The organism is Coleofasciculus sp. G1-WW12-02 (assembly GCF_040219735.1).
Classification (GTDB): Bacteria; Cyanobacteriota; Cyanobacteriia; order Cyanobacteriales; family Coleofasciculaceae; genus Coleofasciculus.
Genome location: NZ_JAVJRX010000020.1, coordinates 1 through 57671, shown reverse-complemented (window position 1 = coordinate 57671; position 57671 = coordinate 1). Strand labels below are relative to the sequence as shown.

Genomic DNA, 57671 nt, shown 5'->3' with positions numbered 1-57671 from the left:
CATTCAAGCGCCTTACTCCGACTACCCTAAACACTATTCTAAAATGGACGTTTTTGTCTCACCCGCAAAGCTAGAAGGTGGTCCCATTCCCCTGATTGAAACAATGATGTGTAATATTGTTCCTGTTGCCAGCAATACTGGATTCGCTCCTGATCTTATCAATCACGGAGCCAATGGGTTTCTATTTAATATTGATAGTTCTGCTGAAGTAATATGTGAATTAATTGAACAGGCTTTTAAACTCAAGAGTGATATTAGGAAAACTGTTGAACATCTAAGCTGGAGTAATTTTTCACTTGAAATACAAAAAATAATCAACTTATCATAAAAATTCTATAAGCATAATGCCTAATTTTGACTATTATTAACTTTTTCAAATTTTATTTTTCAACTTGTAAAAATTACTAGACATAATACTTAAGAGTATCTCCATTTCACCAGCAACAACTTTATCAGATTCCAATACTTTCCGATATTTGATAAAGTGCAGTACAATTTTCCGTAAATCATTAACCATATAGACGGGTATAACTAGAGGTTTTTGCCAGGGTTTATAGCTTAACATTCGCACCTGATACCGCAGCCGACCATTGTTTTGGAAAAAACGCATTAGATACTCTTTCTCAAAACGCGATTTAGGAATAAAATGGTCAATCTCCATTTCCGGATTGAACCAAAGTTCCCATCCTGCCTGCCAAATGTAGGATAGCATTTCTAAATCTTCATTCGTTTGAGGGAGCAGGGGACGTTCAGGAACACTCTCTATCCAAGCTTGTTTGCGAATGACAATTCCGGCTCCTGGAGGAAACATCTTTTTGCGGGTAGATGCATACCTTTCGTTGTAACAATACATCTTCGTTCCTTCCAGGATCGCAAAATAACGTGCAATTCTCTCAAATCCTGGCGGGGGTTCTACTTCAAATTTGCCATGAATTTGCCCTCCATAAGCGCCAGCTTTCGGGTGAGATTGTCCAAAATGATAAGCTTGTGCCACCCAATTGGGTTTGGGAAAATTATCGTCATCCAGAAAACCGATTAAAGCACCCTTGGCTTCTCGGATGGCACATCGTCTAGCAAATGCTAGTCCTTGTTCAGGTTCCAAGTAATAATGAATGGGATAAGGTTCAGACCAGTTCGCTTGGTATTCCTGAACCACCTTAGCTGTATCGTCAGTGCTGTTATTATCGACGACAATAATTTCCCAGGAAATATCCTCTGTCCCTTCCTGCGATCGCAACCCTTCCAGAACCTCTGATAAACGATTCGCGCCGTTATAGGTACAAATCGCGACAGTAAAGTCGATCGCACTCATGCCTCTGCTCTTCCTCTGGGGAATCACTCCCCCACTCAAACTAAATCGTGAGCTGGAGTCGAGCGCTCGCTCTCTCCCAAAACCAAACCCGCTCGCCGATCGCGATCGCAGCGAGGAAAAACAATTCCGTACTGCTTCCTTTGCTAGCAGGCGTGGTGTAATTAAGAGTTTAACCTGTCTCTAGAAGACTGTCACTCGGTATGCAAAAATTCCAGATATGCCTGACTCATTTCTTTCACCGCCGCCTCATACAATTTCTGACCATGTTCCGGTTTGGCTAAGGCGGGGTTAGAACCCATTCGTCCATCGGGATAGCGACGGCGGAAGTCTGTCGCACCGTAAATTGGATGTCCAGAGGCTACATTAGCGGCTAAGGGGGCTTGTTTGATTGCTTCGGGATAAAGGTATTGAGTTAAAGCGACTTCGCTGGGTGTGGCGTGAGACCCTTCCTGATTGCCATACAGTTGTTTGGCTAACGTGTAAACCGAATTACAGGTAAACCAATTGGCAAGGCGGCATCTTACCTTGTCGCTGTTGGGAATGTTGAGATCCCAGAGATAGGCGTAACTTTCAGAAAAGGCTGCCTTTAGCGTAGCAACGTTACCGCCGTGACCATTAATAAAGAAAAATCGGCTAAATCCAGCCCGGGTTAAGCTGACTAAATAATCTTGGATGACGTGAATCAAGGTACTGGGTTTCAGGCTCATCGTACCCGGAAAACCTGTATGATGCAGCGCCATCCCCACACTAATCGTTGGACTAACGATCGCATTGGTCGCTTCACCCACCCCTCGCGCGATCGCTTCGGCACATATCGCGTCGGTACCAATTAATCCCGTTGGTCCATGTTGTTCCGTTGAACCAATTGGCAGAATAATCCCCGGCGATCGCTTCAAGTACTCCTCAACCTCGATCCAGGTCATCAAATGTAGCAGCATTATCCCTTCTAAAAAAGTGAAAGCAGGTGGACTGGGCTTACCAGCCCCCTGCTTTGTTTCTGTAAGACCCCTCATTTTGTCATACTTGCGTATGACATGTATTACACTATCCTTAGTGTATGCCACCATAGAAGAATCGGCAATAAATTTAAGCAAATTGTTTTAAGTCTTTAAAAATTGACAGGGTATAGCCACACTAGCTGAATCTTGTGTCAATCTAGACGTAGAGTTTTATTTCTATATAGTTTCAACACCATGATTTTGGTGTATACCTTGGCTTAGAACCTCAGATACCCAATTTCCTTACCCTATATGCTTTCTGTCGATCTACCGCAAAGCCCTTCCACTCCAGAACTGGCACAATCCAACCGCATTCTGGTCGTAGAAGACGAGACTCTCATCCGAGAAATGCTGATGTTGTCCCTACAAGAGGAAGGTTATGACGTGGTGACGGCTGCTGATGGTCGTACTGCTTTAACCCTTCTGTCTGAGGGCGACTCCAATAACGAGGAGTGCCATTTTAGCCTGTTGATTCTAGACTTGATGCTGCCTCAGGTGAACGGACTCGATCTGTGTCGCTTGATCCGGTATAAAGGGAATTCTATCCCCATTTTGATTCTCAGTGCCAAAGCCAGTGAAACGGATCGGGTTTTGGGTTTGGAAGTCGGTGCCGATGACTACCTGACCAAACCCTTTAGCATGCGGGAATTAATCGCTCGTTGTCGCGCCCTTCTGCGTCGTCACCGCTATAATTCCATACCGCCAACGCCGACGTTACAGTTACGGGACATTACCCTCTACCCCGAAGAATGCCGAGTCACGGTGCGTGGCGAGGAGGTTAATTTCTCACCCAAGGAATTCCGACTGTTGGAATTGTTTATGGGATATCCTCGTCGGGTGTGGTCTCGCGAGCAGTTAATCGATCAGGTTTGGGGTCCGGACTTTCTCGGAGATACCAAAACCGTCGATGTTCACATTCGCTGGCTGCGGGAAAAATTAGAAAAAGACCCCAGTCAACCGGAATACTTGATTACCGTTCGCGGCTTCGGCTACCGATTTGGCTGATCTTCAATTAGATGGGACACCAGCGATCGCGTGTTAACCTACATCAGCCGTAACAATCAAGGAGTATCTACATCGCCCTGTCGAAAGGTTACAATATCTAAACCATCGCTCGGCAACATTCTTATTGATCACACCCATGACCCTCTTGACATTTCTGTTGGGTCTAGCTCTAGGAATTGGGGTTGGCTTATGGCTACAACACCGCACCAAACAGCAGCTCAAGCAAACCTTAGAGTTGTTGCCAGTCGATTCGACTAGTAACTCGTTTTCTTTAGAGTCTCGTTTACGGGGAGCCATTGCCCAAGCTAATCAGCAGCGCCTTGTCTTAGAAGACCAACTCAACGCCATTCAATCCCTATTCCAAGTCGCGCCCGTCGGGTATTTACAAGTAGACGAAGACAATCACTTAATTTGGTGCAACCAGCAGGCGCGTCGGTTATTGCAAATTGACCGCTGGGAACCTGGACAGATTCGCTTACTTCTAGAGGTAGTGCGCTCCTACGAACTGGATCAGTTAATCGAGAAAACTCGTAAACAGCAACAATCGACGAGCCAAGAGTGGGTATTTCATCCCGCCTGTATGGATGGTGCAGCGATGAGCGAGGTGCGATCGCTCATGTTGCGGGCTTATGGTTGGCCCCTTGCTAAGGGACAAGTTGGTGTATTTTTGGAAAATCGACAACCTCTGATTGAACTCTCGGAATCTCGAAATCAGTGGGTGTCTGATTTAGCCCACGAATTGAGAACTCCACTCACGTCTATTCGCTTAGTCGCAGAAGCCTTGCAAGGACGAGTTAACCCTCCAGAAAGCCGTTGGGTTGAGCAACTTCTGCAAGAAATTAATCGGTTGATCGATCTGATTCAAAACTGGCTGGAACTTAGTCATCTCGAACGCGATCCGAATCAGAGTCTTACCTATAAATCTCTTGATTTAAAGTCTTTAATTCAGTCGGCTTGGCAGCGCTTGGAGCCTTTGGCAGAACAAAAACAACTACATCTTGCCTATAGTGGACCCGATACTTTACCCATTAAAGCTGATGAGTCTCGACTCACTCAGGTTTTTTTGAATGTATTAGATAATAGTATTAAACATAGTCCACCTCAAGGGTCAATTCGAGTTGAAGTGAGTAACCCAACAACTCCTGATCTGACAGAAAAAGCGCTGATGCAAATCGATATTATTGACGAAGGCGCTGGTTTTTCTGGCAATGACTTACCCCGCGTCTTTGAGCGACTCTATCGAGGAGATGCCTCGCGATATCGTCAACCAAATTCTGAGAACTTAACCACATTGGGTCGCAACAGTGGTAGTGGTTTAGGTTTGGCAATTGTCCAGCAAATCGTTCAGGCTCACGGTGGTACTGTCAACGCTAAAAATCATCCAGAAACCGGGGGAGCTTGGTTACAGATTCAACTGCCTTATAATTAGTAATTTGTCATTTGTCATTTGTAATTCGTCTGTGTAGTGCAAAATCTTAACTAAGATACAGGATTTTTGTGCCAGCCCATGGTAATGTGTTTTGACCGTCTCCTTTGAGAGTGGTTGGTCACAACCTGTCTGCATCGGCTTCCGAGGTGAGGTGTATGAGATGGTAGAAGGGGAGACAAGGGAGTTCAACTGTCTTGAGGGAGATGGGAAGCAGGGAAGCGGAGGAGGCAAGAGAGTGAACTCACGCACCATGCACTCGAAGGTCGTGAAGGGTCAACACTCAAAACTCCACACTTCTCCCACCTTGCCAGCAGATTACTTTACTACAATTTAACCTTGATCTGCTATCAATAGTAGTAGACACAATTATTCGTCTTAGGGCAAATGAGGTGAGTCTATCTTCTACAAACCGCCATTGCGATCGCAATCACTTTAAGCGCTGTCTTAACCGCCTAGAGCAGAATGTTCTGCGGATGGGCGCATTGGTGGAAAATTCATTCCGCCTTGGTCATCAAGCTCTATTTTACCAAAATCTGGAGGCGATCGAGGCAATTACCTCGATTGAAAAACAAATTGATCGCTATTACCGTCATATTGAAATAGAATGTGCCTCTCTGCTGACACTTCAATCGCCAGTGGCACAAGACCTACGTCTGGTTAGTGCCTTTATGCAGCTAATCCGGGATTTGGAACGCATTGGTGATTATGCTGAAGATTTAACGGAGATTTCGGTAAAATTATTTGCTTACCCGCCTCATCCTTGTATGTCCCAAATTGAAGAAATGTCCCACCATGCCCAAGCTATGCTGGCAACAAGTTTGGCGTCTTTAGCTGATTTAGATGCGACGGCAGGACAAGCGGTTAAAGTATTGGATGATAAAGTCGATAATGCCTACGATAATCTTTATCAAACATTAGCCTATCAGCGGGATATTAAAGGCGTAGTCGAGCCAATTTTACTATTAGTTTTGGCAATTCGTCATATCGAGCGTATGGCTGACCATGCGACCAATATCGGTCAACGGGTTACCTATATTGTCACAGGTCATCGTTCCTAGAGAAGAAAGCAGGAGGCAGAAGATTGTAGGGGCGGGGTTAGGAACTAGCGCTAGCTTTTTACTAATAACGGAACAACAAAACTCGCCCTGTCTCACCGGTAACGGAACAACAAAACCCGCCCTTGTTCATCGTTATAAGGAGCAGATTAACCCAAAGATTACCGAAAAGCGATGGTGAAAGCCCCCGTCTTTTCAAGCGGGGGATGAAACGAGCTGCGTCGTGCAGATAGCGGGATAAATCCTGCACGAATTCTCTAACCAGTGATATAATATATCTCTAAACAAGGAGGTGATAAGCTTGTACGGATGTCAGCAAGTACTGTTAACTCCAGATGACGAGTTAGCGGCAGTCTTGGAATACATCTGTTCCGAGGCAAATAAGCTAACAAATTGCGGAACTTATTACGCCAGGCAGATCTGGTTTAAATGTCGCCAAATAATCGGCAAGTATGACCTGGAAAAAGAGTACAAAAGCAATAAGCACTTCCAAGCATTGTATTCCCAGGTCGCTCAACAAACGCTGAGAGCAGTAGCCGAGTCATTTAAATCTTTTCAAGGATTAAACAAAGCATTTAACAAAGGGAAGATAACAGATAAACCCAGACCGCCCCGATACCAAAAGAAGGGCGGTCTGACTGTTGTCGCTTATCCTAGGCAAGCCCTCAGGTTCAAAAATGGCTTGATCCGTTTTCCTCTAGGAACACTGGTTAAAACCTGGTTCAAGCTTTCGGAGTTCTTTATTCCGATGCCGTCCAATCTGGACTTTAAAAACATCAAAGAACTAAGAATACTGCCTCGCAATGGCTGTTTTTATGCCGAGTTTGTCTACAGTATTCCTGGAATTCAAGCTGATGTTGATGCAAAGAAAGTCCTGGGAATCGACCCAGGACTAAACAACTGGCTAACCTGTGTCTCTAACGTAGGAACCAGCTTTATTGTTGATGGTCGTAAGCTCAAGAGCCTAAACCAGTTCTATAACAAGCGAGTAGCAACTCTAAAAAAAGGAAAAGCCCAAGGGTTCTGGAATGAAGAATTGGCATCCTTAACCGAAAAACGCAATCGTCAAATTAGAGACGCCGTGAATAAGGCAGCAAGAATTGTTGTCAATCACTGCTTAAATTGCCGGATTGGAACTATTGTTTTCGGGTGGAATCAAGGCAACAAGAATGGGATTGAGCTAGGCAAAAAGAATAATCAGGAATTTGTTCAAATTCCTACCACTCGTCTTAAAGAAAGAATCAGACAATTGTGCGAACAATATGGAATTCAGTTTATAGAAACTGAAGAAAGCTATACATCGAAGGCTAGTTTTCTGGACAAGGATTTTCTACCTGTATTCGGCTCAGGCCCGGAAGGGTGGAAACCAAGTGGGAAAAGAGTTCATCGTGGAATGTATCGCACAAAAAATGGAGAATTTATCAACGCCGATGCTAATGGTGCTGCTAACATTCTCCGCAAAGTAGAGATACAGCTAGGTCTTGCTCTAGCCAAGGTCAGTAGGGCGTTTTTGACTGCGCCATCCAGAGTCTTCCTCTGGAACTCTAAAAAGATAAAACGACGGGACGCGGCTTCAGCCCGTCCCAAAGTATCTGCTTAGAATCCCCCGCGTTTTAACCGGGGGAGAAGTCAATCTCGCCCTTTCTTTTTTTCCCTGCTCAAGACAATCAAGCTGCTATCAGACTTGGTATCAAAACCTCCCTCATATCAGGACTTACGCAGCAACTCTATCCATCAGTAGGGGACTCTTCATGAAGAGTTCTCTACAAGTAGTGAGTTAGATAAATAATTCTAATATTTTATAGGTATCCAGCCAAGTGTTTTTGGTTTATAATTTATATTTTATAGCTCTCGAAAATGGTAAAAGTTAATTAGTAAATTTAGTGATAGGTTGGAGTAAAAGCCAAAAGGCTATTGCTCATTCAGCGCAATTGCTTTACAGTTTTGGATTGAATTAGGTGTGAGGATTGTGAATGATTATGTCTAACCTCTTCTGGAAAGCGTTAAAGGCAAGCCCAGTCCTGCTGGTTGCCTCTTTATTCGTTGCTAGCGGTACATCAGCGGCTGAGTCAAATTCCCATCTGACGACTGCAGGTCTGTCTAAAGCTACCATGAATTTGGACGCTGAACTGACAGCTTCCATCAGTCCCACGTTGAATGATGATGAAACGCTGTCTGAACCTATAAGAGCAACGGATACGCCTCAACCCGCCGTAACCGTTAGTCCCACCTTTGAACTGGCAGATAGTACCTTCCCTGGACCCGTTCCGGCGGCTGGAGATACCTCAGTTAACTCGAATCAAGAAATTTTGCAGCAAATCCAGCGCTATGGCAACGAAGGGAATGAGTCTCTTGACCAAGTAACCAGCGTGGGTCAGTTGCGAGATGTTTCGCCAGGGGATTGGGCGTATGAAGCGCTGCGTAGTTTAGTAGAACGCTATGGTTGTATTGCTGGGTATCCAGATGGCACCTATCGGGGCAATCGCGCCTTGACTCGTTACGAGTTTGCCGCTGGTTTGAATAGCTGTTTACAGCAAATTGAGCGGTTACTAATTGATGATGATCCTGATGGTCGTGATTTAGAAACCCTGCGGCGGTTAATTCAGGAGTTTGAAGCGGAATTGGCAACCCTAGGTGCGCGGGTGGATAACCTGGAAGGGCGCGTGGCGTTCTTAGAGGACAACCAGTTCTCGACGACGACAAAGTTGAGAGGGGAAGTCATCTTTGCCCTGGCTGATACCTTCGGCGATAGTATTGGTGGTGGTGATGATGATACCAATGTCATCTTAGGCGATCGGGTACGTCTGAACTTTGAAACCAGCTTTACGGGAAGAGACAGACTGAGAACTCGTTTAGAAGCAGCAAATATCGCGTCATTTAACACAGGTTTAACGGGGACAAACATGACCCGCTTAGGCTTTGATGGTGATAACGGTAACGACGTTGAAATCGATGAGCTGTGGTATCGCTTCCCCATCGGCGAAAAATTCCTAGTTCAAATTGACGCCACCGGAGCTGAGTACCAAGATACCATTATCGATGTAGTCAATCCTTATTTTGACAGTAGTGGCAGTGGTTCTATCTCCCGCTTTGGGCGCTTCAACCCGATCTACCGAGTTGAATCTGGTGGTCCAGGAATAACCGCAACGTTTAACGTAAGCGATGCCTTATCGATCTCAGCCAGTTACGTTGTTGATGGAGGCGGCAGTGATCCTTCTGAGAAGAATGGTCTGTTTAATGGCAATTATGCTGCCCTTGGTCAGATAGTCTTCAATCCGACTGAGAATATCTCGTTAGCCGCAACCTATATAAATTCCTTCTACAATGGCGATGAGGTAAACATTACAGGAAGTACGGGTAGTGGTTTTGCCTCTGATCCATTTGAGGGTCTGGCTACCTCAGTCGATTCCTACGGACTACAAGCGAATGTAACATTTGGCAGGTTTTCTGTTGGTGGTTGGGCCGGTTATCAAGAGGCTGAAGCAGAAGCCACTGAAGGATTTGATGCCGATATTTGGAACTGGGCGGTTAACTTGGCTTTGCTAGACTTAGGCGGTGAGGGGAACAAGCTGGGTGTCTTATTCGGTATGCCACCTAAGGTGACCAATAACGATCTTAGTGGTCGTGAAAACAACGGCACCTCCTATCACCTCGAAGCCTTCTATCGCTATGAACTGACGGACAATATTGCCATCACTCCTGGCGCCTTTGTCATTTTCAACCCAGAACATAACGATGACAATAATGAGATTTGGGTAGGCACTATCCGCACGACTTTTACCTTCTAAGCAGGTTTCAACTGTCGTTGATTAGTTGCATGATTTAGCCTTGGGGTACAGCAATGCTGTACCCTGATTAATTTTCACGTTGATTAATACAATTAATTTTCAATCGTTGTCCTAATCGTGTATAGTCTAACCGCGAACACTATTGCAGATTATCTAAGGTAATTCGGTGTAAGGAGAGAAATTCGATGAAATCACCTTTAGTCTGGAAAACGCTGAAAATCAGTCCCGCCCTACTCGGACTATCTTTGTTTGTCACTAGCAACGCTTATGCGGCGGTTCCGAACCAAACAGCCACTAACGAATCAACCGTTAAACTCAATAACCCGTTATCTGAAATGTCAGTAGAGATTGATTCTCTACAAATCGCTTCCGATGTCAGCCCTGGCTTGAGTCCGACTAACACGACGGCTGATCCTAATCGTGAACTATTAGAACAAATCCAACGCTACAGTGGTGAAAATAACACCGAATCCCTTGACCAAGTAACTAGCGTGGGTCAACTGCGAGACGTTTCTCCAGGGGATTGGGCTTATGAAGCACTGCGTAGCTTAGTGGAGCGCTATGGTTGTATTGCTGGGTATCCAGATGGCACCTATCGGGGTAATCGCGCCTTAACCCGTTATGAATTTGCCGCTGGCTTGAATTCTTGTTTACAGCAAATTGAGCGGTTAATGGTTGGGGATACTCCTGATGGTACAGAATTAGAAACCCTGCGGCGGTTAATTCAGGAATTTGAAGCCGAATTGGCAACCCTAGGCGCACGAGTTGATAATCTAGAAGGGCGCGTGGCGTTCTTGGAAGACAATCAATTCTCTACCACCACCAAGCTGAGAGGGGAAGTTATTTTCAACTTGGGTAGCGCATTTGGTGATGAAAAGGCTGATAATAGCGGCGAAGATATTGAAGACAATATCACCTTAAGTCACCGGACTCGTTTAAACTTTGACACCAGTTTCACGGGAGAAGACCGCTTGAGAGTTCGTTTACAAGCGGGAAATACCCCTGAGTTTGATGAAGCGACTGGCACAGAAATGGCTCGCTTGGGGTTTGAAGCGGCTTCAAATAATGATGTTGAAGTTAATGATTTATACTACCGCTTTCCATTAGGCGATAATATCCGGCTTTTAGTGGGTGCTAATGGCTTTGATTTCAATGACATCGCAGAAATCCACAACCCTATTCTCGAAAGTAGTGGCACAGGTGCTTTAAATCGGTTCAATCGCCGCAATCCTTTTGTATTCCGCAATAACGCTGAGCAAGGTGTGGGTGCTAATATTCAGTTTAGTGATTTCCTGAGTTTAGATCTCGGTTATTTGACAGGTGAAAGTAACAGTCCGGCAGATAAGGATGGGCTTTTTGATGGAGACTTCACCGCCATTTCTCAATTGAATCTGGCGCTGGGAGAAAAATTAGATTTAGGGTTTGCTTTTGGCTATTCCTACTATCCCGGTGAAGATGTCAACCTTTCCGGTAGCACAGGTAGTCCACGGGCAAAAGAACCATTCGGCGAAATCGCTACTTCAGCTTTACGCTTTGGTATCCAAGGAAGTTGGCGACTTACACCGACGATTAATCTCGCCGGTTGGGGCGGTTATATTGATGCGGAAGCTGAAGCGGGTGCTAGAGAAGGGGATAATGCTGATTTATGGACTTGGGTGGCAAACGTGTCGTTTCTGGACTTAGGTAAAGAGGGTGCAGCACTTTCAATTATGGGAGGAATGCCACCTAAACTGACTAATGTTGATAGTGGTGATGAAGATGAAGATACATCTTTCTTAATTGAGGCGCAGTATCAATATCCAATTACGGATAATATCCTGATTACACCAGGAGCTTATGTGATTTTAAATCCCAATCATGATGATGGAAATGATAATATTTGGGTAGGCACAATCCGCACAACCTTTAGTTTCTAATCGTAGGTGTAGAGACGTTGCATGCAACGTCTCTACACCTACCTTACCGCCATATCTTTAATAAACCATTGACCGTCCTGACGCACCAACTCATACTGAACCTGCAAATTTTCATTGTATGAGAGTCCCTGAGTAATCTCACCGTCTTGATAGAAGCGGGCTTCTTCTTTGACTGCCGCTTCTACCTTGGCTTGGTCAGAATTAGCCGGATTCGTTTGCACGGATGTTACTTTAACCTGGTGATTGTACTGAGCATAAATATTCCGTTGCTGATTGGTTTGCGCCCGTCGCCGCCAAACAGATAAAACCGGCGTGGAAAGAATTTGATCTAATCGATCAATTTGATAATCGGGTCCAAATGCTTGAGATTTAGTCGAAAGCCAGGTTTGAATTACTTGCTGTGCTGTATCTTGGGTCAAGGGACCTCCTGGTGCCATCAACTGGCTACCGGGTTCGGGGATAGGAATAGGAGGTTGGGCAAGTTCTACCATGGGCTGTTCGCCTTCTAAGGCTGGCGCGGAGAAACTTTGGCGGATGTTTTGGATCAAAGCGATTACCAACCACCCTAATAATCCCACACCCACTAATCCGGCAATAACCAGCAAAATAGAGCGTCGGTTTTTTTGAGTCGCCTTGCGGCGCTCAGGTAATTGTTGCAGGCGTCCTGGAGGGGATTGATCCAGATGTCCTTCAGCAGACGGAGTGGATATCCCAGACCCAGGACGCACTCGAGTGGCTTCTGCTTCTGAGCGGACTTTGGATGGACGCCCTGAAGGGGGTGACTTGAGCGCCGCGTTTGCTGATGAATCCCCAGAAGCATTGATGGCTTGAGTCGCCGATTCCCCAACCCGACTTGTTGGGGAAGCAACCCGTGGGCTTGTGGGTAACGTCGAGACACCCGATACCGAGGTGCGGCTCCCTGTTCCAAAACTCCCGGTTTTAGATGCCATATCCTGCTCTAGGGTGCTGTATGAGCCAACGATTGCCGGTTCGCGATCGCGCGAATGACCGTTACTCCGACCTGCGGATGCTGCTGTGGTGTAGGCTTTTTTCTGAGCCGTCACTGACCATTCATTATTAGCAGTTGGCGTCGATTCCGGTAGCTGCTCTAAATAGGCTTGTACCTGCTCATCGGCAAAATAATCTTTCAACGAGGCTGTTTGTTCTGCCAAGTCTCGGAAATGGGGAAATACGGAATTTTGCAGCCATCGTTCTCCATACAGGCATAATCCTGGTAACAAATCAGGAGCGCCTTGAGACTGTTCCCGAATAAATGCTAGCGGTTCGTATTCATGACTCAGTTCTAAAGCGTGACTGGCTTCTTCCGTTTGACCCAGTAGCAGCGCACAAACGGCTTGTTCGAGATGCACATCCTGACGCCGACCCAAACGCATGAGCATTTGTTTAGCCCGGGCGATTAAAGCCGGTTGGCGCTGGGCAAATCCCCGGGCAATCAAAGCATAAACCGCCAGATAGGTGGCGACGGCTGAAGGGCGGCGGGCTTCTGCCTCAAATAGGGTTTGCTGCTGAGCCGCCGTTAGATACCCTCGTAACTGCTGAATAAAGCGCAAAAAGTCATCAATACTCAGTCCCGACTGGTCATCCCCACTGCCGTCAATTCCTTGCCGCTCCTGAAGCATATCTTGCAACAGTTGTAAACCCTTACGCCGTTCGGCAATATTTTCATCGGGCAATGCCAATAATTCCAGAATGCGGTAAGGACGCAGCTTGTAGAGATCGGCTTGAATTTCGCCCCGCACTGTGGGAAATAATCCTTCACTCAGAAGTAATTCTTGACCTGTTTCTAGAGACAAGGCAGCATTTTCGTACCGACCTTGCTGCCATTGTTCCCGACCCAGTTCCAAACAAGCTAACGCCAAAGTCAGGATAATATCAGGTCGCACCAGTTGCGGGTCTCCTAAGTGACCTTTGTCCAAACTGATGCTGTCACGACTTTGCAAATAGGGATGTCCTAACTGTAAGACGAGTTCATATTCCCCAAGTTCTTGCAGAATCAGCAAAGCGCCAACAAATTGTTCCTTGGTTATATCTAGACTGGGATTATTGGGATCAATCCTATCCGTGGCTGTTGTTTGAGCCCCAGAGACGATTGATTCTCGGTCTACAGAGGGGCTAGGTTCGGGGTTGTAGGTTTTCTCCAGAAAGCTGGCATCATAAGTTGAGCGCTGTTCCGGGTCAGACAGAACCCCATACGCCTCATCCAGCAACTCTTTGCGAGATGCGATCGCCACTTCCGAATATTCCCGACGCGGAAGTTGGAGAGTGCGATCGCGATAGGCTACTTGAAGCTGTTCCGATGTCGCCTGGATCGGCATTCCTAATATTCGGTAGTAATCGAGCGGAATTCGCACGTTTCACTTCCCCAGCGCTGCAACAACTGAATTCATCCTAATTTTGCGACGGATACCCCATCGTCTGACGTTGGGGAGAAAGCCGCATCCCTAATGGTTTACCAGCAAGTTTTTTAGATGGTGATCAACCCAGGCAACTTGCCAAACCTGTATTAGTCCCAACGATAGCACTGCCAGCAAGATGTCCACCTTTTAGATGAACCCAGACCTAAGGGTTTATCGGTAGTCCGCTCTAGGGAAGTAAGCAGAAGTCCGTACCAGCTAACGGCTCCCTGGTCTATTCAACCCTTGCGTCACAGGCTTTGCCCCCTGCAATCCCTGCCATCTTAAACGATGAGGTCGTTGAAGTATAGTAACCTATAGTATCCCCAACATAGTAGTCATTCTAGCAATACTCGCTCATCCTAACTGAAAAATAGTTTTGAGTTTTGAGAACAAAATACCAGTATAGTAATTGCTGCAAGGATACTCGATTCGCCATGGTTCAGGAACGGACGTTACCTCAGTTTCAAGTTCAAGACGGTCAAATTACCAGAGACGAAGGATTACTGCTTTACGAAGATATGGTTTTGGGGCGCTTGTTTGAGGACAAGTGCGCTGAAATGTATTACCGGGGCAAAATGTTTGGCTTTGTTCACCTCTACAACGGTCAAGAAGCTATTTCCACGGGGGTGATTCGGGCAATGCGCCAGGGTTATGATTATGTATGTAGCACCTATCGCGATCATGTCCATGCTCTGAGCGCAGGCGTACCAGCACGGGAGGTGATGGCAGAGTTATTTGGCAAAGCCACTGGATGCTCAAAAGGACGTGGGGGTTCGATGCATCTGTTCTCACAACCCCATCATCTCCTCGGCGGTTTTGCCTTTGTTGCAGAGGGGATTCCCGTTGCCACAGGAGCAGCATTTACGGCAAAATATCATCGTGACGCTTTGGGTGATCCCAATGCCGATCAGGTTACGGCTTGCTTTTTTGGCGATGGCGCCTGCAATAACGGTCAGTTTTTTGAATGCTTGAACATGGCAGCCTTATGGAAATTGCCGATTATTTATGTTGTAGAAAATAACAAATGGGCAATTGGCATGGCACATGAACGGGCAACGTCCCAGCCGGAAATTTACAAGAAAGCCAGTGTTTTTGGGATGCCAGGAATTGAAGTCGATGGGATGGATGTCCTTGCGGTGCACTCTGTAGCCCAAGAAGCCGTTGCTCGTGCCCGTGCAGGTGAAGGTCCTACCTTAATTGAAGCCCTCACCTATCGCTTCCGAGGTCACTCCCTAGCCGATCCCGATGAACTTCGCACATCAGAAGAAAAGGAATTTTGGCTGACTCGCGATCCGATTAAAAAGCTAGCCGCTTACCTGAAGGAGCAAAATCTTGCCGACGCTGAAGAACTCAAGGCGATCGACCATCGTATTCAAGAGGTTCTCAATGATGCGGTACAGTTTGCTCAAACCAGTCCAGAACCCGACAAGAGTGAGTTGTATCGTTATATTTTTGCCGAAGATTGAGGTATAAGTAATGAGCCGTTGTTAACGATTAATCGGTAAACGTCAGAGGCAAGAGGGCATTAAATTTTTTACCATCTCATTTAACCCCTCGCCTCGCGTTACCTGGAGTCTTGCCTTGAGACAAGGAAACGGTGATTTTCCAAACACTCAGACTCTCAACCAATCACTTCCATCGATTCGCGAAAAGAGGTAATTGGCGATCGCGCTGAAGTACCACGAAGCTCAGAAGACGGTTGAATTTGGTACTTGACCAGATTCGCTAAGTCCTGAAGTTGGCTAATCGCTTCAGCCCCTTCTAGCTTCATCAGTTCGCGATCGTCGCGCATCTCCGTCCAAGTGATCCCATAATCGGAGACCAAAAAACGAATCAGGTGACTATCGCCCAGACTGACCATAAATGAGGCACTATTCATTTGATTGCCGCAGGTGTAGCAAGATGCCAAATAGCCTCTGTTTTCTAGCACGATCGCCAAAGCCTGAAGATTCATAACTAAATCTCGGACAAATTGGCGATGTTGCTCTGCAAGTCTTATGAACACGTTAATCCTCCAAACACCTTTCCTAGAATATTAGATTTTATACTTTCTTAAGGATTTAAGACTCTGTTTTGGGAGGGGTCAGTGCAAAACATGAACAAATCCTGAGTTGTGCAGATTCCTCAAATTGACTAACAGGGTTAGGACTTGAGTGATTCTAGCTGGACGAGCTGGCTCCATGATTCTAGCCCACTTCAGAAGAGTTGCTATCTAGATAGCTCAAGTCATTGGGGACAATCCTCAAGTTATCCGATACAAATTCCTAATCAGTTGTATCAGCAGCAACAATGGCGGTACTCAATCTGATACTATTGCCGCCTAGTCCATCGGTGGGAATTGGCTAATCGATTTGCCACCAACCAAATGTCGGTCCCACAAAGCGCACGGTTAGCCACCAGACTACGAGAAGGCCGATGCCAATCCAAGCGCCCTTAGTCGTCAGTTTGACGAACTTCTCACCCTGACTTTTAGTAATCGGGAGCCAGGGGAAGAGTCTCGCCTCTTGACCGTACTTGTCTCCAAGTGCAGTTTTACGACGTTTTGCTTCACCCATTCCTTGCATTCCTCAACTAAACCGCATCTACCTTGAAACCCGTAGTTTTTCTCGACGAGAATCTCCAGTTTTCAACTTAGACGGGGTATAAATGAATTCGATCTTAGCGCTATTCCTGAGATTTGGTTGGCATTTGTTTACGAAATGACAAGTAATTCTGACAATTCCCCCCGGTTCGGGGATCGTTAGATTAGAAATCCTGAGCCAATCCGGAACTCAACCGTCATTAAGTTAATAATTATTTTTCATCAATAGTCGATCGGGAAACCTCCGAGAAACCCTGTGATTCCCCCGTGATTCAAGGCTGGAAGGTACAAGAGTGCCAGTGGAGGGGTTCGATACCCCGCAGACTGACATAAGTAGTTGGTGGAAATAAACCCAACTTTATTAAGTTGTGTAAATAGTCCTCAAACCCTGACAATAAGACGTAGCTTGCTTCTCGCTCCCTTGAGTATGGCGATCCCCGCCGCCTGACTTTAATTTTTCCCACTTAATTATTTACACAAAGACTGATAAGTTCTGAACTTCGTTAAGTTTTATTAACGGGAAAGAATCCAGCCCAACAGAGATCGAATGCCAATCAAGCTGAGAAATTAGAACTGACGCAGCGACTTTAACGCGAGTCGGGGTACGACATGTCGTACCCCGACAGATACCAATAATCACTGATTTCCTGTTCCCTGTTTCCTGATCCCTTTCTCCAAAAGGAAAACTTAGCTTTGATCAAGGAATAAAGAGCTAATTGACAGTTGTCTCTTATTTCTAGCTAAAATCGAGGGCGAGTGTGGTTTTTGTGAGGAGTAATAAAACCATGACGACTTATAGACGTTTGGCAAAAACAGCGTCATCAGCTTTGATATTTGCTACTGTGGGTTGCTGGGTAACCAGCTTTTGTGCCGCGCAAGCAACGCCTGTTGAATCGTCAGAGCAGCAGCAGACCGATTTGGCTCGGCTGACGGAAACCTCAGGAGTAGACCCAGGACTATCTCCGTCAACTGAAACGGAACTAGCAACTTCTCCGGTTGAGATAGTCTCCCCAACAACTGAAACAGACATCACCACTGAACTCGCCGTATCCGCCGCCAGTGAAGTAGGGATGATTACGCCAAGGAATTCCCTGATTGAATCCGAGGAAGCCTTTGAGGACATCAAAGTTCAAGACTTAGCCCAAGCCTTACCAGAAGTGGAAGAGGCGAGTGATCCCACTGTTCCTGATACCCTATTCGTTGATCCCCTAGAGGCTGTCGAGGAATCTGACCCGATGGGTCAAGTGACTAGCGTGTCTCAGTTAAGAGATGTTTCTCCCGGAGACTGGGCTTATGAAGCACTGCGGAGTCTGGTGGAACGCTATGGTTGTATTGCCGGATATCCAGATGGCACGTTTCGTGGCAATCGGGCGATGACCCGGTATGAATTTGCCGCTGGGTTGAATGCTTGTTTACAGCAAATTGAGCGGTTGATTGCGGGTCGTTCCGAGTTTCCCACCGGGGACTTAGAGGCGTTGCGACGGTTGGTGCTAGAGTTTGAGGCAGAAATCGCGACCCTAGGGGCACGGGTGGATAACCTAGAAGGTCGAACTGCCCTTTTAGAGGATAATCAGTTCTCGACGACGACTAAAATCTTTGGACAAGCCATTCTCGGGGTGCAAGGGCGTAGTGGTGATGAGTTTGTACTCGCGGGCAATGACATTTCCGATGATGACACCAATGTCAATGTGATTAACAATGTCCAATTGAGTCTGTTCACCCAATTGAGTCCCCGTAGTCTTTTACTCACCAGCTTCCAAGCTGGGAATGGTAGCACCACCAGTGCCGCAACTAGAGATCCCTTGGGTAACTTTGTTGGTCTGGGATATGAAGGAGACAACGATAACGATTTACAACTGACTGACCTCAACTATCGTCAACTCTTTGGCAGTAGTTTTGCCTTAATCGTTGGACCAGAAGGGGTTAACCCGGTCAACGTCTTCCGAGGCGTTAACCGCATTGAAAGTGCAGGTTCGGGTCCCCTCTCTCGCTTCGCCCAGCGCAACCCGATCATTAATATCGGCAATGGCAGCGGTGGTATTGGCTTTGACTGGCAAATTGCGACTCGTCTGAGTTTACAAGGGGTTTACTCGTCCAGTCTTTCAGCAGACCCGGAGAATGGGGGGATTTTTGGTGGAGATCAAACGACAACTACGGCTGGGACACAGTTAGTTGTCTCACCCTTAGATACCCTGGATATATCCCTTCAGTACATCAATTCCTATTCACCCAATGGTTTTTTAGGTACTGGCGTTGGGGATGATCGGGTTGCTTTACAGCAAGTGAATAATGGATTCTTGCGGGCACCGATTAATACCAACGCCTTTGGTGCTGGGTTGGAATGGCGTGTCATTCCCAAACTTACTGTTGGCGGTTGGGCAGGTTTTACTGATTCGGGCTATGAAGACGGTTCAGGAGACGTGCAGACGTTTAACTGGATGGCGTTCTTGAATTTCCCTGACTTATTTGGTGAAGGGAATTTAGGTGCTATTTATGTCGGTCAGCCGCCAAAAATCACGGATAGTGATATTACCGACGATAATGGTTTAGCCAGGAACGTTCCGGGTTTCTTCACCACCGATGGCATCCCCAATGCATTTGATGAGGGAGGTCAACCGGATACGACAACTCACTTGGAAGTTTTCTATCGTTGGCAAGTGGCAGACAATATCAGCATCACGCCTGGAGTGATTGTGATATTCAATCCCCTGCATAACGATGACAATGACACGATTACCATAGGAGCAATTCGTACAACCTTTACGTTCTAAGCCGAAATCTAAGGTTGGGGCAGTCGCTGGATTACTGTTAATGGGATAGGGTGCATCCCAATCTTGCTACTGTTACCAGTTCGTGTGAGCATCTTGCTCCTTTGCACTTCAAGGAAAATGCTCACACTCATGACGTTTTCAGTGAATTCAAAATGCTCACACTTAAATACTTCCCAACAGCGCTAAAATTCCGTTTCTGAAGTTTTTATGAAGTTCTTGTAAAGTTGCTTTTTTGACGGAACCCCCCGGATCAAGGGGCGTCTTGAACTTCAGACAGGCTAACCAAATGATCAAGACTCTGCATCCTCTTAGGCTGCGGACATCAGTGAAAAGCCAGTCTTGGGGTACTTTATCCCCTCTTCTGGATCAATACTTCGCGATCTGACTATGCTCAGGATTAAATCATAACTAGCCAACTGTTGGGTTAGGTCTCGGAGTCAACCACATATCTCGGTTCCTTTCGTTCATTTACAGATGGAGTCTAACAAGATGATTCTCAAATCACTACGCTACATGGTTGGTTTAGGGATAGTTGGCGGTTTATCGGTAGTTATCGCACCAGGGGCTGACGCTCAAACCGCGACAACGACGAGCCAAAGCACAACTAACGGTATTGAAGTGACAGGCGGTTCAATTGGGGGTCAAGCTGCCTTTTTTGTTCCAGGGATGAACGCAGGGGGGAATGTCACCCTGTTTGATGTGGGGATTCAGGAACTAAGCATCGAAAGCACCAATGGAAATACCACAACCGCCCGCTTTGAACCCAGCGCTGCTAGTTTTGACGATGTTAATACAAGTGGTACGCCAGACGCTGGAGACACAGGCGTCCTCCAAGGTAAACTGACAGGGATAGCCTATACACGACAAGGTATTATCGTTCCCTATAATAGGGTTGATACAGTCCTCAACTTTGAGCTGAGTTCCTTTGACCAAACCTTCTCAGATTTGTCAGGAACTCTGGTGAGTCCTGCGGTCATGGGTGATGCACCACTGGTTTTCTTGCCAAATGTAGAGGCGACGTTATCTCAGCAGTCTCAGTCTGAGTTTGAAGCAACCTTCGGTGATTTACAAGTTGGTGACTTTGAGGCTGACTTAAATAGTGGGCTGATTAATCTGCCTGCTAGCTATATTTTGGGCAATTCTAGTAACGTGATGGTTTCTGAAGTCTCGCTGCTAGAAAAACTCAAATTCAAGTTTGAAGGGGAAGACTTAGCTGCCGGAAGTTACACCTTAGCAGGTGTAGACAGCGATAGCCTTCGTTTTGTCGGCGAAGCCAACAAGAAATTTGAAATTGAAACCGAAGACGCTTCCGGTGGAAAGTTCAAATTTAAGGGAGAACTCGGTTTTGTTGATATCACTATTGATGATATCAATAAGATAAAGCAGGAAGGAATTATTGATACTAGCCTTGATTTAGACAAGTTCAAAATTGAGGGCAAAGATGAAGGGGCTGTGGCTGGCTACGCTTCTATCTTTGGTACAGACGGTGTAGCATTTAGCAGCTTTGGTGATAGCGACAAAGATAAAGTTAAGTTCACGTTTGAACAGGGTGAGAATAAACTAGAGGGAGAGAGTCGGGGTCGCTTTAATTTCTACGCCGTGGCTGGAGTGAGTGACTTTAATGTTGAGAATGACATTAAAGGTGGGTATACCTACTCTAATCCCAGCGATGATGACAATGTGAATTTGGTTTGCGGTGTTTGTGCGAGTTCCCCACTTTTATTCGATACAGATATCGTTTTCGGTGACACCACAATCAACTTGGTTGGAAGTGGCGGTAGCACAGTTATAAACTACACCCTTAGCGGTGGTGATACCGTGATTGTCAATGGCAGTGGTTCGGCAGGTACGAGGTTATCGGCAAGGGCAAGGGCAGGTGCTGGTGCTGGCGCAGGTGCTGGTGCTGGTGCTGGCGCAGGTGCTGGCGCAGGTGCTGGTGCTGGCGCAGGTGCAAGTGCGAACACGTTTAACACTAACTACGTAGCCTTCAACGGCGGAGCAAGTAGTACTCAGACCAACTACCAAATTTCTCAATCAGCTCGTTTCAACAGCAGCAGCCAGTATCAGTTCCGCTCGAAGGTAAAAGTTAAGTATCACGCGCGAGGTGGCGATCGATACTACTTGGTTACAACAGGTGGCGGTAGTGGTTTTGGTTCTGGTAGTGGCTCAGGTTCGGGCGTAGGTGCTGGTGCTGGTAGTGGTGCAGGTGCAGGTGCAGGTGCAGGTGCAGGCGCAGGTGCTGGTAGCGGCGCAGGTGCAGGTGCAGGTGCTGGATCGGGTTCCGGTAGCGGCTCAGTCGTTGCTGGCTATAAGTTAGTTGGTCCACAAAGTCGCTGTTTTCCAGGTTTAGTTGGTCTGCGACAACTTTCTCAAGATGAACTTGGTGATGTTGCAGATAATGCTGATCTTGAAGCTGACAATACTGCCGGTGTCAATAACAATGCAACTTTCCCGGCTGATGGTGACAACGATTTTGATGATACTGATACTGACATCAATGATGACTTAGAAGTTGACGATGACAACATGGGCGATGATGACGATGACGATGACGACGATGAGCAAGGGCAGGGTAATATGAATCGCAACTTCAACCAAGGGATTGGCAATGGTCCAGAAGGTGGAGACCCTGGTAACTCTGCACCCCGTGGTGGTAGTAACGATGAAGGCGGACGGACACCTGGTCAGCCAGTCAATCGTTAAAGGCGGCTAAGGAATAAGTGCTTCTGAGATAGGTTTAGGGGTAGCGATACCCCTACCTATCTATGTCGTTTAATTGACATCCTCACCACGCCGTAGGGGTTTGGTAACCAAACCCCTACGGTCGTCGAATGGGGGTCAAAAAACACAGCCTTGGGTTTAAACCCAAGGAACCAAAAGCTCAAGTCGTCTTTAGACGACTACAAAAGAATTCCAGTCGGTTTCAACCGACTTGCGCTATAAGCCAAGAACTTGAGTTCTTGGCGGCTGTCGGGGCTAACTAAAAATGGTGCAAACTACCAGTTTTAACTGACGCTACAGGTTATATCTCTACGACTGCGCCCATTCGGTATGGAAAACCCCTTCCTTGTCGGTTCGCTGATATGTATGAGCGCCAAAGTAGTCGCGCTGTGCCTGGGTCAAGTTTTGCGGTAAGCGATCGCGCCGATAGCTGTCGAAGTAATCTAATGACGCACTAAAGGCTGGAACCGGGATTCCCAACTGATTAGAAACTACCAGCACGTCCCGCCATGCCTCTTGCCGATCCAGAATCGTTTGCTTAAACTCTGGCGCTAATAGTAAATTCGGCAGTTTTGGATTCTCATTGAAGGCGTTTTTAATCTTATCCAGGAACCCCGCCCGAATAATACAACCCCCTTTCCAAATCCGGGCAGTTTCTGCCAAGTTCAGGTTGTAATTAAACTCCTGTGATGCCTTACCCAACAATGCCATTCCTTGAGCATAGGAACACATTTTTGAGCAGTAGAGAGCGTCACGGACTTTGTTGATAAACGCTTGGCTATCTCCATCATACTTACCCGTAGTACCTGTAAGCTCCTTCGCTGCCGCTACCCGTTCCTGTTTATAGGACGAAATTACCCGCGCATTCACCGCCGCGTACATGGTGGGAATCGGTACACCCAATTCCAGAGAACTGACCACCGTCCAGCGTCCGGTTCCCTTTTGTCCGGCAGAATCCAGAATCAAATCAACCAAAGGCTGATTCGTATCCGGGTCAATGTACTTGAAGATATCCGCCGTAATTTCAATTAAAAAGGAATTTAGCTCATCCGTCGTATTCCATTCGGAAAACACCTGATGAAGCTGCTGGTGATCCAGTCCTAAGCCATTTTTGAGCAAGTCATAGGCTTCGGCAATGAGCTGCATATCGCCATACTCAATCCCGTTATGCACCATCTTCACATAATGACCTGCACCCCCAGGACCAATGTAGGTGACACAGGGACCATCATCCACCTGAGCGGCAATTTTGGTCAAAATGGGTTCTAACTCTTTATATGCCGTATCCGTGCCTCCTGGCATCAAGCTAGGACCATGGAGCGCTCCTTCTTCGCCACCACTGACCCCCATTCCGACAAAGCCGAGTCCTGTGGCTTCTAAGTCTTTGGTGCGGCGTTCGGTGTCTTGGTAGAGGGAGTTCCCGCCATCGATAATCATATCTCCGGGTTCGAGCAGGGGTTTGAGTTGATCGATGACAATATCAACCGGTTTGCCTGCTTTGACCATCACCAGGATTTTGCGGGGACGTGCCAAGGTTTTGACAAAATTTTCCAGGGAATAGGCGGCGGTGACGTTTTTATCGGAGGCACGCTTTGCCATAAATTCTTCTGTTTTCGAGCTCGTCCGGTTGTACACCGCCACAGGAAACCCGCGACTTTCTACATTGAGCGCCAGGTTTTCTCCCATCACAGCTAAACCGATGACTCCGAAGCTTGGTTGTGTCATATATCTCTCGTCAGAATGTAATTGAACGTGTAATCGTGTTTATTTCCCCTACAGGGTAGCCTGCCCTGCGGCGGAATCTTGTAAAATTTGCATTATGAGTATGCCTCAACTAGAGTACATAAAACTTCAAAACTGGCAATCTCGCTAGAGGGGGAGCTGGGGGAGCTGAGGGAGCTGTTGGCGTTATTTCTGACTTCATGCTTTTCGGTCACCCATTTGGGTGAGAAACTTAAGTCATCGGACAAGATTAAGGTTGATGGTTGAGATGGGGAACCTCACGGGCAGAAAACGGATTTGACGCTGGTTAACATTTATTAGTACAGCGGACAGAATGTATGTCTAGGTGCTTACCGAAATACGGACTTGACAAAAGCCGCGTTTTTATGATTTTATAAAAATATAATCGGAGAAGGTGTGCGCCTATAGAGTCGGTTAAGTCCCATTGACAGCTTGGTTGGGTCAAGAATCCCTAGCAGTATCCCTTCATCAACAAAATTACTCGTCCTAATGATTCCCCAGCTTTAGGCTAGTATTAGCAAAGGAAAATCATCTAAATCATTACTGCCAAACAGGTTAACCCGAATTCAAGACGTTCGCGATCGCACCTCACCTCTTTTGAGTGTCAATGTCCCGGTTGGCTAGGTTTCATCAATCGATGTCGTTTAGAACTAACTTACATTGTAACCCGCCCAGGCAGGTTTTATTTGTGTAGCTGCGGTTTCCAACCGCCCCCCTAAGTTGACTTACCCGAAAGCATGAGCCAGATGGGGGAAGTTAAATCCCTGGAGAGACAGATAAGCTAATAATCAAATCCTTCCTTTTATACTCGGATTGCATCTGACAAGAGTGAATCTTGCTAAAATTGCCTCTTTGGTTTCCCTAACCCTGCTGATGTCTCCACTTCCTGTGGTTAGCCTTCCTGTAAATGTAATCTCCCCATCAACACAGACGGCTAATTCCCAACCCCAAAACTGGGACAAAGCTCAACTGTTGCATCAGCTAGATTTATACAGCCTGTATCCCCCTGATAGGCGATTTTGTCTGCTTTCTACTGTTACTCAAGCGATTAGTTCTGATAGTCGCCTATTAGCGATTAGTAGCCATGACTATGAACGTTCCTGTGGAAGTGGAACCAGTACTTTAACGTTGTGGAACTTACAGACGGGAGAAAAAGTCACAACTTTAATCCAAGGAAATGCGACAGAAGCCTTTTGGTTAGAGGGAAATCAAGCTCAAGAACCGATTGAAGGTAATACTTATATTGCCGGTGATATAGCTAATGCGGTGACATTTACGCCGAATAATAAGCACATTATTGCAGGTCTTTCTCAGGGAACCGTTAAAATTTGGGATGTGAACACAACAGAAGAAGTGCAGACATTGCGAGGACATCGTTATGCGGTTCACGCGATCGCACTTAGTTTGGATGGGAAATTCCTCGCCAGTGGAAGTTCTGATCAAACGGTGAACCTGTGGGATCTGCAAACTGGAAAACGACTACACACCCTTAACCTTAACCCGTCTAATGGTATCGTTAATCGTTTAATTATTAGTTCCGATGGACAAACCTTAGTTAGTGCAACGACAACCAATAAAATTCAGGTGTGGAATCTTCAGACAGGACAACTGATTCGGACGGTATTTAATTCTGATCCGTCTCCTGGATTACACAATCCTATCGCCTTAAGTCCCAATGGGCAACTATTAGCCACTAGCGATAAAGATAATAGTGTAAAACTCTGGAATACTCGCACCGGAAGCCGATTTCTAACGCTAAAGGGACATACAGAGCAAGTGAACTCTCTGGCTTTTAGTCCCAATGGAGAAACCTTAGCCATAGAAGCCTTAATACTAACCGCAGATCCTGTTCCTCGCCTGGGTATTAAACTTTGGCATATCCCGCAACAAAAATTTATTTTATAAGTGCCAGAAACGTTTAGTTTGCCCGGAATTCAGTTTAGTCCAGATGGAGAATTATTAGTAGCAGTTTCCTCAACAACGAAGATTTGGCGACATTAAACCCTTTACCCGATTCGAGCATGAATAAGTCCATTGTTTTGATTATTAGTCTATCCAGTGTTCTGTTTTTTGGATGCTCTCAAGCCGAAACAGTTTCTAGTCGAGGGGAAACAGTAGCAGCGGAAACCCTAACTCAAGTTCCCGACGCTCAAATAGCTAAACCCCTAACACCCGCAGCAGCTGATGCGTTAATTGCTGCCACAATTGAGGCAATTAATCAGGAAAATGTTGAGTTCTTTATGCCCTACTTGATGGAACGCGATCGCGCCTCTGAAAATGTGCAAGCAGCACTGAAGCATTATCAAGCTTATTTCCAAGGGGAAGAGATTACGGACTTTGAGCGTCTGGGTGTTGAAGAATTGGGGGAAACAGGCGATAAAATGCCGATTCAACGCTTTAATTACCGCATCTCTACCCCTGGCGGGATGAGTAAGTCGATTGCTGTTTATCAAGATCAAACCATTCGCTTAGATGACCCATTTTTGTTCTATTCCGTTTACGCGAATCGTTTGGTTGAACGGTATGTTGATGCCATTCAAAGCCAAGATCTTGAGAAGCTGGGCAAAGTTTTAAATCTTGAGGAAACCTGGTTTGGTCAAGAGGATTTGAAGGCGATTCAATCAAAATATGAGGACTTATTCTCTTTGGACTCACTCAATTATCAGTTTACGGGCTTAGAGTCTGAGCGTCAGCAGTTTATTTATACCCTTTCTGGGGAAGATGGACGTGAGCATGAAATTAAAGTTATCTATGGGGATGGGTTAGTCAGTCTCCATGATAATTTTATTCCGGCTAAGAATTAAAGCAGGATGCGGGAAGATGAGCCTCAATGTATCGGGTATGAATTGTTAGGCTTATTCTCACGACAGAGATTAATTTTGACACAGCTAAAATGGTGAAATAAACTTGACAGGTTTCCCTGTAGGGGCGGGTTTCACGATTATCTCTTCGGTTGCACAAGGGATGCGACTAAACCCGCCCCGATTCGCAGGTTTGATGATTTCCTGTGAAAAGTCAATTAATTCGGATTAAACGGGTTGACAAAAAAACGGTTTCTATGATTCAATAAACAGTATAATCGGAGAAGGTGCGCGCCTATAGACTCTGGTTAATTCGATTGACTGCTTTCCCTGGCAAAAAGTCCTAACGGTATCCCTTCATTAGCCAAATAATACTATCCGAATAGCCTACAGCATCTAGATAATCTAAACAGATTCAATCCGAGTAACCTTTAACAGTAATTGGAGTTGATTTAAGCGTATGACTACGCGATTAAGGTTGAGATCCCCCTAAATCCCCCTTTTTAAGGGGGACTTTGATTGATTTATTCAAAGGGGGATTTTGATTGATGTTTTATTGTCCCCTTAAATGACTTGGCTTAATTTCTGGTTCACTCCTGACAAAAAGTGCAATTTCTGGTTCTCAAAGCAGACAATTTCTTGTTCCCCCCTTTCAAAGGGGGGCTAGGGGGGATACTTATTACCGTATTTAGCGACAACTCAACACCACTTCCCCACCTGTACGGGCTTGGAAACCAAGCCCCTACGCGGACGCTTCTGGATACCGTTGCAGAACCTACATCCGCCTCACCTCATCCAACATTTCCCTAACCGTCTCCGCATCGGGGGATTTCAGGTGCTGAAAGATAGCCAAAGATTGCTGCAAATAGTCAATCGCGGTTTCAACCTCTCCTTTCTCATCGGCTAAGAGTTGTCCCAGCATAACTAACGTCGCCGCTTCCCCTTGCACATCCCCAATCCGCCTATCGAGTTCCAACGATTGCTGATACAGAGAAATGGCTTTCTCGATTTCTCTCTTTTGGAAATTTAGAAATGGATAATATTGAGAGGTTAGTAATCTTCTCCAAAAAGCCAAAATTATATGAAGTCAAGATACATTGAATTTAGGGGATTAGTAAAATCAAGCCGCCCATAGTTAGGAAGAGATTGGTAATATTCAATCCACTTCCTGTAGATCTCATCGGCTAACGATTCATCTTGGCTTTGCAACGCCAGTTGATGAGCTTCCTGTAAATGAAATATTGTTACACTTTGGTTTTTATCTAACCATAAGTCATACAGGGTTTGTGCCGCTGTTTTAGCCAAATCCTCCCTCTCTTCCGGAATCTCCAATAACGGTGCCAAAATCCGCGACACCCGATAAGACTCCTCCCCCTGAAACTCACTCACCTCCAACAACCCCAAACTTTTTGCCCGTTGCACCCCATTATCAAAATTCCCAATCCCCTGACAAACCGCCTCCATCGCCGGATAAGGCACCGGTAACTCATACACTAACCCTATCCCCAAGATTTGCCTCACCCCAGATGGCTGCTGTTTCAACAACTCCTCAGCTAAAATACTCTCGCGAAACTCTGCGGCTTTCCCCTGCATCTGCTGGAGAATCACCTCCCCATCCACCTGTTCATTTTCCAAAATCTGATTCAACCACTCCAACAGACGCGGATTCCCATCCGCTACCTGCTTCGCCTTCTCCTGTATCGCCGCTTCTACCTGAGACTCCCGACTAAACGCCGCCAACCGGGTATATTTCTTGGCTAAATCCGCCCCCTGTAACCCCGCCAAGGGTTCTCGATGCAGGCGACGATTCACCATGACATCCCCTAAGCTAAAGTCATGGCGACTGGTAATCATCACCCGATGGGGTAACTTAGAATTCACCATCCCCTTCAGCAGCGCCTGCAACACATCCACCACCTCTGGCTTTAATACCGCCACCCCATCCCCGCGCATTTCCAGATTTGCCTCAAAATCATCCAACACCAGGACAAACCGTTGCTGCAGCTGATTTAATCCCGCCTGGAAAAACTTAGTCAATCGCTGCATCAGGGGTAATTTCCCCTGCAATATCTCCAACCCCGCCTCCGACGTACATTGTTCCGAGAATAGCCGCACCAGTTTATCCTCATCCAATCCCCGATAAACCACAATTCGGTCATATCCCACCAACCTCTCCAACAATCGCGCCGCCACGCTACTCTTCCCCACACCCCCCAAGCCATACATCAACACGCCCAAATTCCCCGCACTCCGCAGCATCCGCAAACAGCGCTGTAATACCCGCCGCCGCCCGACAAATTCCTGGGCTGTCGCCACCCGAATTAACTGGGTTCTGGGGTCTAAAAATTGACTATAGGCGGGTTCTGGCGTACACCACGGCTCATCCCCCAAGGGTTCCACCAACGCGCCGGGACATTCTCCTTGACTATATAACCGTAATAAATGCCAATCTGCTATTTTATCTTTCAACAACTGCTGATAGGTACTCGCCAGCGCCTCAGCCACCTGAAACCCCGCCGCCAATCGTCCATACAAATACGCCGCCGCCACCGTCGCCCCCGTATCCGTCACCGGGCGCCCCCAACCCAATACCGCCTTCGCCCCATAACCAATCAACGCCTCCGCCAATGAGGAAATCGCCCCCTGATTCCCCGCCTCCCCAGTGCGACATCCGGATAAAAACACCAAGGGCGGAAAGCGAAACTGTAACGCCTCGGCAATCTCCGCCGCCTTTGCCTGCAAGGGTTCCCCGGTTTCTGTCTCGGTAATAAAATAGGGTTCCGTCTGATTAATCGAAGCATGACCCGTCAAATGGAACACATCAAAGGGTTCCCGATACCGCCCCCACAGCTTCCCCAACTCCGCCACACAGCCACTTTCCTCCACGCGCAAGGTTATGGGATAATCAGCGGTATCCCGTAAAATTGTCCCCTCCTCCTGCTCAAAATCCAACGCGGGTGTAACCCCCTGGGGGGCAGTCGCCATAAACAGCACCCGCAAGGGACGCGCCTCTGTATCCCCCACCTCCCCTGGATGATCCACCCAACGCATGGGGACAACCACGGGATTCACCCGCTGCACTAAAAACGTCTGCCCATCATGCAAGACTTCCCAGGGTAAATGCGCCAACTTCTGTCCCGTCTGAATTGCCAACATCAACCCGGAACCGCGACACCCCTGAATCCCCCGACTCAACCAGCGCCCGTCTCCATCCAGCCAAAAGAACAGCCGTTGACCCATCCCCACCAAGTCCGGCAGTGGCATATAATAGTCTCGCCGCGCCTGCTGAATCAAATCCTGGATGATTCCCAAATCCAAGTCTTGAGATTCATACCCTCCCGGTTGACCCCAACAATAGCGGAGTTGGGCATAATCGCCGTCAATGTCGGTTAATTTGATATAGAGGGTTTGCACAATTACGGTTCCAAGGCTTTTAGGACTTGACAAATTTCCTCAATTGTGGCTTCCTCCAGGACAATTCGCCCAGTGGGACTTTGAATCACCACATCAAAGGTTTGTCCTGACTGGGATTGCTTCCATTCCTGATACCACTTGCGAATTTGTTCGGCTAGCGCCACGATTCCGCCAGCAATGCCGACAATTGTAGCAATTACGGCTAGGGTTCCCTCCTTTTGAGTTTGGGCTTCATAAGACACGGACAAACCCGGAATCCCCATCAACTCAGACACGGCGGGTTCAGCAGCCTCCCCCGCGATCGCAACTTGAACGGCTGTTATCATTTTTATAGGTTAATCTCGACAAATCAATTTTAAGATGAATGATACTGAAATTATTTATATTGTAGGGGCACCATCCTTGCGCCCAGTGTAACGCCATGAATGGATACAATTGTCTATTTTTAACGCAGAGTACGCAGAGGGTTCCGCAGAGTACGCAGAGGGATTGAATATCTTAGAGAAAACGTTTGATAAAGTAGAGGGGAGAAGATAGCAGAAAACACTATTATGAGTTACCTGTTCCCTGTTCCTAGCAAATGACGTAGCTTGTTTCTGGCTTCCTTGAGTATGACAAATGACAAACCCAGTTGTTCTCGTTCACGGTATTTTCCGCACCTCATCGGTTTTCCGCAAACTCTCTCCCTACCTCCAAAAAAAAGGTTTTTCTGTTTATAGTATTGACCTTAAACCCAATAATGCTACATTGGGTTTAGACGAAATGGCAGCCCAATTAGCCGATTTTATCAACCAAACATTTCCCCCAAACCAACCCATTGATTTAGTCGGTTTAAGCATGGGGGGACTTGTCACCCGCTATTATGTCCAGCGATTAGGTGGAATTAACCGAGTGCAGCGTTATATTACCATTGCCGCCCCCCATCACGGCACCTGGTTAGCCTACCTATTGAACCGTCGCGCCTGCGTACAAATGCGTCCAGGAAGTCCTTTAATAGAGGATTTAAACCGAGATGTCCAAATGTTAGAACGCCTTAATTTTACATCAATTTGGACACCGTGGGATTTTATTATTATTCCGGGTAATAGTTCACAAATGCCCGTGGGTAAAAATGTGAAAGTTTCAGTTCTTGCCCATGCTTGTATGGTGATAAATTCCCACAGTATGCAAGCGGTAGCTTCTGCTTTATCAGAACCCTTTTATCAGATTCAGAAGGCAAATTAGCCTCGTAGTTTGTAGTAAGGGCTTTAGCCCTATTTTAATGATTGACAAATGACAAATCACCCATCGCCGATCGCGGCTAACTCGTGACTACCAAAAATTGCCTCTGGATGAGCATAAAATTTAAACTCCATTAAATTATAAAATGGGTCTTGTAAGAAAAAAGTGCGATGTTCAGTCACATCACCTGGAAAGCGTCGCTTCGGTTGCTGATAGAATTGAAGCTGCTGCTGTTGGGCGCGATCGCATAAAGCTTGCCAATCGGCTTCTGCGGTAAAAATTAAACCAAAGTGACGCGGATAAATTCCCCGTTGTGGTGTTAAGGGTTCATTGGTGAGGTGGGCTACCAGTTGATGCCCATATAAGTTTAAAATGACCGCTTGACGGGTTTCTCGCCCAATATCACAGCCGAGTCCTCTGCCATAATAATCTTTGGTTTGCTCAATATCACTAACGGGAAATGCTAAATGGAAGAGAATGGGATTCATCGCTATTAATTTAAGTTTTGCCTAATCCGATAATTATCCTAAACAGTTATGCATCGATTGCATACCAAAAACTGTTGCCTACTATACACCCGGAAACATCCTCTTAACCCTTAATATATGCCATTGTGGGGTCTGGGCGGGTTTAGTCGCATCTGGGTTATCAGAAACGATAATAGTAAAATCCGCCCTGACACAAAACTCAAAGCACTCACTCAGGGCGGGCGCGAGTTACATCCCTTGTGAGGTAAGAAACGATAGTAATAAAACCCGCCCCTACACAATCAAACTCAAAACTTAGTAATGCTTGCAACACTCAATTCTCTTAATCCTTGGCTGATTGCCGTCCTCTTAAATACAATATTATTAGCGATCGCGTGGGTGATCCCCAAGCAACTCCTCACCCCGGCTGGACTTCTCCACGCCGGGGCGTTGGGAATTGTGATTTGGGGGACATTAGGCTGGCAAGGGTATCTGATTGTGATGGTTTATTTTCTTGTCGGTTCTGCTGTTACCCGCATCGGTATGGCACAAAAAGAAGCGGCGGGGATTGCTGAAAAGCGTTCGGGCGCTAGAGGACCGGAAAATGTGTGGGGTTCAGCTTTAACGGGTACGCTTTGCGCGGTGGGCGTTCTTTTCCTGGATGAACCCTATCGCAGTTTCCTCCTACTGGGTTTTGTCGCTAGTTTCGCCACTAAGCTTTCTGATACTACCGCCAGTGAGGTGGGTAAAGCCTACGGTAAGCGCACCTTTTTAATCACCACTTTACAACCCGTCTCCCCCGGAACCGAAGGCGCCGTCAGTCTAGAAGGAACCTTAGCCGGGGCTGTCGCCTCGGCTGTGATCGCGTTTCTGGGTTGGGGCGTTGGCTTCATAGACTTGACAGAAGTCTGGTTTTGTGTATTCGCTGCCTTTATTGCCACCAACTTGGAAAGTGTGATTGGTGCCACCTGGCAATCTCAGGTCGAATGGATGACCAACGAAGTCGTGAATTTTATCAATACATTAATTGGTGCGATCGCGGCTATCCTTTTTGTCATCATCTGGCACAGTATCATGGGATTACCTGGATAGTTTTCCTCACCTTTTATCCGGAGTCATAGAAAAGTCCTCAGTTAAAAAACCAAGGACAAATAACTAATGACAAAGGACAAATAACTATTCCAGTTGCCGACCAAACACCATTTGTAAAACCATCGGTTGACCATCATCTCGATGATATTTATCCGCCCAAGCGCGAATAATTTCATCAAGTTCCGTTATCGCTTGGTCAATATTTTCCGGTGGAATATCCAACTCCTCCAAAACCCGCATCACATGCTGCTGACGTTCTGCCCACTCTTTCATCAACCGGAAATACTGCGCCGTATCCTCCACCACCGTGTAGGTACGTTCTTTGCCATCTACGGGCGAATAAGATGCACTGGTCAGGGCATAATAGGGTAAACCCCATGGACAATCAATGCGCGTCACTGTTCCCGAATACAGTAAGCGTCGTTTGATATGTTCTGCCATGGCTTCAGAAAGAGGCGCTTGTCGTTCCGGAGGTAAATCTTCCTGAGAACGGCTGTGCAGAAACTCAATCAATTCCATAAACTGTAAAGAACTGACCACCTGGGCATCGGGGAGATGATCCGGTAATTTTTCCTCAATGATGCGTTTTTCTTCCCTGTGCAGGCTAGTGCCAGAAATCCGCGATCGCCCCGGTTGCCAGGGATACTGATCCATCCACACATAAGGAAACTGAATCAAATAGCGGGGTTCTTGAGACCCCAGCATCTTCAGCAGTTTTCCTTCTGTTAATGCCTGTCGAACTTCTTCAACAATAACCTTGACCCGTTTTGGCTCAATATGGTGTAGATGTCCGGTCATCCGGATATTTTCACCCTGTTCCAAATAGGTCGTGTAAATCGCACATTTAGCAGCCGTTGCTGCCGCATCTAGAAACGCCCCATGTCGGTGTCCACTGGTTCTCATTGCGCTGAAAGCCAGATATATCATAATCTGATCCATGGCGCTGGGGCTGAGGCTTTTGATCAGATCGAGATGATTAGTCATTTTAGGGAGCGGTCACATCGCATGGGTACAAAAGAATAAAGGTAATGGCGAACCCACGGCTTCACCTAAACCAGCGAGTCCAACTCAAGAAGCAAAACATGCGCTTACTTAAAGCACCCTAATATTAAAGTCTAAATTCTCCTTAGATTATAGACTGGATTATAAACAACCTAGGAGATACCGCCAACTGGAAGACCCCCTGGGTGGGTCACAACTAGGGGGTAAAATTCTTCCAGGAAAGTATATATTATATCAAATGGCACTTACTGCCTATGCCCAAGTAAATTCGCGCCGTCCACTACCCCGGTGACAAATCTGGGGCACGAAGGTATCTTGGGAGGTAAAGAAACGCCGTTGTCCACCGCGATTGGTCTCAGGACTTTGAGGACCAGCATCTCCAGTTTTGACTAGAGACAACAGCGAGTGGGCAGGAGTAGACTGAAAAAGTGAGACCGAGCGATCGCGACTATCATGAGCATGGACAGCAAATGAGAGCGTAAGCAGGCTCACTAAAGTAACACAAGTGTAAAAGCGCATAGCAGATGTCCGTGTCAGGGTTTCTAGTCCCTGTTACGGACTTTTTACTCAGGGTTCAGGAAAAATTCCTGCCAGAGTTAATGTGGATTGTGTGAAGATTAATGGTACACTAGCGAGTTTGTCTTCAAATTGTTCCAGTTCCCAGACGCTTCTGGCATCGTGTCTTTACATTGCTAAGAGACGTAGCATGCTACGTCTCTACAATCCCTGCTTTTGGCGCTTAAGTTGACCCAATGGTTATACCCATCCATGTTTGGAGACTGATTGCTGATCAGTGCAAACTGTTTACCAGCAACCAGTTTCCCGCCGGATTAAAACGTCCCCACCCTTGTAGCTGTTGCTGATGAGGATAATGCTGGAGTTGCTGGTTAACATCAGATTGTGTCGTAATCAACATCCAAATTTGACCCCCATAACTTTCAGGTTCGCTCAGGGTAATAATGTAATCCTGGTCAGCACGGCGTTGGAATATGCCAGTGAAATAGATTAAGGCATGGGATTGGTGATTGGTGATTGGTGATTGGGAAGATTCTCCTGTGCTTCTATGTTCCCAAACCTTCCACCGCAACGTCTCGACAAGCTCCCCCGGCTCCTCAACCATCCCAGAACTGGGATACTCTTCTGGATTATCCAAGTAATAACGTTGCCAGTACTGCCAATCTGGATGATCAAGGGATTTGTTGAATAAGGGAATCATAGCCGCAGGGGCAATAGCATCGCCCAACAATGCCTCTTGAATACGCCGGATGGGTAACTCCCTCGGTTGACAGGCAAGTTCCACACACAGCGCAGCCGCCATTCCTGCGGCTTGACCTAGATTCATCACCACAGGTTGCAACCTTGTCGAACCATTGGCAATGTGAGAGACAGAAGTATCTTTATCACAGACCAATAAACCATCCATTAACACAGGTAAAAGGCAACCATAAGGAATCGTAAACGGTGTTCCCGTCCAACGTCCTCCCCAACGGATCGATTTTGGGGCTAAGGGAAAGGTAAAACCAGGATAATGATGGTCATTGGCATAATTGCCCACAGCAATTCCGGTAAAAGCCCCTGATGCATCGACGGGCAAAGGCGCAACTTGACCCCCTACTATCGGTAAAATATCTTGTTCTTTCAACGTCACCACTCCCACCAGACGCCGACTTTCTCGATAGTAAGGATGTAGGGCGTAAGCCCCACCACCGAGGGACGCCTCTGGGAAACTATTATCGGCTAAACCATAACGCCGTCCCAGTTGAGATTGAATAAAACTAGCAAAGCCTTGAGTGTGCCAAAGGGCTTCCTGGAGAAACTGCTGTCGGGATGCATCCGATTCCACTAAGCGCCCAACTCCCTCACCATAATCATTGCCATATTGGGGCCAATTCAGCATAAACAGTCCCCCAGGTAAGCGTCCGTAATTGAGAAAGGATTCCACCCCATAGCCTTCCAACGCCCCGACAAACTGTTCTGGGCTGTATTGAGGTGGGGGCGGAATTTCCGGGGCTGTATCGGTGCCAAAATCTTTGAGGATGACAACCCAGGTTGGTGCTTGAACTGGATAGCGTTGAGTCAAGTCATTGAAGGAAACAGGCGCACTCGGTTCACCAAAGTGAGTGCGCGACTCCCAACCCCAGCGATAGGGAATCTCGGCTAATTCCAGCACATCTCCCAATTCCGTGGCGTCTAGGGTGACTTTGGCGTTAATCACAACATCAGCAAATCGCACCCCAGTTACACAATCCCCTGCTTTCAATACCGCTAACGGCGTTTGTCCAGCAATCCACTTTAGGTTAGGCAATGCTTGAACCCAATCTGCAAAGACTTGAGCGCCAATTCTAGGGTGGTAGGTAAACAAACTCACCCACCCATGATCGAGTCCTCCGGGCTGTCGCTGTTGAAGTTCTCGCAAAAATGCGCCCCATAACCCCGTTTGCCACGCGGCTAATTCATTGCCATCGGGCGCACAGACACCGGCTGTCGTCAGCATTCCTCCTAGCCAGGAAAACTCACTGACTAGAATTGTTTTGACGCCTCGACGTGCCGCTTGGATTGCCGCACTCGTGCCACCTGTACCACCACCGACAACTAAGACTTCTGTTGTTAATTCATTCACAGCCATAGAAAAAATGGGTTGGGGATAGTGATTATCATCACACCTACACCAGAGTCAAGTCACAGATACGTTTTGTAATAATCCGTTACATTATGAGTAATATAAATTTACAAAATTGCTAAACAAAGGGGAACGATTATGATTAGCCCAATGCTTATCTTAGTGTCATTGTTTTTCGTGGGTTGGGTTGCCGTTGCTGTATTAGGGACTCAGGCTTACTTCCGAGGCGAACAGAGCAAGCCAATCCACGATCGCAACTGGCGTTGTGAGTCCTTTGAGCAGCTAGCAGAGTCGATCACAGGGATCGAGACAAATTACAGCGATCGCACCCCAGCTTACAGGATGGATGCTTATGCGAGCAATAATTTGCCTTCCTAGCCGCATCCCTTATCCGCTCAACGCTTCTTCCACGCCACCATCTTAGTGTTAACAGCATTTGCTTTTAAGCACGGTGGAGAAAGCAGGAAGAGAATAGTAGAGATTTAAGTTGTGGGTTTTCATTGGACTCACAACTTGCTAGTTTTTCTTCGGTGTAGCTCAAGATGGGCAGGAGGATGTGACGATAGGATTAGATTGGGTAGGATGAGCCAAGAGAGGATAATCTCCATTCTTCCTCTCCCCCTACACCCCCTTGAATTTAAGCTGATATTCGCATAGTTAAGGAACCTGAAACCATGATTCAGAAAGTACAAAAGAGTGACGCTGATTGGAAACAACAGCTTACCCCAGAACAATACAAAGTGACCCGACAGAAGGGAACAGAACGCGCCTTTACCGGAGAGTATCACGACAACAAGCAGCCGGGAATCTATAAATGTGTCTGCTGTGGCAATGTTTTGTTCACATCCAAAACCAAATATGATTCTGGGACAGGGTGGCCCAGTTTTTGGGCACCGATTGATGAAGAAAACGTCAAATATGAAGCGGATAATACTTTGTGGATGCGTCGTACTGAGATCCTCTGTGCAGCTTGTGATGCTCACTTAGGTCATGTATTTAATGATGGACCAGCACCAACGGGTCAGCGTTACTGTCTAAATTCTGCCTCGCTAAACTTTGTCCAGTCCGATCAGGTAGAATCAGCATCTAAGGCGGAAACTGATAAATCTGCAACTGCCTAACCTGACTTCGAGATCAGCGATTTGTCTATTTTGGCATGACCAGCTCCATCCAAACCATTAAGTTAGATCAGTTCCTCAAGTGGGTAGGTATCGCGTCCACAGGTGGCGAAGCCAAACTGATGATTCAAGAAGGTGATGTGACCGTTAATGGTATCATCGAAACTCGGCGCGGACGTAAATTAGTTGAAGGAGATTTGGTAAGCGTACAAGGGGAAACCTATAAGGTTGGAACTCCACTCTAACCCTGTTTGAGCGGAGATTTTGCTATTAAAAATGGCGAGGTAACTCCCCAGTGTCCAGACGCGAGTACCTTGTTCCTATATGTATGGCGCTTATGTATGGCGCTCCTGCATATACAACAAGTATTTAGGAGCTTTTCGGGGCGGGTGAGAGGCGCTTAATTGTGTTTTATAAATCTATTTGCCCAACCCGCCCTCCCCTAACCTGTAAAATGAAGGTAGGGTTCTTTACGGTATTAAGGAATTAAGATTAACGGCAAGAAGCTGTTAATTATTAGGAATTGAGTTCAGGGTAATGCCCCTAATAAATTGGGTAATTGGGTTCATCAAGTCAGAGACAAAAATCAATGGGAAGCTGTTGGATTTTAGAGATAGCTTATAGTTCCCATTCGCGACAGTCAATTAGCAGGTCGTCTAAGTTTGTCTCAAACTCCTTCCAGTCATTAAACCAGATCTCCCTATTGTTATCATTTACTGGATAATCTGCATCCCATTCCTCGATAAAAGCATCCACCTCCCAGTCATGGGATAAGACATCTGCATCCCACTCCTCGAAGGATACATCCCCATCGTTATCTGTTTCTTTTAACAGAAGCTCTATGTCTCCTTCGCTGACCGTATAATTGGCAAATAGTTTCATGGTTAGTTCCCCGCTTACTCTCAACTCAATCTAGACCATAAACCAAGTTATAGTTAAATGATCTCTCATTTTTAGGGGAATTCCTGTAATTTAATCCCTAAAAAATAGTGATTATTCTCACGGGATTCTGTGATAGTTTCCTTTAAAGGATGTGATTTTTAAAACGCTTCGTTGTGATTAATGTCACAGATTTTTCGGAAAAATTTCAGCTTTAGATCTTGCACGAGCTTTTTTTATATACATTAGGTTACTTGAATTTCATAATGCTCAATAGATATAATTAAATCTTTACATTTACATCAATATTTGTAAACAAAACCGCCCCAATTTGCCGCTAAATTGGGAAGATCCCGTTACAAAAGTTTAGTTGTTGGAAAAGCTTTGGGTTGAGAGCGCTTCCGGAGCAAGGCGGTAGGGGCGGGTTTTACCGATGATGTTTGGCAAAAAACCAACAATTGTACTAGAGAAGGCTTGATATTATTGTACTACAATGAGAACTAGCCGATACTGCCGAACAGCTTCTGCACCCCATCCGAGAAAGGGGATAACCTCTGTTGAATGTAGAAATTGAGGGCAAACCGAAGCAGAGGAACTGGGGCTGGGAGAGGAGGTTAAAGGATATATCGGTTCAGTCATTGATATGAGCGATCGCAAACAAGCAGAAGAAGCTCTGCAAGAAGCCCATATTCCAATAGAAGCCGCTTTAGCAGCCGGTTCGATCTACACTTGGTGCTGGAATATCGTCAAGGATCTGGTGATTAGTGATCGCAACTTCGCGCACCTGTTCGGGGTTGACCCAGACAAGGCTACCGCAGGATTGCCAGTCGATCAATTTCTGAGCGCCATTCATCCCGAAGATCGTCCTCAAGTCACCGCCGGAATTGAACGCGCGATCGCAACCGGAGAAAACTATGAGGCTGAGTACCGCATCCGCGATGCTGACGGAAAACAGCGATGGGTCATCGCCCGGGGACAGGTAGAATACGACGTAAACGGCAATGCGATTACCTTTCCCGGCGTCCTGACTGATATTAGCGATCGCAAACTTGCAGAAGAAACCCTGCGCCGCTCGGAGGAACGCTATCGCACACTGTTTGAATCCATCGATGAAGGCTTTTGCGTCATCAAAATGCTGTTCGATGAAAATGGTAGACCAGTCGATTACCGCTTCCTAGAAGTCAATTCCATGTTCGAGAAACAAACGGGACTTGAACAGGTAGAGGGTAAAACGGTACGTCAACTGATTCCCAATCACGAAGACCATTGGTTTGAGATTTACGGCACAGTGGCTCTAACCGGTGAACCCGTTCGCTTTGAGAATGGCTCTGAATCGATGAATCGCTGGTTTGATGTTTATGCCTTTCCCATTGGAGAGCCAGAAAAACGACAAGTCGCCCTCCTGTTCAAGGATATCAGTGAGCGTAAACAAGCACAAGAAGCTCTCAAAGAGAGTGAAAAACGCTTCCGCACTCTGGCAGATAACATTTCTCAATTGGCTTGGATGGCAGATGAGAACGGCTGGATCTTCTGGTACAACCAACGCTGGTTTGATTATACCGGGACAACATTAGAACAGATGCAGGGCTGGGGCTGGCAGAACCTGCATCACCCAGACTATGTTGAGGGGGTGGTAAAAAAGTTTCGTAACTGTATTGAAATCGGGGAAACCTGGGAGGATACCTTCCCCTTAAGCGGTAAAGATGGACAGTATCGCTGGTTTTTGTCTCGCGCCTTGCCAATCCGAGACGAAACCGGAAATATTTCCTGCTGGTTTGGCACAAATACCGATATTACTGAACGCAAACAGACAGAAGAAGCATTACACCAACGACAACAGCGTCTTGACATAGCCACAAGTGCTGCCAAACTCGGCGTCTTCGAGTGGGATATCCAGACTGACTATGCCATCTGGGAGAACCCCCAGACGTACCAAATTTTCGGTCACACTCTCGAAGACGAGACCCTGGGCAAAGCTGAGTTTATGGAAAGCGTGATTCATCCAGAAGACCGCGAGACTTTTGAATGGGCTTTAGCTGAGGGAATCAAAAGCAACAACCTCTTTCATTTGATCTGTCGCATTCGGCGGCGCAATGATGGTCAGTGGCGGTGGATTGAACTGAGTGGGCAACTCGATGTAGCGTTGGATGGAACACCACTACGTCTAGTGGGAGTAGTGAGTGATATCAGCGATCGCAAGCAAGCAGAAACCGCCCTCAAAGAGAGTGAAGACCGCCTTCGCCTAGCGATCGAGTCCGCCCAGTTGGGAACGTGGGATTGGAATCTGACCACCAATCAGCTAACTTGGGATGCAGGTTGCAAAGCCATGTTTGGTTTACCCCCCGAAGCCAAAATCAGCATTGAGACATTTTTTGAGGGACTACATCCCGATGATCGCCAACGAGTGGAACAGGTAATACAGGGGTCTGTTAACCCAGCCAACGGCGGTGACTATGATGTGGAATATCGCACCATTGGCATTCAGGATGGTATTGAACGCTGGATTAAGGCAAAAGGGCAAGTTTATTTTGATCCCGCCGGAAATCCGCGACGCTTCATTGGCACGGTGTTAGATATCACTAAGCAAAAACAAGTCGAAGCCCAACGAGAACAACTCCTTGAGCAAGAACAAGCCGCACGAGAAGCCGCCGAACGTGCCAACCGTATCAAAGATGAATTTCTGGCTATCCTTTCCCACGAGTTGCGAACACCCCTGAACCCCATCCTGGGTTGGACAAAGTTGTTACAAATTCGTAAATTTGACGAAGCCAAAACTGCCGAAGCCCTCGCCACCATTGAACGGAATGCCAATTTACAGATTCAACTGATTGATGACCTGCTGGATATCGCCAAAATTCTGCGTGGCAAACTTAGCCTGGATATGACCTCCGTCAATCTATCCTCTGTGATTGAAGCGGCGATTGATACGGTGCGGACGACAGCCGTGGCTAAATCCATCTCACTTCATAGCGCATTACCCAACATTGGACAAGTGTCTGGTGATGCCGCCCGACTGCAGCAAATTGTCTGGAACTTGCTGTCCAACGCCATCAAATTCACTCCCAATGGTGGACGAGTAGAGATCTGGCTCAAACGAGTTGACAATCAAGGAGAAATTACGCTGAGGGACACGGGTAAAGGCATCAACCCTGACTTTCTCCCCTACATCTTTGAATCGTTCCGGCAGGAAGATGCCTCGATTACTCGCAAGTATGGAGGATTGGGGCTAGGATTAACGATTGTCCGCCAGTTAGTTGAGGCTCACGGCGGCATGATCACGGCAGACAGTCCCGGTGAAGGGTTCGGAGCCACCTTTACGGTAAGGTTGCCACTGTTGAATGCTCAACCGCAAATCAAGCCGATCAAAAAGTTGCGCCAACCCGAACTCGATCTGACCGGAATTCGAGTCCTCGCTGTTGATGATGAACCTGATGCCTGTGAGCTATTAACAGTATTGCTCACGGAGTATGGTGCAGAAGTCTTGACTGTTGCCTGTGCGTCCCAAGTGATCGCCAATTTGAAATCCTTTCAACCGGATGTGTTAATTAGTGATATCGGGATGCCGGATGTGGATGGTTATACCCTGCTTGAACAGATTCGTGTTTTACCAGCCGAAAAAGGGGGACAAATTCCCGCGATCGCACTGACGGCTTATGCCAGACTTGAAGATCAGCAGCGTGCCTTCAGCAGTGGCTATCAACGGTACGTTTCCAAGCCCCTTGAGCCAGAGCAGTTAGTTCGAGCTGTGGCTGTTCTGGCACAAAACCAAAGTGAACCCAAGACAATCGGCTGACTCAGGAAAACCCAAGCGTGAGAGATCGCTGGGGTAAGAAAGTGAGATTGTAGCCACTATCTAGATTATCACTTCCTTCATCTCAAAAAATAAAGAATGATACCAAATTCGACGAAGTAACCCCCTTTAGCCCTAGGGTACTTTTTCCTTGAAGCCTTCTGCCTTATGCCCTGGAGCCTTCTGCTACATCTGGAATTTTCCGGTACAGTGTCATCTGGTAAAAGTCTGAGGGATATAGCTTAGTCATTTGATGTGTCAATAGTCGGGGGGAAGAATGCTTCATTAGGTGAAATGATTCGTAGCCTAAAAGATGAAGGGGTTCGTGTACCTGATGGCTTAGAAGCCGGATCATTAAAAACCTATAGCCTCAAGGAAAAGGGCAAAGAAATCATTTCTGGACTGAGTATAGGGGATGCGATCGCGGTTTGATTTATCAGGGAATATTAGAGTATGAGGAATCGGAACTCAACTTGGAAGAAATTCCCCAAACCAAAACCCAAATTATGATGAATGTTGCCAGTCCGGATGCAGCGTTTCGCTGGTGGCGATTACCCTGTGAAGGCATTGGGTTGGCACGGATGGAGTTTATTATCAATAATGTGATTAAAATTCATCCCATGGCGTTGATTCATTGGGATGAGTTAGAGGATGAAGATGCACGCCAACAGATTCAATTTGAACCAAAGGAAGCCAACCCCATGCTGGGGTTCCGGGGCGCATCTCGGTATTATAGCGATCGCTACCGGGAAGGGTTTGCCTTGGAATGTCGCGCCTTGAAACGGGTACGAGAAGAAATCGGCTTTAATAATGTGATTATCATGATTCCATTCTGTCGCACCCTGGATGAGGCGGATAAGGTTCTCCACGTCTTGGCAGAAAATGGACTCAAGCGGGGGGAAAATGAGTTAGAAGTTTATGTGATGTGCGAAATTCCCTCTAATGTGGAGTTAGCGGAGGAGTTTTCTGAACGCTTTGATGGCTTCTCCATTGGTAGTAATGACCTGACTCAGTTAGTTTTAGGGGTGGATCGAGATTCTGGAGATCTGTCCCATCTATTTGACGAACGCAATCTGGCGCTCAAGAAAATGATCCTGCGACTGATTAAAACCGCGCATCAGTGCGATCGCAAGGTGGGTATTTGTGGACAAGCACCCAGCGATCATCCGGATTTTGCCGCGTTTTTAGTCGAAGCGGGAATTGATTCGATTTCCCTGAATCCGGATAGTGTGAGTCAGGTGAAGCAGCAAGTCGCACAACAGGAAGATAAGGGATAAGGGGTAGATTGGGGGGAGATGATCCAGACAAGTTAAATATCTTGCCAAACTCCCCCCATCAATGCTAGAGTAGATACGGTTGATTTTCGGTAAGTAAGCTTGTTTCGATTTTTTCGATTTCGATTTTGTCCGCAGGCACTTCTCCGATTCATCTCGCTACAGGTTCAGTAAAAGGAAGTGCCTTATGTCTATTTACGTTGGTAATTTGTCCTACGATGTAACTCAAGAGGATCTGACGGAAGTTTTTGCCGAATACGGCACCGTCACTCGTGTGAGTGTACCTAAAGATCGTGAAACCGGACGTCCACGAGGGTTTGCCTTTGTGGAGATGGAGTCTGACTCTAACGAAGACAGTGCCATTGAAACCCTTGATGGTGCTGAATGGATGGGACGCTCAATGAAGGTTAACAAAGCAAGACCACGGGAACGAAGCAATGGAAATGGAAATCGCGGTGACTATAGCCGTAGCTCTTTCTAAGTAAAATCGCTCCAATTCCCCACTCATCTCGTGCGGTGGGGATGGATAGTGAATGTTTCGTTTTTTGTGTCATACTGATATCGCTACACTGGATGAGAGTGGTGACATAAATCGCGCCTTCTGGTGAGAAAAGTTATTTTCTCACCCTGACAGTTGTGGCAAGAGCGCTATAAGGTTAAGCATTTAGCGGTGGGAGTTTCAAAAGCTGATTTCCTTATTTTTCTATGAAATTAGGAACGATAAGGAATTAAATTATTATAGCTTTTGAATTTTGAGGGCAGGTAATTGTCTGCCCTTTTTGTGTTGAGCTTCAAAGGAGATAAGCATGGCTCAAGTGATTATTGGAGAAAACGAGGGAATTGAATCTGGACTTAGACGATTCAAGCGCAAAGTATCTCGCGCTGGGATTTTCTCAGACATGAAGAAGAACCGCTTTTTTGAAACTCCCTTGGAAAAGCACAAACGCAAGGAAATAGCCAGACACCGACAACAACGCAGATATCGGAAACGGCGTTAACAACGGTATCTATGGAACTCGCAAGGTAACTAGAATCGTTCCCGTAAACGATTCTAAAGTAGACCAATCTAAGAGGAATGGCACTGAAAAGCGTGCATTTTTGGAGCGCCGAAACCCTTGATATATCGTAGGGTGGGCAATGCCCACCAGCCTCATCTGAACGTGCTATTCAACCTAAGAGCGATCGCCGAAGCACAAAAAACTACATACCTAATCAAGGGAAAAAGTCCGAGAAATCAAACTTTTGAATATCCTTTGCGAAATCGTTGTAGTGCGAGCATCTTGCTCGCTATTAATACTGAATTTACAGCAGATTTGGTGGTTGATTAGGTACAGCCTCAACCAAGATCCCCGACTTCGTAGGACTTGTCGGGGATCTGTCTGTGTACCTCACTTACTACCAAAAGCGCTGTAAATGCATGACAGCTTGTAACTTGAAAAAGTTTGGAGTGCTTTGAGTTTTGAGTTCTAACTATTAGGTAATCCAGACTGATAACAAGGATGGAAAATTTCGCCACATCTACTCATCATCCTGATCGAATAATTCTAACAAACCCACTGTACCCACAAAGAACGTATAAGTTCCATAAACGATGGGTGTCTTTTGTCGAGAAGGTGCATAAGCCGCCGCGATAATTGCCTCCACTAAATGAATGGTAACGGCAAAACGCTCCAGCCAAAAAACGGGTTCCAGGATTGTGGGGACACTCAGATCACTGAACAAAGCATAAATATTCCAGAGTTCTAGTCCAATTGCGCCACTGATCAGACTGGTGGATATAACTTTTATGGCGTTGAAAAGATTTTTTTTTGTTTGATAGACTTTAACTGCATAATCAGAGTCAAGCGTTTTGAATGTTTATTAGCTTACCACAAAACTCCCTGAAGATTTCCTGATTCTGCTGCAAGGTCAGGGATTGTAAGGATTGTGGAGATTATTGCGATTTTTGAGATTGTAGGGGCGAGTCGCTGATAAAATGTGGCGGTGTCTCCAATTAACTTGTCTCGACTCGCCCCTGTCTAATGTACGCGGTGTCAGATAATTACCAATACCTAATCGAGGGCGACCCGATAAAATTAATAGGTTGATGGTGTTCATTTGTGCAGTAGACCGCCCCTAAGGTGTTTGCCTTTAATTTCTGATACCTGCTCCAGTGTTTATGGGATAAAATTAGGATATTTGTATTAATTTTTTCTGCTTCTTTTGGCGGCTTCTACCTTAAATTGCTCATGTATAATTCAGGGCGAACCGATAAAATTAATAGGTTTGTTATGTTCATTTGTGCAGCGGGTCTGCCAGTTTTTGTTTTTCATTAGAGACAAACTATGAGAGGAAGAGATTACCATGTCTATCCGTAAAAACAAAATAGGAGAGCTTTTACTGAAGCCAATCATAAGCGCCCTGATTGGTCAGGATCAACTCCAGTTCTATGAAACCATTAATTGGCAAAAGCAGAGTGAACGTTTCCGACAAACCAATCTCATTTATCCAGACTATTACAGTCAGCAAAACTTTCATGGTATTCAATGCGGTTACCTTAATACTGTCGCGGCTATAACCTATGATACTGTGACGGCTTACGCTTCCCCACCCAATGAAACTCGGATTCGCGAAAAGTTAATAACAACTATTGAGAAGCCGCCCAGCCGAATTGTCGATCTCGGTTGCGGTACAGGTTCAACAACGTTGATGTTAAAGCAGGCGTTTAAAGAAGCCGTCGTCATCGGATTAGATTTGTCTCCCTATATGCTGATTGTGGCAGACTACAAAGCACAGCAAGCAGGGCTAGATATACAATGGCAGCATGGTTTAGCTGAAGCTACGGATTTTGATGATGCTTCGTTTGATTTAGTCACAGTCTCTATGGTATTACACGAAACGCCACCCCAGATTTCCCAGTTAATCGTACAAGAATGCTTTCGCCTGCTTAAACCTGGAGGACAATTAATTATTCTGGATGGAAATCAAGGGAAACTTCGTTATGCTCACTGGTTGATAGAACTCTTCCGAGAACCCTATTCAAAAGACTATGCTGCTCATAGTTTAGAAGATTGGATGATAGCGGCTTTTTTTAAACGGGTACAAACCGACTATGTGGGATGGATTCATCAAGTAACCTCTGGAATTAAGCCAATCAGAAATGATTTAGAGCAGATGGCATAAGCAAAGCCGCAAAGATGCAACAATTCATCTAAATTTTAAGAAGCGATGACAACTATTGAATGGATTCAGGAACTGCTAGGACAGCGCTTCCAGCCTTTAGTCTTTGCCATTACCAATCTCGGTTCAGAATATGCCTATATCGCCTTCCTTACCCTCTATTACTGGTTAATCGATCCGTGGACAGGGCGCCAGTTAGGACTACTCTTAGGGATTAGTTATGGGTGTAATACAATCCTCAAAGAACTATTTGATATGCCTCGTCCCTTCGAGTTAAATCCGGACATCGCCTCTGCTGACGCGATCGCAACGAGTGAAAATGCATCTTTTCCCAGTGGACATGTCCAAGGTTCAGCAACCTTTTGGATTTACTTATCTTTACACCACAACCGCCTCTGGCTATGGGTGTGGAGTATAATTATTCTTCCCCTAATTGCCGTATCACGCCTCTACTTAGGCGTTCACTTTCCTCTAGATGTAGTCGGCGGATTGATTGTAGGTATTCTTTTTGCGGGGATAGGTACAGTCTGGTCTATTCCTGTCAAACAGAGGTTTATCCTTCGGGTTACTGTTGTCGTCGTGACGTTTTTTATCGCCAGTTTATGGGAACCTTTAGCTCGTTCTTTAGGAGTAATTACAGGTTTTTTCCTCACCCAACCTCAGTTTACACCGCCCTCCTCCTGGAAAGGACGATTGATCTTTGGCGGGATAGGTCTGATTTTGGTATTGACCCTTTTTATCGCTTCGAGATGGGTTTTAGGGGACTGGCGAAATCAAGGATGGGTCACCTATTGGCGCTACAGTCTGCTTACTCTATTCGCTACTGAGGTTGTACCTAGACTTCTCTATCGCCAAACTGGGTAAGTCCCTCACCTGATTGAACAAAAAAGTTTTGAGCAATAGTGTGTTACACTAATCTTCGAGAACGCTGCGCGAACGCTCTCCTCACGATAGCGGCGTGGCACAGCTAAAATTGTGGAAAAGATTTTACGGTTAAATCGGGCGCACGCGACCTGCGCCCCTACAATTCTAATCCACCAAATTAGTTCTTTAAGGAGATTTGATAATTTTAGAAACTACCCCAAAAACTGCCAGCGTTAATACTCCTAACGCCTATGTGGGTTCGGGTACTGATTTTGTTGAATCTCCTCCGACAAGAGACTATGACGGAAAAATAGCTTCATTGCATGACTATCCTTTGGTTTAATCTCTTGAATTTAACCTATTGTGAGATAATTTGGGCAAACTGTAGCGATTCTCAATACTTCCGTAAATTGGGCCAAAGTTAAACTTGGCACGACTACCTAACAATTTTTGATTTTAGATTAAGTAGTGATACCTTAATCAACAGATTGTAAGGGAGGTTCTTCTTCCTTAACTCTGCGGATGGGAAGATTGGCAATTAATGCTGTTGCCCGTTGGTTACTTTCTAGGGTAAACTCCAAACCCTCTTGATCAATCTCCACATAACGAGACACAACTTCTAAAATTTCGGAGCGCATCGACTCAATCATCTGTGGACTGAGATCGGCGCGATCGTGGGCAATCACCAGTTGTAGGCGGCGTTTGACTTCCGCGCGACTGTTACTGGCACTTGTCCAGGGAAAAAGTCGTTCTAGAAGTTCGCTAATCATGGGGTTTTGCATCCGTGGTGAGTGAGGAGTGATGAGTGATGAGTTGGGTTAATTGATTATCAACACTCAAAATTTAACTAACTAATTTAACTGCGGAACAAGCGACGGATACGGTTAATCAGGGTGTCATGTTCCGCCATCAAATCAAGAAAGGGAACTTTGTCTCCTTCCAAACGCCGAGCGATATTGTGAATGGCGATACCGGGGAGCGTGAGGTTTTCTGCTAGGGCTAAGGGTTCGCCCCGATTACTGGAAACAATCACGCGCTCATCATCAGGAATGACGCCAATTAAAGGAATTGCCAGAAGCTCTTGGACATCTTGAACAGACATCATTTGATCCGCTTGCACCATGGCGGGTTTAAGACGGTTAACAATCAGGAAGATACGCTTAATCCCTTGAGCTTCTAGTAAACCCACAACGCGATCAGCATCTCGCACCGCCGCAATTTCTGGCGTTGTCACGATTAACGCCTCCGACGCCGCCACAATCGCGTTACGGAATCCCATTTCGATTCCGGCTGGAGAGTCCACTAAGATGTAGTCATACTTCTGGGATAACACAGCAATGAGTTTTTTCATTTGCTCGGGGCTAACCGCTTCCTTGTTCCGGCTTTGGGCAGCAGGAAGCAGAACCAATCCCTCTTGGCGCTTATCTTTTACCAATGCTTGCTCTAAGCGACATTGCCCTGCGAATACTTCAATGGCGGTATAAACCACCCGATTTTCTAGCCCTAGGAGCAAATCTAAGTTTCTTAGACCAAAATCGGCATCAATGAGTGCCACCTGACGACCTAATTTAGCGATCGCCACGCCTAAATTCGCCGTAACCGTTGTTTTACCCACCCCTCCTTTGCCAGAGGTGATCACTATAATACGACTCATGAATTTAACAATAACTGGGTCTTAGCAAAATCAGCAGCTCTAGCAATACGAATACCTTGGGGTGTGACATACGCCACCTCTGGATAAAACTCAATCGGTGGCGTCTCCGGTGCCCTAGCCACAGCATCCGCGATCCGGAGTTGGGTTGGTTCCATTTTCAGAGCCATAATCCGACAGGAGCGATTGCCATCAGCTCCCGCATGAGCTACCCCACGTAGACGTCCCCAGATGAAGATGTCTCCGGCTGCAATCACTGTACCACCCGGGTTTAGGTCTCCCAGTATAACAATAGTACCAGGATGGCGAATTTCCACGCCCGATCGCACGGTCATTTGTAAGTATAGGGGTTCAGTTAACTCCTGAATGGGTTCAGGGGTTTGATGGAGAGAATAGTTAGCTGATTGTTGCTCAATACAATACCCGGCTGTCGCCGCAGCAACGGCTGTTTGTCGTCGGCTGGTGTGTACCCGCGAAATTCGTAGTCCCACGTCGTTCAATACATCCGCGATCGCTTGTAACTTCAGTCCATCCAATAGTTGGTCACCTGCCATCAGATGTACTGTAGCTGGCATTGACCAGAAGCGATCGCCTCCATGCCAGCGATGCTTAAACTGTTGCCACATATCAGACCAATTGGCATCGGACATATCTTCCACTGAGGGTAAGACAAGCTGTAGCCCTTCCTTGGTCTGTTTCAGGCGGACTTGAGATTGGCAATCCACTGCCATGTTGCTCTCGGCAACCGTTGACATAGATAATAGTTGGTCAGAATCTGAAGTCATGCAACTACAGGCTTTCTTTTGATGCAAACAATCTAAACTAAACGACATCGTACCTTAAGCGCAAGTCTCAGCCAAGCTTGTGACGCATCCTGGCTCTCGCATCAAAGATTATAGAGCGGGGCTTCTCGCCGAGCTAGCTAAAATCCAAAATCTAAACAGGGATACTCACATGCCATAATCTAATCAGAAATCAAAAATTTATGATTTAGCTTAATAAATAATAATAAGAATTATTTGAATGGGGGGTGAGAGAGACTTGGCTAAACATCAACCTGTCAGAGTCAAAGGTTTCCACCAATTCTCTCCGGATAAGAAAGCTCCCCCGCTGTTCGGGTCTGAACCCTGTATGAGTGGTATGAAAGGTCAACTTAGTGGTGGACTACTCACTTCTTGAACCGTTGAAGCTGGTGATTGTTCTTCATCCGTTGTAGATGTAGCATTTGATGCCAGACCCACTGAAGTAGCATAAACGTCACTAAAAGAGTTAGCTAGGTAGTGCGAACTCTTTTTTGTGCGTTGAGCTGCCATTAACAGCAAGTAAATCGCGACCAAATAAACAGTTGCCAGAACAGGAATAATCAAAGGCATATCAGTGTAAATCATAGTGTGGACGAACAGCAAAGTCATGTAAGATTCCATAGAAACTGATGCAACGGTACTAGCCCACCGGCAGTGGAATAAATCCTGCCACCAGGAACTCTGGGGAAAACTTCCCCAGCTTGTTCAGTTGCTTCACTATTACTGGCGGTGATATGTACAAGCCTTGATCCAACTCAGTTGGATGAAGCTCGACAGGTTTCCTAGCGGAAAGCTCCTGTTTATGTAAAATAGAGGACGACACTTAGTCAAAACACCAAGCCGTCATCCAAAACCTTGAGGCTATCTCTGCCTACCTAACGGCACCTTAACCTAAAGGTAAGGAAGCGAGTTGTCCCTACCACCTCGGAGTCAATCAGTCGATTAATCTTTTGAAACCCTTAATATTTAGCTTAACATAACAGTTCCAGGGAATTCCAGGAATTTTCTTATCAACTTAATAAGTCGATACAATTCCTGGAAGTCCCCCCAGACATGTTATTGGTCAAACAGATTTCCCTACTTGGGACGCTTCGCTTAAAATTAAGGAAAGAATATGTAAACTTTCGTAACCTAATTTCTGAGTCGCCCAATCCATGACCTCAGTGACTTCCCTTTTTGCCCCTGTTGAAGCAGACCTCCATCTGCTGACCGAGAACTTAAAGAACTTAGTGGGTGCCCGCCACCCTATCCTCTATGCCGCAGCAGAACACCTATTTGGGGCTGGGGGCAAGCGGGTAAGACCAGCCATTGTCCTATTGATTGCGCGAGCGACGGTGCTGGATTCCGACATTACCCCCCGTCATCGCCGTCTAGCGGAAATTACCGAAATGATTCATACCGCGTCTCTGGTTCATGATGATGTCGTGGATGAATCATCAGTCCGTCGTAATGTCCCCACGGTTAATAGTTTGTTCAATAACCGCATCGCGGTACTGGCGGGAGATTTTTTGTTTGGTCAATCCGCTTGGTATCTGGCTAATCTCAACAACTTAGAGGTAGTCAAGTTGCTCTCCGAAGTGATTAAGGATATGGCGGAGGGAGAAATTCAGCAGGGACTGACCCGATTTGAGGCGAGTACCACCATTGAAACCTATCTAGAAAAGACCTACAAGAAAACGGCATCCCTGATGGCCAACAGTTCCAAGTCAGCCGGACTCTTGAGTGGCGTCTCAGCTGAGTTTGCCGAAAATCTGTACCGCTATGGAAATCATCTAGGGTTAGCCTTTCAGATTGTTGATGATATCCTGGATTTCACCGCATCCACAGAAGTGTTGGGCAAGCCGGCGGGTTCTGATTTGAGCAGCGGGAATCTAACTGCTCCCGTCTTATACGCGATGGAAGAAAAACCCTACTTAGAGGTATTGATTGAGCGAGAGTTTGCTCAACCGGATGACATTAGCCAAGCCTTGGCATTAGTTATGGAGAGTCGGGGTATTGAGCGATCGCGTGAACTGGCGGCTTACCATGCTCGCCTCGCCTTAGAAAACCTAGCGCCACTAAAACCGTCGCCAGCTACGACAGCTTTAGTCGAGCTAACTGATTATGTACTGAGTCGAATGTACTAATCAAAGGGAACTCGTGAACTACCTACACCAAACTAACGCTATGGTGTAGGCTTCGCGTCTCATTCACCGAAGCCGCTATACCCGAAAGCATGCTGGTCTTACGAGCGCGTCTCTGGTTGGAATGCAACCTTTGTCTCCTCAATGGGAGAACCCGCGCAGCCGCCCTTCCAAGGCAGAATGAAAGTTCTTGCCGCTTGGTTTTCGCGGTTTGCGGCTAGAATTCTAGCCTATTCTGTTTACTATAACATATCCAAGTAATTGATAGTAAAGTCTCTTAAGCATAAGTTTATAAAAACAAGTTTTGTCACAAGGCGCGATTCATCTCGCCGCCAAATCGTAGATTATGGCGGGAGACTTCTGGCACAATCAAGTTAACGGGGAATAGGCAACAGGGACTATCCAATTCAAAGCCTATCAGATGAATTCTGGTATTTCCTTTAAATTCCAGCTCCATCCAAAAATTGCTGAATCGCTTTATCCCGAAGTTGGCAGCTACCCGCCGTAGCTACTGAAACCTGTTCAGCATCTAGATCGCACCAATTCTGCATCGGTGTCGATGATTGCTTTTCGCTTAACTGTGCCAACTTTTGTTCCAGGGCTTCAATCCGATCTACTAATGATCGAATCACAGTGGCTTCGGAATCGGGCAAACTACCATGTTCTAGGGGATTAACTCGCACTCCAGAACGATAAACAATTCGACCTGGGATACCAACAACTGTACAATCAGACGGAACATCGCGCAAAACGACTGAACCTGCACCAATACGGACATTGTTGCCGATTTGAATGTTGCCGAGAACCTTAGCACCCGCACCAACAACTACATTTTCTCCTAAGGTGGGATGGCGTTTGCCACATTCTTTCCCCGTACCCCCTAGGGTGACGCCTTGATAAATAAGACAGTAATTACCAACAATTGCCGTCTCACCAATGACAACACCCATGCCATGATCAATGAAGACACCTTGACCAATTTGAGCGCCGGGATGGATCTCAATACCCGTCAAGCTGCGAGAAAACTGAGAAATAAAACGAGGGATGAACGGAATCCCCATAGTATGCAACCAATGGCAGAGGCGGTGAAACAGGAGTGCCTGTAGACCGGGGTAGCATAATAAAACCTCGAGCCAGTTGCGAGCAGCGGGGTCGCGATCAAAGATGATGCGGAAGTCAGCTAAAAACGTGGATAGCACAAGCGAGTTAAGACAAACAAACGTAAACAACTCATTGACTATCTTATCGTTCTTGGCTACTCTCGCACAGTCAGGGTATAGTTCCAGGCTTGATTGGGATTGATGGTTCCCACCCAAACTTTATACTCTCCTGCCTCAAAGTTTGAGCTGGTTACGCTAGCATCTTTACTTGTGCCTGTATCATCACCGCACAACTTAAAGCCCTTGGGTCCAGTAATCAAGAGGGTTGTGTCTTGACCGCCACTATCAACAGCGATCTGGAGCTGATTAAAATTTGCTTGTAAGTTTATGATGTGATCGGGAGTTTCTTCGGCGTAACCCAAACAAGGATTATTTTCGCGATCGCGGTTCACTAGCGACGGCAATGAAAATGAACCCCCTGTCGTACCTATCGCCGCTCCTGACGCTGAGGAAAATCCGGGTGATAAGGTTAACCTGCCAAAATTGGCTGACTGGGATAAAACGGGTGTAGCCGTTAGGGCTATCACCATGGCTATTAATGCTTGAGAACCCTTGCGCCGTAACATACCTTCACTCTCCTGGAAACACTGTTAACGTCTTTCCCTATCCCCCTTGAGTACCAGTTGATGAGACTGTCTACTCTTGTTCTATCTGATTTCCCGCTTCTATATAGTTTAAGAGGTGACACCTTGGCATCTGCCACACTCGTTTGACTCTGGAGGTACTGTGCCTTTAATTATCTTGATTTCGCTGCTGCTGATTATGAGTTGGCTATTTTCAGAGGTTCTCATCTTGTTTCCGGTGGATATCTTAAATTCATTGAAACCGTTCACCTCATTAACCCTGATTGTTGCCTTACTCGTTTTTTTGTGGTGCTTTGGCGAGTGAAATGTAAGATAATGGTAATGCCACTTTGCCTAAAGCTTGGGTGTGTAAGTCTTGGCAGATAGAGCGTTGGCTTTTGTCCATGCCATCCCCAAACAAACTTATCGTTGACCAGAGGAGAATTTCACAGATGTTTCTTGATGAACTCACCCCTATCGTTAAAGAATTGTTCCAACAGCCTGTAGCCTTCTTAGGCGGATTTTGTTCGGGAGTGTTTCGACTCAATCTTTCAGATGACCCCGTTAAAAGTTGGCTTAATCAGCAAACTGGCTCAACCAGCTATACAACCACTCCTACAGGAAGTGACAATGGCAGGACGAGCGGACCTCAATCTATCTCGATTGAATAGAACTTCGATGGCTTGAGACTCTTACCCCGCTCAAATGCTTTCATCTGTAGGGTCGCTATAGCGGTTGACCCGCGATCGCACAGATCTTTATGTAAGCTAGATAACCGACCAGAAACCCATTTCTGGGTTATCATTAACGATATCTATAAGTTCAGTTCTACCTTTGGTGAGATTTTTGTTGGGCAGCTACATTCATAGTTGATTACCCTGGAAATTAACCACGGATTATCAGACAAGACTTTAAGGGACATCAAGCCTGATTTAGTCTTGTGTCCCTTTTCTTATCTTGCCGCTACAACCTCAGAACTTCAAGGGTGATTAATCTCCTAGACAAATTCCCAAACCTCTGGCGGTTTTCACCAGAGTTCCCTGGGCATCCACGGCTTGGTATTGACTGATCGCGTCTACAATCGGTACGCTGACAACCTGTCGATTCTGCCAGGTGACCATCTTATCGTAGTCATGCTCAGCAATTAAATCTACCGCTGCTACACCGAAAGCCGAGGCGGTGAGGCGATCTAAGGGTGAGGGAGTCCCACCTCGCTGGGTATGTCCCAACACCGTTACTCGTGTTTCTGCACCACTTAAGGCGCTAATTCGCTCCGCTAAATAATGACCCACCCCGCCATAGCGACATTCGCCAAAACTAAGGGTATTCTGCACCACTTCCCCGGATTCCGTGGGAACGGCTTCGGAAACTATGGCTACACTATAGTTTTTTCCCTGTTGTTTGCGCTGTTGGATTTGCTGGCAGATTCGTTCTAGAGTATAGGGGATTTCCGGAATTAGAATAATATCAGCACCCCCCGCAATTCCGGCACTAATCGCAATATGACCCGCATCGCGTCCCATAACTTCAAGAATCATCACCCGATCATGGCTGGCGGCGGTAAACTGTAAGCGGTCTAGGGCTTCGGTGGCAATATTTACCGCTGTATCAAATCCGATGGAGCGCTCGGTAATCCCTACATCATTATCAATGGTTTTGGGAATCCCCACCAAATTTATCCCCCCAACTTCAGCTAGTTTCCGCAAAATCGCCAAACTGCCATCACCGCCAATGCCAATCAGGGCATCGAGTCCTAACTCATGATACCCTTCAATAATTTCCGAGGAGCGATCGCGCACGGTACCATCGGACATGGGAAATGCAAAGGGGTTTCCTTTATTCGTCGTTCCCAAAATCGTTCCGGCGAGGGTTAGCGCCGTATCCACTTGCTGAGGTTCAAGGCGAGCTGCTTGGGGAGGACGTTGCATCAACCCTTGGGTAGCGCGATAAATGCCCCAAACCTCCCAATTATACGTTCCCACCGCTCGGTGAACCACCGCTCGAATCGCCGCATTTAACCCTGCACAATCCCCACCACTGGTGAGAATACCAATCCGTTTGTGTTCTGCCATACTACTATCGTTCGGTTCGTTGAATCGGTTTATCCTGATTGTAGAGACGTAGCAGGCTACGTCTCTACAACAGACATGGCACGTTTATCATAATGTAGGGGCGCACCGACGTGCACCCATAGCGATCGCGCCGGATGTTCGTAGTAAGGGCTAAAGCCCTTTCCCCCATCAGCTTAACTACGCCTAATTCATCGCCCAAACTAGCTTAACAGGGCACGGCACTGCCGTGCCCCTACAATTAATTCGTAAATTCTATGATTTCTTTGGTGCAGGTTGGCAAATGTCCTAATCGATGTGTCTACTGCTATACACAACTTCAACTCACTGCCAAACCCACCCGTTCTCCAATCAGTCTGACAAATGCTGAGCCAAAGTGCTGAATCTCCAAAAAATTTGCCTGGTTGGGTGACGGTTTGTAAATCCGAAATGTTTTCATAATTCCCAACGTTGCTGCACTTTCCAGGGGACTAATGAAGCGGGTGTCGCGATCTAAGAAATGGGGCTGGCTCACCCAAGAGTCCATCTGATTTGCATTTAAAAAGTAGCAGCCAGAATGAGGATTCAGGGCGCGATGAAAGGTGATCGGCATTCCCATAATTTTCTCGTTAATTTTGGGTTTTTCCTGTACAGTCTGAAAGGGTGCGGTTACCTTTGGCGCTAAATCCCCATCAATGTAAGCTTTGGTGGTTAATGTGTGAGTGGAGACTTCATAACGATTCGGTTGCAGCACGCTTAAGTCTCCCGCTTGTTGAGTAAACCAGTTTAATTTGACAAAAAACCAGGGGTCGTGGAGGATCAGATCATCTTCCAGATAACAGTAATAATCATAGTCACCCAGACAATCCCGTAAGACGGCTTGGCACTCAAATCCTAGCAGCATGGGTTCGGCTTGAGTGGGGTGGTGCTTGTAGAAATGTTCGGGTAGGGGGAGGCGATTTAAAAGATGCTTCGTTTGAGTCGTACAAATAATTATATCGAGTTCGTAAGCGTGAGGCTGGTTCGCTGGGATGGCTTTTCGTTGAGCGATGTTGATAATATCTTGAGATTTACTAAATAGCTGATGTAAGGAGGCAATGCTTTGATTTAAGGCTTGGATACGGGGTTGGGCGTCTTGTCCTTGGGAAGCGTGCCGACTCTTGCTGTCTGGATTAAAAAAGTGGGCAATGGTAACTAGAATTCGCATAAGTTATTGTCAGTTGTCCTTTGTCGAATGAATCATGGTACGGCATTAAGGGGGGGCGGTGTCTACTCTTTTTTTAGGCTCCTTTTTTGAGATAGGAGGTATGTTCAGTGTCTAAACTCGGTGATGAATTAATTAGGTTTAAACGCACAGAAGATTCTGGAGTTGAGGGTTGAAGTTGTTCGTTTAACCAGGCGGTGAACTTTTCATCGAGTAATTTTTGGCGCATGGGTTGATCCAGTTGAGCCGGTAGAAATTTTTCGACTCGCACAATCAGCCACCACTCTCCTAGGCGAGTTGGAGGTAATAGCTGCCCCGGTTGGCTGATGCTGAGGAGTTTGGCGAGTTGGGGATGGGGTACATTGAGAGTAACTGGACCGATTAAGCCACCGGTTTTCGCCTCTGCACCTTGGGAATAGTGGCGAGCAAGTTCAGCAAAGGATTGTTCACTTTCTTGCAGGCGGAAATAAAGTTCCTGTGCTACTGCCTTGTCTCGATGGCGAATCAGGGAATAAATTACTCGATCCAATTGCTGTTTTTGTGTAAGGATTCAGGGGTCGTGGAAATCCGATGAAGGGGGAAGGCTTCGCCTCGTTTTGGCTATGAGTCGAGTACAGCAGTTTGGCAGAGGCGAAGGCTTGCCCCTTTTGCTCCGGCACGGAGAGAACTAACTGAGTGGGGA

Annotated in this window: 52 protein-coding genes and 1 pseudogene (1 of these 53 running past the window's edge); 26 read left to right on the top strand and 27 right to left on the bottom strand. The window is 46.5% G+C overall.

The annotated features are described in order from the left end of the window. Positions 1 to 328: the final stretch of a glycosyltransferase family 4 protein gene (locus RID09_RS03150; protein ID WP_446334498.1), read on the top strand. Its footprint begins 776 nt before the window's first position; 328 of the gene's 1104 nt are visible here — the last part of the coding sequence; its start codon lies off the left edge, out of view; its stop codon occupies positions 326 to 328. A 45-nt stretch (positions 329 to 373) separates the two neighbouring features. On the opposite strand, the gene hpsE is transcribed toward RID09_RS03150, so the two are convergent. Both hpsE and RID09_RS03140 read right to left on the bottom strand, forming a co-directional pair. Then, positions 374 to 1312: a hormogonium polysaccharide biosynthesis glycosyltransferase HpsE gene (gene hpsE / locus RID09_RS03145; protein WP_446334497.1), complete on the bottom strand. Its 939-nt coding sequence runs from the start codon at positions 1310 to 1312 to the stop codon at positions 374 to 376. Between the two features lie 191 nt (positions 1313 to 1503). Further along, positions 1504 to 2250, bottom strand: coding sequence for a creatininase family protein (locus tag RID09_RS03140; RefSeq protein ID WP_446334496.1), 747 nt, complete (start codon positions 2248 to 2250; stop codon positions 1504 to 1506). A gap of 312 nt (positions 2251 to 2562) precedes the next feature. Here RID09_RS03140 and RID09_RS03135 point away from each other — a divergent pair, with 312 nt between their 5' ends. The 6 genes from RID09_RS03135 to RID09_RS03110 all read left to right on the top strand — a co-directional run bounded on the left by RID09_RS03135 (position 2563) and on the right by RID09_RS03110 (position 11503). After that, positions 2563 to 3315, top strand: a complete 753-nt coding sequence (locus RID09_RS03135; RefSeq protein WP_446334495.1) for a response regulator transcription factor — start codon at positions 2563 to 2565, stop codon at positions 3313 to 3315. 136 nt (positions 3316 to 3451) lie between these two features. Then, on the top strand, positions 3452 to 4744 hold the full coding sequence (locus tag RID09_RS03130; RefSeq protein WP_446334494.1) for a sensor histidine kinase: 1293 nt from the start codon (positions 3452 to 3454) through the stop codon (positions 4742 to 4744). Positions 4745 to 5133: 389 nt separating this feature from the next. After that, positions 5134 to 5802, top strand: coding sequence for a phosphate signaling complex protein PhoU (phoU, locus tag RID09_RS03125; protein WP_446334493.1), 669 nt, complete (start codon positions 5134 to 5136; stop codon positions 5800 to 5802). Positions 5803 to 6100: 298 nt separating this feature from the next. Beyond that, positions 6101 to 7399: an RNA-guided endonuclease InsQ/TnpB family protein gene (locus RID09_RS03120; RefSeq protein WP_446334492.1), complete on the top strand. Its 1299-nt coding sequence runs from the start codon at positions 6101 to 6103 to the stop codon at positions 7397 to 7399. 379 nt (positions 7400 to 7778) lie between these two features. Next, the gene (locus RID09_RS03115) at positions 7779 to 9587 is read left to right on the top strand and encodes an iron uptake porin (RefSeq protein WP_446334491.1); all 1809 of its coding nucleotides are present in this window, start codon (positions 7779 to 7781) and stop codon (positions 9585 to 9587) included. 185 nt (positions 9588 to 9772) lie between these two features. Continuing rightward, positions 9773 to 11503, top strand: a complete 1731-nt coding sequence (locus tag RID09_RS03110) for an iron uptake porin (RefSeq protein ID WP_446334490.1) — start codon at positions 9773 to 9775, stop codon at positions 11501 to 11503. Positions 11504 to 11541: 38 nt separating this feature from the next. Here the strand turns inward: RID09_RS03110 and RID09_RS03105 are convergent, their stop codons facing one another. After that, entirely contained in the window at positions 11542 to 13875 is a 2334-nt protein-coding gene (locus RID09_RS03105; protein WP_446334489.1) for an IMS domain-containing protein, read from the bottom strand. 479 nt (positions 13876 to 14354) lie between these two features. Here RID09_RS03105 and pdhA point away from each other — a divergent pair, with 479 nt between their 5' ends. Beyond that, positions 14355 to 15386, top strand: a complete 1032-nt coding sequence (gene pdhA, locus RID09_RS03100) for a pyruvate dehydrogenase (acetyl-transferring) E1 component subunit alpha (protein WP_446334488.1) — start codon at positions 14355 to 14357, stop codon at positions 15384 to 15386. A 155-nt stretch (positions 15387 to 15541) separates the two neighbouring features. On the opposite strand, the gene RID09_RS03095 is transcribed toward pdhA, so the two are convergent. Together RID09_RS03095 and RID09_RS03090 are read right to left on the bottom strand one after the other, a co-directional pair. Continuing rightward, positions 15542 to 15925: a DUF1815 family protein gene (locus tag RID09_RS03095; RefSeq protein WP_446334487.1), complete on the bottom strand. Its 384-nt coding sequence runs from the start codon at positions 15923 to 15925 to the stop codon at positions 15542 to 15544. A gap of 337 nt (positions 15926 to 16262) precedes the next feature. Beyond that, positions 16263 to 16475, bottom strand: coding sequence for a DUF2839 domain-containing protein (locus tag RID09_RS03090; RefSeq protein ID WP_446334486.1), 213 nt, complete (start codon positions 16473 to 16475; stop codon positions 16263 to 16265). An 811-nt stretch (positions 16476 to 17286) separates the two neighbouring features. Between RID09_RS03090 and RID09_RS03085 the strand changes: the two genes are divergently transcribed. Together RID09_RS03085 and RID09_RS03080 are read left to right on the top strand one after the other, a co-directional pair. Continuing rightward, positions 17287 to 19272 carry an iron uptake porin gene (locus RID09_RS03085; protein ID WP_446334485.1) on the top strand — a complete coding sequence of 662 codons (1986 nt, stop codon included), beginning with the start codon at positions 17287 to 17289 and terminating at the stop codon, positions 19270 to 19272. Positions 19273 to 19761: 489 nt separating this feature from the next. Then, positions 19762 to 21975: a hypothetical protein gene (locus RID09_RS03080; protein ID WP_446334484.1), complete on the top strand. Its 2214-nt coding sequence runs from the start codon at positions 19762 to 19764 to the stop codon at positions 21973 to 21975. Between the two features lie 327 nt (positions 21976 to 22302). On the opposite strand, the gene gndA is transcribed toward RID09_RS03080, so the two are convergent. Continuing rightward, positions 22303 to 23718, bottom strand: coding sequence for an NADP-dependent phosphogluconate dehydrogenase (gene gndA, locus RID09_RS03075; protein WP_446334483.1), 1416 nt, complete (start codon positions 23716 to 23718; stop codon positions 22303 to 22305). Positions 23719 to 24564: 846 nt separating this feature from the next. On the opposite strand from gndA, the gene RID09_RS03070 reads away from it, so the two are divergent. Together RID09_RS03070 and RID09_RS03065 are read left to right on the top strand one after the other, a co-directional pair. Further along, a complete protein-coding gene (locus RID09_RS03070) occupies positions 24565 to 25641 on the top strand; it encodes a WD40 repeat domain-containing protein (RefSeq protein WP_446334482.1) in 1077 nt (358 codons plus the stop codon). An 83-nt stretch (positions 25642 to 25724) separates the two neighbouring features. Beyond that, on the top strand, positions 25725 to 26540 hold the full coding sequence (locus tag RID09_RS03065) for a hypothetical protein (protein ID WP_446334481.1): 816 nt from the start codon (positions 25725 to 25727) through the stop codon (positions 26538 to 26540). A 772-nt stretch (positions 26541 to 27312) separates the two neighbouring features. On the opposite strand, the gene RID09_RS03060 is transcribed toward RID09_RS03065, so the two are convergent. The 3 genes from RID09_RS03060 to RID09_RS03050 are packed head-to-tail and all read right to left on the bottom strand — an operon-like array spanning position 27313 to position 30277. After that, the gene (locus RID09_RS03060; RefSeq protein WP_446334480.1) at positions 27313 to 27612 is read right to left on the bottom strand and encodes a tetratricopeptide repeat protein; all 300 of its coding nucleotides are present in this window, start codon (positions 27610 to 27612) and stop codon (positions 27313 to 27315) included. Between the two features lie 2 nt (positions 27613 to 27614). Continuing rightward, the gene (locus tag RID09_RS03055) at positions 27615 to 29984 is read right to left on the bottom strand and encodes a CHAT domain-containing protein (RefSeq protein ID WP_446334479.1); all 2370 of its coding nucleotides are present in this window, start codon (positions 29982 to 29984) and stop codon (positions 27615 to 27617) included. Continuing rightward, positions 29954 to 30277 carry a hypothetical protein gene (locus RID09_RS03050; RefSeq protein WP_446334478.1) on the bottom strand — a complete coding sequence of 108 codons (324 nt, stop codon included), beginning with the start codon at positions 30275 to 30277 and terminating at the stop codon, positions 29954 to 29956. Before RID09_RS03050 ends, RID09_RS03055 begins: the two co-directional genes overlap by 31 nt. 292 nt (positions 30278 to 30569) lie before the next feature. Here RID09_RS03050 and RID09_RS03045 point away from each other — a divergent pair, with 292 nt between their 5' ends. Beyond that, on the top strand, positions 30570 to 31175 hold the full coding sequence (locus RID09_RS03045) for an esterase/lipase family protein (RefSeq protein WP_446334477.1): 606 nt from the start codon (positions 30570 to 30572) through the stop codon (positions 31173 to 31175). A gap of 56 nt (positions 31176 to 31231) precedes the next feature. Here the strand turns inward: RID09_RS03045 and RID09_RS03040 are convergent, their stop codons facing one another. After that, on the bottom strand, positions 31232 to 31660 hold the full coding sequence (locus RID09_RS03040; RefSeq protein ID WP_446334476.1) for a VOC family protein: 429 nt from the start codon (positions 31658 to 31660) through the stop codon (positions 31232 to 31234). Between the two features lie 300 nt (positions 31661 to 31960). Here RID09_RS03040 and RID09_RS03035 point away from each other — a divergent pair, with 300 nt between their 5' ends. Continuing rightward, positions 31961 to 32731, top strand: a complete 771-nt coding sequence (locus RID09_RS03035; protein ID WP_446334475.1) for a TIGR00297 family protein — start codon at positions 31961 to 31963, stop codon at positions 32729 to 32731. Positions 32732 to 32815: 84 nt separating this feature from the next. Here RID09_RS03035 and hetR read toward each other — a convergent pair whose 3' ends face one another. The 3 genes from hetR to RID09_RS03020 form a co-directional block, all read right to left on the bottom strand. Next, positions 32816 to 33715 (bottom strand): heterocyst differentiation master regulator HetR, encoded by a 900-nt coding sequence (gene hetR / locus RID09_RS03030; protein ID WP_446334474.1) that lies wholly within the window; start codon positions 33713 to 33715, stop codon positions 32816 to 32818. Between the two features lie 270 nt (positions 33716 to 33985). Beyond that, on the bottom strand, positions 33986 to 34252 hold the full coding sequence (gene patX, locus RID09_RS03025) for a heterocyst-inhibiting protein PatX (protein ID WP_446334473.1): 267 nt from the start codon (positions 34250 to 34252) through the stop codon (positions 33986 to 33988). A 271-nt stretch (positions 34253 to 34523) separates the two neighbouring features. Continuing rightward, complete coding sequence (locus RID09_RS03020; protein WP_446334472.1) at positions 34524 to 36359, bottom strand: FAD-dependent oxidoreductase; 1836 nt, start codon at positions 36357 to 36359, stop codon at positions 34524 to 34526. A gap of 144 nt (positions 36360 to 36503) precedes the next feature. On the opposite strand from RID09_RS03020, the gene RID09_RS03015 reads away from it, so the two are divergent. The 3 genes from RID09_RS03015 (at position 36504) to RID09_RS03005 (ending at position 37716) form a co-directional block, all read left to right on the top strand. After that, positions 36504 to 36731 carry a photosystem II protein, Psb35-related gene (locus RID09_RS03015; RefSeq protein WP_446334509.1) on the top strand — a complete coding sequence of 76 codons (228 nt, stop codon included), beginning with the start codon at positions 36504 to 36506 and terminating at the stop codon, positions 36729 to 36731. 296 nt (positions 36732 to 37027) lie between these two features. After that, positions 37028 to 37474, top strand: coding sequence for a peptide-methionine (R)-S-oxide reductase MsrB (gene msrB / locus RID09_RS03010; protein WP_446334471.1), 447 nt, complete (start codon positions 37028 to 37030; stop codon positions 37472 to 37474). A gap of 35 nt (positions 37475 to 37509) precedes the next feature. Beyond that, positions 37510 to 37716, top strand: coding sequence for an RNA-binding S4 domain-containing protein (locus tag RID09_RS03005; protein WP_446334470.1), 207 nt, complete (start codon positions 37510 to 37512; stop codon positions 37714 to 37716). Positions 37717 to 38089: 373 nt separating this feature from the next. On the opposite strand, the gene RID09_RS03000 is transcribed toward RID09_RS03005, so the two are convergent. Continuing rightward, positions 38090 to 38353 (bottom strand): hypothetical protein, encoded by a 264-nt coding sequence (locus RID09_RS03000; protein WP_446334469.1) that lies wholly within the window; start codon positions 38351 to 38353, stop codon positions 38090 to 38092. A 640-nt stretch (positions 38354 to 38993) separates the two neighbouring features. Here RID09_RS03000 and RID09_RS02995 point away from each other — a divergent pair. The 5 genes and pseudogenes from RID09_RS02995 (at position 38994) to rpsU (ending at position 44412) form a co-directional block, all read left to right on the top strand. After that, the gene (locus tag RID09_RS02995) at positions 38994 to 42143 is read left to right on the top strand and encodes a PAS domain-containing protein (RefSeq protein ID WP_446334468.1); all 3150 of its coding nucleotides are present in this window, start codon (positions 38994 to 38996) and stop codon (positions 42141 to 42143) included. Between the two features lie 291 nt (positions 42144 to 42434). After that, complete coding sequence (locus tag RID09_RS02990; RefSeq protein ID WP_446334467.1) at positions 42435 to 42572, top strand: hypothetical protein; 138 nt, start codon at positions 42435 to 42437, stop codon at positions 42570 to 42572. Next, positions 42560 to 43417: pseudogene (locus tag RID09_RS02985) on the top strand (putative PEP-binding protein); the annotation flags it as partial. The gene RID09_RS02990 and the pseudogene RID09_RS02985, both read left to right, overlap by 13 nt. A 184-nt stretch (positions 43418 to 43601) precedes the next feature. Then, complete coding sequence (locus RID09_RS02980; RefSeq protein WP_446334466.1) at positions 43602 to 43895, top strand: RNA recognition motif domain-containing protein; 294 nt, start codon at positions 43602 to 43604, stop codon at positions 43893 to 43895. 325 nt (positions 43896 to 44220) lie between these two features. Further along, positions 44221 to 44412 (top strand): 30S ribosomal protein S21, encoded by a 192-nt coding sequence (rpsU, locus tag RID09_RS02975; RefSeq protein ID WP_006103066.1) that lies wholly within the window; start codon positions 44221 to 44223, stop codon positions 44410 to 44412. Positions 44413 to 44932: 520 nt separating this feature from the next. Here rpsU and RID09_RS02970 read toward each other — a convergent pair. Both RID09_RS02970 and RID09_RS02965 read right to left on the bottom strand, forming a co-directional pair. Next, positions 44933 to 45202: a hypothetical protein gene (locus tag RID09_RS02970; RefSeq protein ID WP_446334508.1), complete on the bottom strand. Its 270-nt coding sequence runs from the start codon at positions 45200 to 45202 to the stop codon at positions 44933 to 44935. Positions 45203 to 45322: 120 nt separating this feature from the next. Then, positions 45323 to 45511, bottom strand: a complete 189-nt coding sequence (locus tag RID09_RS02965) for a hypothetical protein (protein WP_446334465.1) — start codon at positions 45509 to 45511, stop codon at positions 45323 to 45325. Positions 45512 to 45757: 246 nt separating this feature from the next. On the opposite strand from RID09_RS02965, the gene RID09_RS02960 reads away from it, so the two are divergent. Together RID09_RS02960 and RID09_RS02955 are read left to right on the top strand one after the other, a co-directional pair. Next, the gene (locus RID09_RS02960) at positions 45758 to 46576 is read left to right on the top strand and encodes a class I SAM-dependent methyltransferase (protein ID WP_446334464.1); all 819 of its coding nucleotides are present in this window, start codon (positions 45758 to 45760) and stop codon (positions 46574 to 46576) included. Positions 46577 to 46621: 45 nt separating this feature from the next. Next, entirely contained in the window at positions 46622 to 47437 is an 816-nt protein-coding gene (locus RID09_RS02955) for a phosphatase PAP2 family protein (RefSeq protein WP_446334463.1), read from the top strand. A gap of 476 nt (positions 47438 to 47913) precedes the next feature. Here RID09_RS02955 and minE read toward each other — a convergent pair whose 3' ends face one another. From minE to RID09_RS02935, 4 genes are all read right to left on the bottom strand, one after another. Then, complete coding sequence (gene minE / locus RID09_RS02950) at positions 47914 to 48207, bottom strand: cell division topological specificity factor MinE (protein ID WP_446334462.1); 294 nt, start codon at positions 48205 to 48207, stop codon at positions 47914 to 47916. A gap of 86 nt (positions 48208 to 48293) precedes the next feature. After that, the gene (gene minD / locus RID09_RS02945) at positions 48294 to 49091 is read right to left on the bottom strand and encodes a septum site-determining protein MinD (protein WP_446334461.1); all 798 of its coding nucleotides are present in this window, start codon (positions 49089 to 49091) and stop codon (positions 48294 to 48296) included. Beyond that, entirely contained in the window at positions 49088 to 49873 is a 786-nt protein-coding gene (minC, locus tag RID09_RS02940) for a septum site-determining protein MinC (RefSeq protein ID WP_446334460.1), read from the bottom strand. Before minC ends, minD begins: the two co-directional genes overlap by 4 nt. 363 nt (positions 49874 to 50236) lie before the next feature. After that, positions 50237 to 50461, bottom strand: coding sequence for a hypothetical protein (locus tag RID09_RS02935; protein WP_446334459.1), 225 nt, complete (start codon positions 50459 to 50461; stop codon positions 50237 to 50239). A gap of 584 nt (positions 50462 to 51045) precedes the next feature. Here RID09_RS02935 and sds point away from each other — a divergent pair. Beyond that, positions 51046 to 52017, top strand: coding sequence for a solanesyl diphosphate synthase (gene sds, locus RID09_RS02930; protein WP_446334458.1), 972 nt, complete (start codon positions 51046 to 51048; stop codon positions 52015 to 52017). Between the two features lie 304 nt (positions 52018 to 52321). Here the strand turns inward: sds and RID09_RS02925 are convergent, their stop codons facing one another. From RID09_RS02925 to RID09_RS02915, 3 genes are read right to left on the bottom strand one after another with little or no spacing between them, the layout of a single operon-like run. After that, complete coding sequence (locus RID09_RS02925) at positions 52322 to 52471, bottom strand: hypothetical protein (protein ID WP_446334457.1); 150 nt, start codon at positions 52469 to 52471, stop codon at positions 52322 to 52324. After that, positions 52455 to 53213: a serine O-acetyltransferase gene (gene cysE, locus RID09_RS02920; protein WP_446334456.1), complete on the bottom strand. Its 759-nt coding sequence runs from the start codon at positions 53211 to 53213 to the stop codon at positions 52455 to 52457. Before cysE ends, RID09_RS02925 begins: the two co-directional genes overlap by 17 nt. A 56-nt stretch (positions 53214 to 53269) precedes the next feature. After that, on the bottom strand, positions 53270 to 53740 hold the full coding sequence (locus RID09_RS02915) for a hypothetical protein (protein ID WP_446334455.1): 471 nt from the start codon (positions 53738 to 53740) through the stop codon (positions 53270 to 53272). Positions 53741 to 54189: 449 nt separating this feature from the next. Between RID09_RS02915 and RID09_RS02910 the strand changes: the two genes are divergently transcribed. Further along, complete coding sequence (locus RID09_RS02910) at positions 54190 to 54408, top strand: hypothetical protein (RefSeq protein WP_446334454.1); 219 nt, start codon at positions 54190 to 54192, stop codon at positions 54406 to 54408. Positions 54409 to 54726: 318 nt separating this feature from the next. Here RID09_RS02910 and RID09_RS02905 read toward each other — a convergent pair whose 3' ends face one another. The 4 genes from RID09_RS02905 to RID09_RS02890 form a co-directional block, all read right to left on the bottom strand. Next, a complete protein-coding gene (locus tag RID09_RS02905) occupies positions 54727 to 55809 on the bottom strand; it encodes an ATP-dependent 6-phosphofructokinase (RefSeq protein ID WP_446334453.1) in 1083 nt (360 codons plus the stop codon). A gap of 316 nt (positions 55810 to 56125) precedes the next feature. After that, positions 56126 to 56992: a calcium-binding protein gene (locus RID09_RS02900; protein WP_446334452.1), complete on the bottom strand. Its 867-nt coding sequence runs from the start codon at positions 56990 to 56992 to the stop codon at positions 56126 to 56128. A gap of 73 nt (positions 56993 to 57065) precedes the next feature. Next, positions 57066 to 57518, bottom strand: coding sequence for a peptidylprolyl isomerase (locus RID09_RS02895; protein WP_446334451.1), 453 nt, complete (start codon positions 57516 to 57518; stop codon positions 57066 to 57068). Beyond that, positions 57436 to 57671 (bottom strand): hypothetical protein (locus tag RID09_RS02890; RefSeq protein ID WP_446334450.1); only part of this gene is annotated, 236 nt, incomplete at its 5' end. The genes RID09_RS02890 and RID09_RS02895, both read right to left, overlap by 83 nt.

Excerpts from the sequence above, each read along its gene's own strand:
- RID09_RS03115 (WP_446334491.1), top strand. The coding sequence starts at position 7,779 with ATGTCTAACCTCTTCTGGAAAGCGTTAAAGGCAAGCCCAGTCCTGCTG.
- RID09_RS03085 (WP_446334485.1), top strand. The coding sequence starts at position 17,287 with ATGACGACTTATAGACGTTTGGCAAAAACAGCGTCATCAGCTTTGATA.
- RID09_RS03045 (WP_446334477.1), top strand. The coding sequence starts at position 30,570 with ATGACAAACCCAGTTGTTCTCGTTCACGGTATTTTCCGCACCTCATCG.
- gndA (WP_446334483.1), bottom strand. The coding sequence starts at position 23,718 with ATGACACAACCAAGCTTCGGAGTCATCGGTTTAGCTGTGATGGGAGAA.
- RID09_RS03130 (WP_446334494.1), top strand. The coding sequence starts at position 3,452 with ATGACCCTCTTGACATTTCTGTTGGGTCTAGCTCTAGGAATTGGGGTT.
- sds (WP_446334458.1), top strand. The coding sequence starts at position 51,046 with ATGACCTCAGTGACTTCCCTTTTTGCCCCTGTTGAAGCAGACCTCCAT.
- pdhA (WP_446334488.1), top strand. The coding sequence starts at position 14,355 with ATGGTTCAGGAACGGACGTTACCTCAGTTTCAAGTTCAAGACGGTCAA.
- RID09_RS03140 (WP_446334496.1), bottom strand. The coding sequence starts at position 2,250 with ATGCTGCTACATTTGATGACCTGGATCGAGGTTGAGGAGTACTTGAAG.
- RID09_RS03110 (WP_446334490.1), top strand. The coding sequence starts at position 9,773 with ATGAAATCACCTTTAGTCTGGAAAACGCTGAAAATCAGTCCCGCCCTA.
- RID09_RS03135 (WP_446334495.1), top strand. The coding sequence starts at position 2,563 with ATGCTTTCTGTCGATCTACCGCAAAGCCCTTCCACTCCAGAACTGGCA.
- patX (WP_446334473.1), bottom strand. The coding sequence starts at position 34,252 with ATGCGCTTTTACACTTGTGTTACTTTAGTGAGCCTGCTTACGCTCTCA.
- RID09_RS02955 (WP_446334463.1), top strand. The coding sequence starts at position 46,622 with ATGACAACTATTGAATGGATTCAGGAACTGCTAGGACAGCGCTTCCAG.
- RID09_RS03040 (WP_446334476.1), bottom strand. The coding sequence starts at position 31,660 with ATGAATCCCATTCTCTTCCATTTAGCATTTCCCGTTAGTGATATTGAG.
- RID09_RS02990 (WP_446334467.1), top strand. The coding sequence starts at position 42,435 with ATGATTCGTAGCCTAAAAGATGAAGGGGTTCGTGTACCTGATGGCTTA.
- RID09_RS03015 (WP_446334509.1), top strand. The coding sequence starts at position 36,504 with ATGCTTATCTTAGTGTCATTGTTTTTCGTGGGTTGGGTTGCCGTTGCT.
- RID09_RS02960 (WP_446334464.1), top strand. The coding sequence starts at position 45,758 with ATGTCTATCCGTAAAAACAAAATAGGAGAGCTTTTACTGAAGCCAATC.
- RID09_RS02915 (WP_446334455.1), bottom strand. The coding sequence starts at position 53,740 with ATGTTACGGCGCAAGGGTTCTCAAGCATTAATAGCCATGGTGATAGCC.
- RID09_RS03000 (WP_446334469.1), bottom strand. The coding sequence starts at position 38,353 with ATGAAACTATTTGCCAATTATACGGTCAGCGAAGGAGACATAGAGCTT.
- RID09_RS03080 (WP_446334484.1), top strand. The coding sequence starts at position 19,762 with ATGATTCTCAAATCACTACGCTACATGGTTGGTTTAGGGATAGTTGGC.
- RID09_RS02900 (WP_446334452.1), bottom strand. The coding sequence starts at position 56,992 with ATGCGAATTCTAGTTACCATTGCCCACTTTTTTAATCCAGACAGCAAG.
- RID09_RS03005 (WP_446334470.1), top strand. The coding sequence starts at position 37,510 with ATGACCAGCTCCATCCAAACCATTAAGTTAGATCAGTTCCTCAAGTGG.
- RID09_RS02935 (WP_446334459.1), bottom strand. The coding sequence starts at position 50,461 with ATGCCTTTGATTATTCCTGTTCTGGCAACTGTTTATTTGGTCGCGATT.
- RID09_RS03020 (WP_446334472.1), bottom strand. The coding sequence starts at position 36,359 with ATGGCTGTGAATGAATTAACAACAGAAGTCTTAGTTGTCGGTGGTGGT.
- RID09_RS02925 (WP_446334457.1), bottom strand. The coding sequence starts at position 52,471 with ATGGAGCTGGAATTTAAAGGAAATACCAGAATTCATCTGATAGGCTTT.
- RID09_RS02905 (WP_446334453.1), bottom strand. The coding sequence starts at position 55,809 with ATGGCAGAACACAAACGGATTGGTATTCTCACCAGTGGTGGGGATTGT.
- rpsU (WP_006103066.1), top strand. The coding sequence starts at position 44,221 with ATGGCTCAAGTGATTATTGGAGAAAACGAGGGAATTGAATCTGGACTT.
- RID09_RS02980 (WP_446334466.1), top strand. The coding sequence starts at position 43,602 with ATGTCTATTTACGTTGGTAATTTGTCCTACGATGTAACTCAAGAGGAT.
- hpsE (WP_446334497.1), bottom strand. The coding sequence starts at position 1,312 with ATGAGTGCGATCGACTTTACTGTCGCGATTTGTACCTATAACGGCGCG.
- msrB (WP_446334471.1), top strand. The coding sequence starts at position 37,028 with ATGATTCAGAAAGTACAAAAGAGTGACGCTGATTGGAAACAACAGCTT.
- RID09_RS03035 (WP_446334475.1), top strand. The coding sequence starts at position 31,961 with ATGCTTGCAACACTCAATTCTCTTAATCCTTGGCTGATTGCCGTCCTC.
- RID09_RS03050 (WP_446334478.1), bottom strand. The coding sequence starts at position 30,277 with ATGATAACAGCCGTTCAAGTTGCGATCGCGGGGGAGGCTGCTGAACCC.
- hetR (WP_446334474.1), bottom strand. The coding sequence starts at position 33,715 with ATGACTAATCATCTCGATCTGATCAAAAGCCTCAGCCCCAGCGCCATG.
- RID09_RS02995 (WP_446334468.1), top strand. The coding sequence starts at position 38,994 with ATGAGCGATCGCAAACAAGCAGAAGAAGCTCTGCAAGAAGCCCATATT.
- minE (WP_446334462.1), bottom strand. The coding sequence starts at position 48,207 with ATGATTAGCGAACTTCTAGAACGACTTTTTCCCTGGACAAGTGCCAGT.
- minC (WP_446334460.1), bottom strand. The coding sequence starts at position 49,873 with ATGACTTCAGATTCTGACCAACTATTATCTATGTCAACGGTTGCCGAG.
- RID09_RS02965 (WP_446334465.1), bottom strand. The coding sequence starts at position 45,511 with ATGAACACCATCAACCTATTAATTTTATCGGGTCGCCCTCGATTAGGT.
- minD (WP_446334461.1), bottom strand. The coding sequence starts at position 49,091 with ATGAGTCGTATTATAGTGATCACCTCTGGCAAAGGAGGGGTGGGTAAA.
- RID09_RS03090 (WP_446334486.1), bottom strand. The coding sequence starts at position 16,475 with ATGGGTGAAGCAAAACGTCGTAAAACTGCACTTGGAGACAAGTACGGT.
- RID09_RS02910 (WP_446334454.1), top strand. The coding sequence starts at position 54,190 with ATGTTTCTTGATGAACTCACCCCTATCGTTAAAGAATTGTTCCAACAG.